The sequence below is a fragment of the Paenibacillus sp. FSL R10-2199 genome, assembly GCF_038000235.1.
Classification (GTDB): Bacteria; Bacillota; Bacilli; order Paenibacillales; family Paenibacillaceae; genus Paenibacillus_AQ; species Paenibacillus_AQ phytohabitans.
This window is the reverse complement of record NZ_JBBOBO010000001.1, coordinates 5,359,018-5,416,688: the sequence shown is the minus strand read 5'-3', so window position 1 is coordinate 5,416,688 and position 57,671 is coordinate 5,359,018. Positions and strand designations below refer to the sequence as shown.

The following is a 57,671-nucleotide window of genomic DNA, read 5'->3' as shown; positions in this document are numbered from 1 at the left end:
TTTTAAAGAAGATGCTACAATGGCCAAGGCGCTGCTGGAAGAAGGGCTGCGTGAAGAAGGTTTGACTACCCTTCCAGAATTTAAAATTATTATGAATGATGAAGGCGACCATGCTTCCATTGCAGAGTCTGTCATTTCAGATTGGAAGGAGAAGCTTGGTATTCAGGCAAGCATTGAGGTACAGAGCTGGCCGGAACTGATGGATAACCGGGTGAATCAGAATTTCTCGGTGGCTAGAGCTGGTTGGGGCGCTGATTTCAATGATCCGGCATCTATGCTGGAGCTGTTCACCTCCTGGAGTCCGGATAATGATTCAGGCTGGAGCGATGAATGGTATGACGCTTATATAAAGGAAGCCCGGCAAACGGCAGATCCTGTTATACGCATGCAAATCTATACGAAAGCTGAAAAAATGCTTATCGACCAAATGGTGATTCTCCCGCTGTTTTATTGTGTTTCCGGTGTACTGCATAATCCTTCAATCCAAAATGTATACGTCGACTATGACGGCTCTATAGCATTTACAAGAGGGTTTTGGATGTAAATTTATACAGGAGAATCTATACAGGAGCTCGGTATCTTACCGCAGCTCCTTTTTTGCACCTGAACGCATCGGCAAGACAAGGTATGAATAGAAGTGGTAAAATTTACTCAACTGATTTCACAGGAGGCAAATGATGATGCGGATTGAACCCAGAGAGCTCAGCTACAAAGCATTCCCTGCATCGGAAGCGACAGCGGCGGGGATGAAAGTACTGTCTATGAATCCTGACGCGGTCTATTGCACGGTGCTGCACAATCATACCTATTGCGAGAGGGACGGTCGGCCCCTGCATATGCATCTGATATTACCCTCCCAGCATGAACGTCCGGATGCTACCTGGCCGCTGCTGGTGTTCGTGCAAGGTTCGGCATGGAGACAGCAGCATCTGGATGCGAATCTCGCACCGCTGTCCTGGATATCCAGACAAGGCTATGCTGTTGCAATCGTGGAATACCGCCCGTCAGACCTGGCGCCGTTCCCCGCGCAGATCCAGGATGCCAAGACAGCTATACGGTATCTGCGGAAGAATGCCGGGCAGTTTAGAATTGATCCGGAGCAAATCGTAATTTGGGGAGACTCCTCCGGCGGTCATACGGCAGTGATGACGGGGATAACTCCGCATGACAAGACGCTCGATACGGATGTGTACGACGGATTATCCTGCGAAGTGAAGGGAATCATCGACTACTACGGTCCTGCAGATATTACCCGGATGAATGAGGCGCACTCAACGATGGACCATGCCGGAGCAGATTCTCCCGAAGGCCTGCTGATCGGAGGTCTGAATGTCCTGGAGAATCCGGTGCAGGCGGAACCAACCATTATTATGAATCATATTTCGCAGGAAGTGGACATTCCACCTATACTGATTATCCATGGCAATAAGGATCGCCTGGTTCCTTTTGAGCAAAGTGTGCTGCTGTACAACGACCTGAAACAAAAGGGCAAGGATGTTGAGTTCTTCAAAATAGAGGGAGCCGATCATGGCGGCCCGGACTTCTGGTCTGATGATGTGCTCGGTATTGTTCATGCTTTTATTACAAGACTATACGGGGCGGTCTAGATATGAAACTACTATCCTATATTCAAGAAGGCGTTACCCGCGTTGGAGTACACACGGAAGCCGGCATACTGGATGTTGAACATGCTTTGACAGCATCAGGTTACCTGAAAGGAACAAGCTCCGTAACACTGCAGAACGTGATTGCCGGAGGGCTGGAAATGCTATCTCATCTTAACGGACTTGCCGGGCAGGCAGTAAGCGGAACTGTGCCAGAATCAGATGCCGTAGTTCTGCTCGACGAATCCACGCTGCAGCTTGCCCCCTGTGTTCCCAGGCCCGGTAAAATTATCTGTGTCGGACTCAATTACCGCAAGCACGCAGAAGAAACGAATGCTCCTATACCGCAGACGCCAATTCTCTTCAGCAAATTCAATAATGCGCTGGCAGCTCATCTGGAGCCGGTACCGCTGCCTGCTGCCTCGCAGACAGTGGACTATGAGGCCGAGCTTGTAATCGTGATGGGCCGGACGGCCCGGAATGTCTCCAGGGAGGAAGCCTATAAGTATGTTTATGGATATTGCTGCGGCAATGACCTCTCCGCCCGCGATCTGCAGATGCGGACCCAGCAGTGGCTCCTGGGCAAAACCTGTGATAAATTCGCTCCGGTCGGCCCTTATCTCGTAACTGCGGATGAAGTGGGGGACCCGAACCAGCTTGCGATTTCGTGTACTGTTAACGGCGAGCTTCGCCAGTCATCCAATACAGCCGATATGATCTTTAAGTGTGATGAGATTATCAGCTATATTTCACAGAATTTCACACTGGAGCCGGGAGATATGATTATGACAGGTACTCCGGAAGGCGTTATGCTGGGGTATCCGCCGGAGCAGCAGGTATATCTGCAAGCCGGGGATACAATAACCGTAGAGATCGAGAAGCTGGGACGGTTGACGAATACGATGACAATTTAGTATGGATTAATCCCGGTTAAGTACTATACGGGCATGATGAGGTCATAAGCGGATAACGCTTTGTGGCCTTTTTAACATGCCGGACGGGAAAGCATAAAAAAGTAGCAGGTCTTCACTAATCGTTCAAGATCACGCTATATCCGGCCAGACAATGGGGCATATCTATGTTATTATATGAAATGAATGAATATAAATATATTCATTCATAAAGATTCGAAATGAAAGTATGATCTCATCACTACTCTGGAGGGACAGTCATGAAGAAAGTCACCGCAATCATTGGTAATCAGCAAAAGCATGCCACGTACAAGGCAGTCTGCGAATTTGAAGCTCGGCTAAGGACATACGGGGAGATTGAGTTTGAGTACATTTTCCTGAAGGATTACAGACTTGAATTCTGCCGGGGCTGCAAGGTATGCTTCAGTAAAGGCGAAGAATTTTGTCCGCTCAAAGATGACCGGGATGTGCTGATCGGGAAAATGGAGAACTCCGACGGCGTTATTATGGCCACTCCGAATTATGCATTCCATGTATCGGCATCGATGAAGAACCTGCTGGACCGGCTGGCTTATGTATTCCATCGGCCGCAATTCTTCGGCAAGACTTATACAGCGGTCGTCAACCAGGGCATTCACGGCGGTAAGGGTATCGTCAAATATCTTAGCAGTATGGGGGAGAATCTGGGCTTCCAGGTAACCCGTGGATGTGTGCTTCATACGATGGAGCCGATAACACAAGCTGCCCGGGAGAAAAATTCACAGGAAATCCGCAAGGCCGCCGCCAGATTCTACAAAGGGCTTATGCGTTCGTCACCTCCGGCGCCCACGTTGTTCAGACTGATGCTGTTCCGCTTGTCACGGACCAGTATTCATAACATGCTGGATGACAAATCCAAAGATTACCGGCATTACAAGGCTAACGGCTGGTTTGAGTCGGCGTATTATTACACGGCATCTCTAGGGCCATTCAAAAGGCTGGCCGGACGTATATTTGATCTAATCGGAAGAAGAATGGCCAAGAATGCAAAATAATGAATGAATACAGTTATATTCATTCATAAGAGGTGATGTAAGTGAAACCAAAGTGGAAACGCAACCTGCTCATAATGTGCATTTCTGTAATTATAATTGTATTGGTTGGACTTGCTGCAGGCTGGCTGTTCACGGAGAAAGAGCGGCGTGAAGCCCGGAATGTTCAAATCGGTGAAGTGGATTTCAAACAGCTGCATGCAGGCAATTATGTTGGTGAATACGCAGGCGGGATGTATAAATGGAGGGCGAATAAGGTTCAGGTAACTATTGCAGCGCAGAAAGTAACAGCGATTAAGCTACTGGAGCACGCGGAGAATCAGCCTGCGGCTTCTACGGAAAAGCTGTTCGGCAGAGTGATCCAGGCTCAATCGCTGCAGGTAGACAGTATCAGCGGCGCTACGCTTACGAGCAAAGCTTATCTCAAAGCGATAGAAGATGCACTTGATCAAGCACAGCGGTAACAAGCATAAATCAGTGCTCGGGATCGCTGACTTGGCTGAGACTGCTTCAATAACACGATTAAGAAGCTTCCGCCGCCGGTAGGATACGGGTTTGGGCCGGGGCTTTGGCCGGAGCAGCGAAGCGGCTTTTGAACAAATGAATCATGAAGGACAGGATGACAATCGAAAGAACGGAGTAGAGTCCCTTGAACAGCCCGATGGAGTAGAACGACCCGGTGATGATCAGACCGTCAAGCACGAACATAACTTTCCCCGGATTCCAGCCGAACTTTTTATGGAAAATTAGAACCAGGATATTGCTCCCCCCCAGCGATGAGCCGTTCAGGAACAAGTAGGACATCCCGAGACCCATGACAGAGCCGCCGATTGCTGCTCCGAACCAGCCCGGAAGTACGAATTCAGGCAAGCGGGCAGCTGCAGCCGACATCAGGCTTAATGAAGAGACAGCGAACAGCGTGGATACGGTGAATTTCCAGCCCATTTTGAACAGGGACAGCACGTAAAAGGGGATGTTGACCAGAAGATACGTAACGGAGAAAGAAGTACCCAACCAATAGGATAAACTGAGCGACAAACCGACGGTTCCACCGGTGATGATCTCGGAATGCTTGAGGATAAGTACACCAATGCTCACGATAAGTGTGCCCAGCAGCACCTTGAGGATTTGCAGTATTCCTTGTTGTAATCTCTGGCTGGCCCTGATATTTCTTTGCTCAGTGAACTCCAGTTGAATTGTATTCATGTCAGGTTTACTCACTCCATCTCTATATTGAATCAATGTTATGATTATAAAGGGAGTTCGGAAATCCGGCAAAAACATGCGTTGCTGCGCGTCCGCTTGTTCGCGAATCTACTTTAAAAGGATAAAGTACCGCTTGATACGTTTAGTTTTTTAGCTTTTTATATTGGGCTGGCAGTGCAGTCTTGTCGCCAATTCTCGAAACAGAGGCTGTTATTAAACAAGAACATGCATGTTATATTTACTAACTTCTGTTTCTTCTTAGATCAGAGCATCATGAATTTTACTCACAAAAAAGAGCTAAGCCTCCTGCCACAGCAGAGGTCCTAGCTCTTCAAGATTCATGCGAGAAATCAGCTGTTCAGCAGCTCGGATTTCTTCCGGTCGAATTCCTCTTGGGTAATTGCGCCCATATCCAGCAGCTGCTTGAATTTCAGCAGTTCATCCGCGGCACTAAATTTCTCCGGTCTTGCAGCAGCAGTTGTTGCCGGCTCTGGCTTCGAATCAAACCCTAAGTCAAAAAATTCACCTTCAATTACATTAATCTCCGAATCTGCAACCGCACGCTGCACCTTATCCCTGTCCTGCGCCAGTTGAGCTTCCGAATAATGATCGCAAGCATCATACAAAGCTTCCCGCAGGCGGTGCCCCATAGGCTTCATGGAGAAATAGGTCATCCCGCCGGAGAGAAGTCCGCCCAGAACAGGTATGAACTTGGATGCGCCTTGGGCAAAGGTTTTCTTGGTGATTTTAATCCCGATATAAGAGGAGATTTTCTTCAGCAGCGGGTAATACATCGTTTGGGCCAAGTCTTGCCGGGTCTGCTCATTCAGCAGCTGCTGGGAATTAGGTGCGTTCAGAATTCGCAGCATCGGAGCAGAGCCGGCCACTCCGAACATCACTCCCAGATATAATGTAAGCTCACGGCTAACCTGCTCCGAGTCCGGGGTGTTGCCTTGCCACAGATCCGCGCCCCCATACAGGTAGGCTAATTCCTGGGACAAGCGCATGGCTACGCCAAAAAACTGCAGGGTGTCTGCCGGAATGGTCGCCGCCATGGCTAATCCTCCCGGAAGGCCGGCTGCTGTGGAAGCTGCTGTACTTAAGATAGTACGCTTTTCAATTAGCGTCTTGGCTAGTTTGTCAATGACCGATAGGCTGATTCCGGCCTCAAGTGGTCCTCGCTCCAGAATAGTACTCATATTTCCATAAGTATCATATTTGGCAAACTGCTGTGCAAGGAATTCACTCCGGTCTACTTGTACCCCGGGAAGCTTCACTGCACCAGCCAAAATCATCTCCATCGTCCCTTGTCCGGATTGCTGTTCGTTTGTCATATCAGATCTCCTTAGAATCGGTATGTTGAAATTTGCTACTCTACAATATTCGGCACCGCCTGCGGATCACCTCCTAAATACTGCCATCCCTCCCCTCATCTTAATGCAATCTTAATGCCACAGCCAATTCCATAATGTCATGCTGATTGTGCACATGATATACTGACGCTATCATTAAGAGTACGAACGCACGGCATGATGCCATATAGGAAGGACCAATCGAATGGCAGGATACACAACGGATGAGAAGCAGCGGGGCAGGCTGAAAATATTCTTCGGATACGCACCCGGGGCAGGTAAGACCTGTGCTATGCTCTATGCCGCCCATGAAGAACAAAAGGAAGGTATTCAGGTGGCCGCAGGCTTTATCGAGTCTCATAACAGAGCAGATACGGCGGAGCTGCTGTCAGGGCTTGAGCGTCTTCCACCGCTGGAAATATCTATTCACGGGGAAATAGTCCGGGAGTTTGACATTGACCTCGCGATCCGCAGAAGGCCGGAGCTGATCCTGGTTGATGATCTCGCCCACACCAATGCTCCGGGAGGCCGACACAAAAGAAGATATCAGGATGTGGAGGAGCTGCTGCGGGCTGGAATTAACGTATACACCACGGTAAATGTTGAACATATAGAGAGTCTGACCGATGTCGTGACCTCCATTACGGGTATTCCTGTGCTGGAGCGTATTCCGGACAGCGTATTTGACCGTGCGGATCTGGTGGAGTTTGTTGATGTCGGACCCGGCGATCTGATCGACCGTTTAAATAAAGGCCGGATATATCCGGATGAACAGCTGCAGCAGAGGCATGCCGGTTTCTTTATTCCCGAAAAGCTGATTGCCCTGCGGGAAATTGCACTGCGTTATACAGCGGACCAGCTGAACAGAATTGCCGTACAGCTCGGGGAGAAGGCGGCCAGTGCTACCTTTTATACGAAGGATCATATACTGGTCTGCCTGTCCTCGGCAATCTCCAGCAAGAAGGTGATCCGCACTGCGGCCAGAATGGCCGACGCCCTGCATGGAACGTTCACGGCACTGTATGTGGAAACGTCGAGGACAAAAGAATTAACCGCCAAGAACAAGGCAGAGCTGCGTGAGAATCTGAGGCTGGCAGAGCAGCTCGGGGCACAGGTTGCGACCGTATATGGGGAGGATGTTCCCGGACAAATTGCCGAATACGCCAAAACAAGCCGGGTCTCCAAGATCGTTCTGGGACGTTCGCAGCACAAAACCCGCTGGCCGGCCAAATCTAACATTGTCGACAAGCTGACGGCGTCCGCTCCGAATATTGATATTTACATTATTCCGGATAATGGGCCTTCCTTGTACAAAAAGTTCCCGCAATATGCCAAATCTCCGCATCTGACGCTGGCTGATACAGGCAAAACTATAGGCATCCTGGCGGTTTGTACTTTAATCGGGTTGTGGTTCAAGCATCTCGGCTTCAGTGAAGCTAATATTATTACCGTATATATTCTTGGTGTTCTGCTGGATGCGATGGTTACAAAAGGGCGGTTGTACAGCGGGGTAACTTCGATTTTGAGTGTGCTTGTCTTTAATTATTTTTTCACTGCGCCTTTTTTCTCTCTGCAGGCCTATGATTCCGGTTACCCGGTGACTTTTCTGGTGATGTTCTCAGCCTCGTTCATTACGAGCACCTTGACTTTGCGGGTGAAGGAGCAAGCCCGGGAATCCGCGCAGAAGGCTTACCGTACCGAAGTTCTGCTCGAGACAAGCCGGAAGCTGCAGCAGGCCAAGGATACTCCGGCAATCATCAACGAAACGGCACTGCAGATGGTCAAGCTGCTGGACCGGAGCATTATAGTCTATGAGGTAGTGGAGGGGGAGCTTGCCGAACCGCTGATTTTTGCCAAGGAGGAAGCTGCAGTTGATCCCCAGAGCTATATCTTCGATGATGAACGCAAGGTTGCGGAATGGGTGCTGCAGAATAATAAACGGGCAGGAGCTTCTACAGATACGTTCTCGGCAGCTCATTGTCTGTATCATGCGGTACGCGGAGGGGATACGGTCTTTGCGGTGGCGGGCATTGTAATGGAGCAGGAAGAACCGCTGGAGGTTTTTGAGAAAAGCCTGATGATTGCCATGCTGGGTGAATGTGCCCTTGCCCTGGAGAAAGATAAGCTGAATGAAAAGCAGAAGGAAATCTCTCTGCAAATCCAGCAGGAACAGCTGCGTACCAATCTGCTGCGGGGCATTTCACATGATCTGCGCACACCGCTTACGAGTATTTCCGGCAATGCGGGCATACTGATCGGCAACTCGATGGTCCTGAATGAAGAGCAGAAGAAGGAACTGTATAACGATATCTACGATGATTCCATGTGGCTGATCAATCTGGTGGAGAATCTGCTGTCTATTACCCGTATCGATAACGGCGCCCTTCACCTGAATTTTCAGGCGGAGCTGCTGGAGGAAGTGATAGCCGAAGCGCTGCTGCATGTAAACCGCAATAAGGATGAGCATCACATTGAGATCCGGCTGGAGGATGAGCTGCTCATGGCCAGAATGGATTCACGGCTGATTATTCAGGTCATCATCAATCTGGTGGATAACGCGATCAAATATACTCAATCCGGGTCACATATAACGGTATCCGCCAGACGCGAGGCGGGCTGGGTAGTGGTGGAGGTTGCTGATGATGGCCCCGGCATTTCAGCTGAAGCCAAAGCCAAGGTGTTCGAGATGTTCTACACGGCAGACAACGTGCGCGGCGACGGCAGGCGCGGATTAGGCCTAGGGCTGGCACTCTGCAAGTCGATTATCCACGCCCATGGCGGCAATATTGAATTACGAGATCACGCACCGCAGGGGACGGTATTCAGCTTCACCCTGCAGGCAGAAGAGGTGAATGTCCATGAATAAACCCTTGATACTTGTGGTAGAGGATGACAAACCTATCCGCAAGCTGATTACGACAACACTGGAGACCCAAGGCTATAAATATCATACGGCGGAGACAGGGGAAGCTTCGATTCTGGAGGCCGTGTCCAGTCAGCCGGATATCATGATTCTGGATTTGGGACTGCCCGATATGGACGGTGTCGATATTATCCGGAAGGTCCGGGCCTGGTCCAATATTCCGATTATTGTGGTCAGTGCGCGCAGTGAAGACCGGGACAAGATTGAAGCGCTCGATGCGGGGGCAGATGATTATCTGACCAAGCCGTTTAGCGTGGAGGAGCTGCTGGCCAGGCTACGGGTCAGTCTGCGCCGGATCCGGGGGGACAGCGAGAAGCTGATGAAGGATTCGTCTGTTTTTACCAACGGGAATTTACGGATCGATTACTCGGCAGGCTGTGTCTGGCTGGAGGATGACGAAATCCATCTGACACCGATTGAATATAAGCTGCTGTGCCTGCTGGCCAAGAATGTGGGTAAGGTATTGACCCATAATTACATCCTGCATGAAATCTGGGGCAGCCATACGTATGATATTCCGGCACTGCGTGTATTTATGGCTACGCTCCGGAAGAAGATCGAGAGTACACCCTCCCAGCCGAAGATTATCCAGACACATATTGGTGTCGGTTACCGGATGCTTCAGGCGGGAGACGACAGCAAGGTGATCTGAACTGGCTGGCGGAATCCGCATAGCTCCGGTTCCAAATAACCATGTCCTTAACGGACATGGTTATTTGTCGTTCCAGCTATGGAGGCGGCTAACTGGAGCGGCTGCGCTACCGGCATTTTAACGAAATCTTAATTCGCTGAAGCAAACCCTAATCCTGAACTAATGGCGGGAGTGGTAAGCTGAACCGGAAGTGAAACACAGAAGAAAGAAGGCAATATTCATGGATCTGATGTTTAGAAATATCGGTCTGCTCACGGTCATAACAACATTACTGGTGCTGATCAAAAAGAGATACGACTGGATCGGCCTGCAGCAGGAAGGCTGCTATGAGAACTGTGATGTATATAAAGCAGCGGACCGGTTCGCTAATGGAGCGTCTCCAGAGGAGGTTCGGGCGATTCTCACAGACAGCTTCGAGTTCGATCCGAAGGGGACGGAACAGATTCTTGCCCGGGCGCTGCCCCGCAGAATGGAACCGGACGGGGGCCATCAGGCTTTTATCCAGGCGGTCAATCAGGTGCTGGGAGAGGATATTTACCGCTCTTAATGTCATCTTAATACGCCTGCTGAAACCCTAACCCTGAACTAACGGGAGAAATGTTACGCTAGACCGGAAGTTACAAGAGAGAGATTCTTATAAATTCGGATGAGGAGTGGCAAAGACAATGATGGATGTGTATATGACGGTGGCCTTGGCAGCGGTATTCGCTTTGTTCTACGCATTTGTGCAATGGTGCGGTCATGTGGTGGATGAACAAGGGGGGAATGAGTGATGGCGGTAGTCCTTGCGGCAACGTTACTCCTGTTTCTGTATCTGGTTTATGCTTTGATTCATCCGGAGAAATTTTAAAAAGGGGGCTGTAAAAGCTGAAAGAGAATCTAAACTTATGGATTAGCCATGACTGCGGTGAACATTTGGACTTCCGGCCGCTGTTGTCATCAGATTTCTTGATTTATACCGCTGATCGCGGTGGAAATCCGCTGACAAAGGCGGTCGCTAACGCTCCTACAGTTCCAAATTTCCCCTCCGTCACTTTACCCATATAGGTAAATTCAAAATTCAGCTTGTACAGGAAAGAGGAAGCAGAAGAGACAAAGGCAATATGCTATTTTTTATATTGAGGAGGGTCATCCGTGGGTATTGTGCAAATTGTAGCAGTCATTCTAATTCTGGTGCTGCTGGTGAAACCGGCAGGAACTTATCTATATCATGTATTCTCGGGAGAACCGAACCGGACAGACCGGATCTTCGGCGGGACGGAGAGAGGCATTTACCGTCTGATCGGGCTGAAACAACGGGGTGGGATGTCCTGGAAGAAATATGCAGTCAGCTTTATTGTAACGAATATTGCCCTGGTAACATTCAGTTACATCCTTCTGCGGCTGCAGAAGGGGCTTCCGCTCAACCCGGGCGGGATTGGCAATATGGAAGAGACGCTCACCTTCAATACGGTGATTAGCTTCATCACCAATACGAATCTTCAGCATTACAGCGGGGAGACAGGCGTGTCCTACTTCTCGCAGATGGCTGTAATGACGATGCTGATGTTCACTTCGGCGGCCAGCGGATTCTCGGTAGCTGTCGCTTTTGTCAGAGGGATTACAGGCCGCAGCTCGGTGGGGAACTTCTTCGAAGACTTCGTCAAAGCGCATATCCGGGTCTTCATTCCGCTCGCGCTGCTTGTAACACTGGCGCTCGTTGCGCTTCATGTGCCGCAGACACTGAAACCTGCACTTGAGGTTACGACGCTCGAGGGGCAGAGCCAGCAGATTGCGATCGGGCCGATTGCCTCACTGGAATCCATTAAGCATATCGGAACGAACGGCGGGGGCTTTTTCGGAGCGAACTCGGCGCATCCTTTTGAGAATCCCAGCCCGCTGAGCAATGTGCTGGAGATTCTCTCCATGTGGCTGCTTCCCGCTTCCCTGCCGTACATGTACGGGAAGTTTGCCAGGAACAAACGCCAGGGCTGGATGATTTTTGGTGCGATGATGACGTTGTTCGTCGTGCTGCTGGGACTGAATTATGCTGCTGAAAGTGCGGGTAATCCGGCGGTTAACGCGATGGGCATTGATGCCTCGCAAGGCAGTATGGAAGGGAAAGAGGTGCGGTTCGGGATTGCGCAGTCCGCTCTGTTCACAACAGTTACTACAGCCGCCACAACCGGCAGTGTGAATAATATGCATGATACGCTGACGCCGCTCGGCAGCATTACGCCTCTAACGCTGATGATGCTGAATAACGTGTTTGGCGGTAAAGGTGTCGGGCTGGTCAATATGCTGATGTATGCAATACTCGGAGTCTTCCTATGCGGGCTGATGGTCGGCCGGACGCCGGAATTCCTCGGACGGAAGATTGAAGCGAGGGAAATGAAGCTGATTGCCATAGCCATTCTGATTCATCCGCTGATTATTCTGGTGCCGACCGCCGCTGCTTTTCTGACCGACCTTGGTCAAGGCAGCATCAGCAACCCCGGATTCCACGGAATGACCCAGGTCCTGTATGAATATGTCTCCTCTGCCGCCAATAACGGCTCGGGCTTTGAAGGATTGGCGGATAATACTTCCTTCTGGAATATAACGACCGGTATCGTCATGCTGCTGGGACGCTATGTTTCGATTATCGCCATGCTGGCAGTCGCCGGCTCCCTGCTGCGCAAGAAGCCGGTGCCGGAGACGATTGGCACCTTCCGTACGGATAACGGACTGTTCACCGGAATACTGATTGGTACGGTGCTGATTATCGGCGCGCTGACCTTCTTGCCGGTCATTGTCCTCGGTCCAATTGCAGAATATTTGACTTTACGGTAGGGAGAGGGAGAGAAGAGAATGAGTACTGTACAAAGAAAAAAACTGCTGACAGGTCCTATCCTACTAAGTGCGGCGAAGGACAGTGTAGTGAAGCTTAATCCGGTTACCTTAATGAAGAATCCGGTCATGTTCGTAGTTGAGGTTGGCACGGTAATCGTACTTCTTATGGTGCTGGCACCAGGCTACTTCAATGCGGAGCATTCGGTAGGTTTCAATATTTCGGTATTCTTCATCCTGCTGTTCACGGTGATGTTCGCTAACTTCGCCGAAGCACTGGCTGAGGGGCGCGGCAAAGCGCAAGCCGATTCGCTCAAAAAAACGAAGCAGGACATTACAGCCAATAAGCTGGCTGGATCAGCGATCAAGCAGGTTCCGGCTTCCGAGCTGCGCAAAGGCGACGTTGTTCTTGTCAGTCAGGGGGAAATGATTCCCGGTGACGGTGAGGTGATTGAAGGCTTGGCCTCTGTCGATGAATCAGCTATTACCGGAGAATCGGCGCCTGTCATTAAGGAAGCCGGCGGGGACTTCGGCTCAGTTACAGGCGGCACCCGTGTAGTCAGCGATCAGATCAAGGTGCGGATTACGAGTGATCCGGGCGAATCCTTCCTGGACCGGATGATCTCGCTGGTTGAAGGGGCGAAACGACAGAAAACACCGAATGAAATTGCCCTGAACACGCTGCTGATCAGCTTGACGATTATATTCCTGATCGTTGTAGTTACGCTGCGTCCAATCGCTGATTACATCGGCGTTCAGCTGGAGATTCCCGTGATGATTGCTCTCCTGGTCTGTCTGATCCCGACTACAATCGGCGGACTGCTGTCAGCTATCGGGATTGCCGGGATGGACCGTGTTACCCAGTTCAATGTGCTGGCAATGTCAGGTAAAGCGGTGGAAGCCGCCGGGGATATCAACACAATGATCCTTGATAAAACCGGGACGATCACCTTCGGCAACCGGATGGCGAGCGAATTCGTCACGGCAGGCGGTGAGTCAGGCACTGAGCTGGCCGCCTGGGCGGCGGTCAGCTCGCTGAAGGATGAGACGCCGGAAGGGCGCTCCGTACTGGAGCTGGCCAAGAAGCTGGAGCTCAGCTATGACGGCAGTCTTGCCGAAGGAGGAGTATTCGTCGAGTTCAAGGCTGAGACCCGGATGAGCGGTATCGATCTGCGCGACGGACGCCTGGTGCGTAAGGGAGCCGTGGATTCCGTGAAGAAATGGGTGCTGTCCCAGGGCGGTGCAGTACCGGCCGATCTGGACAGCAACTCGGATGCGATTGCCCGGTTAGGCGGCACACCGCTTGCGGTTGCAGTAGATAACCGGATCTACGGGCTGATCTATCTGAAGGACACGGTTAAACCCGGCATGAAGGAACGCTTCGATGAACTGCGCAGCATGGGGATCAAGACCATCATGTGCACAGGCGATAATCCGCTGACGGCGGCTACCATTGCCCGTGAAGCCGGAGTCGATGACTTCATTGCCGAGAGTACACCGGAGGACAAGATTGCGGTTATCCGCCGCGAGCAGAATGAAGGCAAGCTGGTAGCCATGACCGGTGACGGAACCAACGATGCGCCTGCACTGGCACAAGCCGATGTGGGGCTTGCGATGAACAGCGGCACGACCGCTGCCAAGGAAGCCGCGAACATGGTCGATCTGGATTCTGATCCCTCCAAGATCATTGAGGTTGTAGCAATCGGGAAGCAGCTGCTGATGACCCGCGGGGCGTTGACTACCTTCAGTATCGCTAACGACATTGCCAAGTATTTCGCGATTATCCCGGCGATGTTCACATTGGCGATTCCGGAGATGGAAGCCCTCAATGTGATGGGACTCGGCTCTCCAAGCTCTGCCATTATCTCGGCGCTGATCTTCAACGCCATCATTATCCCGCTGCTGATTCCGCTAGCTATGCGCGGTGTCTCCTATAAGCCGATGAGCTCTACGAAGCTGCTGGCGCGGAATATTGTCATCTACGGTCTTGGCGGCGTCGTTGTTCCGTTCGCAGGGATCAAGCTGATTGATATGATCGTAAGGATATGGATTTAGTGAACTAGCACACGATTGAATTATTAAGGAGGCAATACCATCATGGCCAATTTCAATAAAGAGACTGCCGAAGAGCAGCTGTCTCCTTCAAAAGCTGCCTATATCTTCACAATTATACGGCTAAGCGCAGTATTCATTGTACTCTGCGGAATCATATATCCGCTGGCGTCTACCGCACTCGCCCAAGTGTTAATGCCTTCGCAGGCCAACGGGAGCCTGCTGAAGAATTCAGCGGGGCAGGTGGTCGGTTCCACACTGATCGGGCAAAATTTCACGGATCAGGCGTTGTTCCAGGGCCGTGTATCCAGCATTGAGTATAAGGCTGAAGCCTCGGGTTCGAACAACTATGGACCATCAAATCCTGATATGCTGCAGCGCACAAGCGATTCAATTACCCAGTGGAAGCTGGATAATCCCGGTGTACCCGTTAGTGAGCTGCCAATTGATCTGGTCACGAACTCCGGTTCAGGTCTCGATCCTCATATTTCACCGGTTGCAGCGATTGTGCAGATTCCCAGAATCAGCAATCTGAGCGGAATTCCTCCAGAGACACTTACAGCCTTGGTGTCTGAGTATACCGAAGACCGGGATCTGGGACTGTTCGGTGAAAAGCGTGTCAATGTACTGAAGCTGAATCTGGCATTAACGGAACTCAAAGCGAAGTAATACCGGTCTGAACCCTGCCCGTAAGCTATACGGACAGGGTCATTTCCGGTTAGTGCCGCAAGAAAGGAGGTTAACTTATGGCACCATATAAACGCAAGTCACCGGAGGAAATCCTCTATTCCATCTATCAGCTGCAGCGAGGGCGGCTGAAGATTATTATCGGCTCGGTCAGCGGATCGGGCAAAACCTACCATATGCTGGAGGAAGGCAAGCTCCTGAAGCATCAGGGCATTGATGTGGTGATCAGTGCGGTATCAACCATGGGCCGGGCGGAAACCGTTCAGCAGCTTGGCGATTTGGAACGGGTTCCCAGCATCCACTGGTGGAAGGACGGGAAGGAAGAGAAGGATCTTCCGCTGGAAGCATTGCTGGAGCGTAATCCCGAGGTGCTGCTGGTCGATGGCCTGGCGCACCGCAACCGTGAAGGCGCCCGGTTCCCGACACGGCTGGAGGACATCCGTTATCTGATGGATCAGGGGATCAGCGTGATTACTACCATTAATGTCTATGAGCTTGCAGGAATGGGTGAGAGAATCTATGAGATGACCGGTATCCGTGCGGAAGATACCGTACCGCTGAACACACTGGAATTCGCGGATGAGGTACGGCTGATCGATGTCTCTCCGGAAACGATTCTGAAGCGGATGGAGGAAGGGGTGCTTGGAGAAGGGGCACATCCCGCCCTCTCCCGCCGGGGGAATCTTGGCGTGCTCCGCGAGCTGTCTCTGCGGTTGATGGCAGAAGGGGTCAATGATTCTCTGGAGAAACACCGGGAAGCCGAGGGGCTGATCGGACCTTCCGGTGCAACGGAGCGGATTCTTGTCTCTGCGCAGTATCACTGGAATGGGTCACTCTATATCCGGAGGGGGCAGCAAATTGCCAAACGGCTGAACGGTGACCTGATTATTGTTACATTTCTCGTGCGCGGCCGCCCGCTGACCAAGGATCAGCAGGTCTTCAAGCGTTCCATTCTCAAGCTGACGGAACGGATCAATGCCAGGTTTGAAGAGTTAGAGTTGCTCCGCTTAAGGCTGCTTCCTTCGCTGCTCGTGCGTTATGCGATTCAGAATAATGTCACACGGATAGTCATGGGCCATTCGCAGAAAAGCCGTTGGCAGGAGAAGTGGCATGGCTCCATCGCCAGCCGTGTCCTGCGGCGGACGAGGAACATCGATGTGTTCCTGATGGCAGACCGCGCTGAACGGGACGGGGAGCGGATTCTGCCGGTCCGCTCGGCCCCTAAGGGAACAGAGGAGCCCTTCCACCGCTTAACCAGCCAAGAGCTGGAGCAGCGGATTGAGAAGATCCGCCGTGGTACCTTCAAGGTCTATATCGGCGCAGCCCCAGGCGTGGGCAAAACCTACAAAATGCTGCAGGAAGGCAATCTGCTGCTGAACAGAGGGATTGATGTTGTAGTCGGTCTGCTGGAAACTCATGGCAGGCTGGAAACGAAGGGGCAGGTGGGCGGATTAACGACGATCCCCAGAGCACAGATCCACTACCAGTCTGCTGAACTTACGGAGATGGATACGGAGGCGATCCTTGCCCGGCATCCCGAGGTGGTGCTGGTGGATGAGCTTGCCCATACCAATGTTCCCGGAAGCCAGACCAAGAAACGTTACGAGGATGTAATCAGACTGCTGGAGAATGGGATCTCCGTCATTACCACAGTCAATGTGCAGCATCTGGAGAGCTTGAATGATGCCGTGGAACAGTTAACGGGAGTGCGTGTCCGCGAGACTGTGCCGGATGCGATCCTGCGTATGGCGAGTGAGGTGGAGCTCATCGACGTTACCCCGCAGATGCTGCAGCAGCGGATGCGGGAAGGGAAGATATACGCTGCCGAGAAGGTCAATCAGGCGCTGGAGTCTTTCTTCAAGATCGGCAATCTGATCGCGCTGCGTGAGCTGGCTCTGCGCGAAATTGCCGATGATGTGGATGAACGCCTGGAAGCGTGGGACCGCGAGCCCTCCCTCCGGGGTCCCTGGAGCAGACGGGAAGTGATCTTCGTCTGTGTGGACACCGGCCCGCAGGCCGAACGGTTAATCCGCCGCGGTTTCCGCATAGCGCACCGCCTCAAGGCCGAGTGGCATGTGCATTATGTTCATTGTACCCGCATACGGACAATAGAAGAGCAGAAGCGGCTTGATACGCTGAAACATCTGACGGAGCGGCTGGGCGGCGTCATGGATATTACCGAGGCCGTCAGCCGCAAGCATCTGCATAAGCATCTGCTGCAGCGGATGAATGAAATGCAGACTACACAGCTGATCATCGGCCAGTCACGCAGACCTCTATGGCGTGCTTTGTTCAAAGAAAGCTTCGTCCATTACCTGCTCCGGCATGCCCGGCATATGGATATGCTGATCGTAGCGGTTCACACCCCGATTGTGGAATGAAGAAGAACCGCCGGGCCTGGGCTCAAGCTTATTAATAGACAATCACCTGCCCTATGTTCATAAATGTACAGACATGCCTGCATTGGCAATTGCGCAACATCCCCTCTGCTGATAATCTAATGAACAGATGTTCATAAAAGAACAAATGTTTGAAGATGAGAGGGGATTAATATGCGGATATTAGTTATTGGAGCAGGTGTACTCGGCAGTTATTTAGCACATGTGCTGGTGCGGGGCGGCAATGACGTAACGGTGCTCGCCCGGGCGAAGAGAGCGGCCCAGCTGCAGCAGGACGGGCTGGTGATCCGGCATTATTTTCAGCGTAAAACGACTGTAGATCAGGTGAAGGTCATTTCTGAACTGCGGACGGATGATATCTATGATCTGATCTTCGTAGTGATGAAGTACAATGATTTCCCGGCGGTGCTGCCGATTCTGGCGGACAACCTGAGCACCAATATTGTTCTGGTCGGCAATAACGGAGATACTCATGGCATGCTGCGTTTCTTCAAGGAGAACAGCCGGACTCCACAGAATATAGTGTTCGGGTTTCAGCTTAGCGGAGGGATCAGGGAGAAGAATGGCCGTGTGATCAGCATCCGTATGGGCGTTCAAATGGTGCTGGGCAGCCTGGAAGGGGAGGTTCCCTTCAAGCCCGAGCTTGCGCAGGCCTTCCGGCAGACGAAATACAAGCTTGATTATCCGGAGGATATCAACGCATGGCTGCTGAGCCATATTGTTCCAATTGTAGCTATCACTTCAGTCAGTTATCTTCATAACGGCGACTTGGCAAAAGCAACAAAGGATAACGCCCGCTGGAAACAAGCCGTTGCGTTGATCGATGAAGGGTTCAGCGTACTTGACAAGCTTGGCATTAAGACAAATCCGGCAGCACTTGTCAAAGGGGTTAAGCGGCATCCAACGATGCTCTACCAAGGAATGAAGTATGTTCATAAATTGCCTTTCATGAAGCTGGTCGATGGCTCCTTCAGCGAGATTTCTGCACTCTATCAAGCGTTTGAGCCGCTTAAACAGCAAGCGGGTCTATCCACTCCGGCCTGGGATGATTTCAAGCAGCAAACGTTCACGAAATATGCCCTGGAGCAGAAATGACGAACCAATTTGTAACGGATACCGTTTAATTGCACTATCCAGAAACAACTCATGAAGAGACCGCTGCTGCGGAACTTTTTGAGTTGTTTTTGTTGATTAGGCAATTATGATATTCGTCAGTTATAGACAAAATGCTTCCGCAAAGGTAACCGGACCAAATGTATATGGAAAATCGAATACAATGAGCTGCTTTGAGGATAACCAGGCCAAATGTATGCGAAAAATCGAATACAATGAGCTGCTGTGAAGGTAACCAGGCCAAATGTATGCGAAAAATCGAACACAATGAGCTGCTGTGAAGGTAATCAGGCCAAATGTATATGAAAAATCGAATACATTGATTGGCCCATGAGTAGTCTGGATGGAGCAATGAGAGAGGTACCTATAAAATCTGCATAAGCTGCAAAGGCGCATAAGCTCAAGCTTGATTCACCTGTTAGGGTGATTTTCTGCTTATGCAGCTTGACAATTCCCTGAATAAGGGTATACATTTGTATACAAGTAATAATCGTATACATATGTATACAACGGAAGGAGGAGAGTATCATGCGCGAAGGAAAACATGAACATAAAGGGCACAAAGAGCACAGAGAGAACTGTGGCCATCCCCATGATGACAGCAAGAGGAATTTCCAGAGCGCCCAAACCTTTCGCCGCGGCCGGGCGATTGCTTTTCTGGACCGGCTCCATGTCAAACGCTCAACCTTAATGCAGCAGCTGGACCAGCCGGAATTCGAAGCTATCAGACAGGTGATCAGCGGTGAGCTGAAAGCAACGGATGGAATCATCCAGGAATTCATCCAGGCCTTCGAGCTGCGTGAAGTACTGGCAGAACAAGAGAATACAACTGAAGGAGTGGACATAAACCATGACAATCATTGATACCATCCAGACCCGCAGAACAATTAAGGCTTTCAAACCTGACGCTATCAGCGAGAAGGATCTGAACACATGGCTGGAGGCGGCAAGCTATGCTCCGAACCACCGGATGAACGAGCCTTGGGAGCTGCTGTTTATTGGACCCGAGACAAGAGCCGCGCTGAACCATAAGACAGATTTCGGCGGTGCTCCATTGTTAATTGGCGTTCTCTCCAAGCCAGCCGCCAGCCCGATGGAACGCGATGAGAACGTTATGGCCGTCTCCTGCTATATTCAGAATTTCATGCTGGCTGCCCATGAAGCAGGCGCAGGCGTGTTCTGGTCGTCCCTGGGCGCTTCGGTCCGGGGCCGTGAGATTCTAGGCGTGCCGCAGGAGCATGATGTGATTGCTGTACTCGCTGTAGGCTATCCGGCGGAAATCCCTGCTGCCAAGCAGAGAACGCCAATTGCTGATAAAATCACTTACTTGCCGTAAACGGACGACTGATGAGATGAAGGTGACCTGAATGTGGAAACTCAGGGGGTTCATGAAGCCGTACGTACTCTGGTGCGTGCTCGCCCCGCTGTTAATGGTAGTTGAGGTTGTTATGGACCTGCTGCAGCCGGCACTGATGGCCAGCATCGTGGACAAGGGCCTGATGATGAATGATCTGCCGCATATTATTTCAACAGGCGGGATCATGCTTGGGGTTGCAATTATAGGTATGATCGGCGGTGTAGGCTGTACTGTTTTTTCAAGTATCGCTTCACAGAATTTCGGAAATGATCTGCGGATCAGGCTGTTTGAGCATATCCAGACCTTCTCTAACCGGAATCTGGACCGGCTGAAGACCGGATCGCTGATCACCCGTTTAACGAATGATGTGGTGCAGCTGCAGACTTTCATGCAGATGATATTACGGATGTTTGTACGGTCTCCACTGCTGCTGATCGGCAGTCTGGTGATGGCGATCCGGATCAGCCCGTCGCTGGCGCTAATCCTGCTGGCTGCGGTGCCGCTGCTGTTCATTCTGCTATACGTGCTGATCCGTCTATCTTTTCCTTTGTTTGCAAGAATGCAGGAGAAGCTGGATGGGGTAAGCAATGTGCTGCAGGAGAACCTGTCCGGCATCCGCGTAATCAAAGCTTTTGTCCGCGCGGGACATGAGCAGAAGCGGTTCGATGCCGCTAACACAGACTATACCAATACCGGAATTAGAGCCATTCGCCTAATGGCGCTCAACATGCCGCTGATGATGCTTATCCTGAACGCAAGTATTATTGCCGTTCTCTGGTTCGGCGGTCTGCAGAACTGGAGCGGCAAGCTGCCGGTGGGTGAGCTGATCGCATTCATTAACTATGTAACCCAGCTGCTGATGTCCATGATGATGCTGAGCAATATGCTCGCGTTCGTATCACGGGCTAAGGTGTCAGGAGACCGGGTGAATGAAGTGTTCGCAACCACAAGCGAGATTTCAGATGCTTCTTCGGCGATTAGTGATGTAATTACACATGGCCGGATCGAATTCAACCATGTCTCGTTCGCCTATAACCGGGCAGATGAGAATCTTGTGCTGGAGGATATCAGCTTTGTTGCGAACCCCGGCGAGACAGTTGCTATTCTTGGGGCCACCGGTGCCGGCAAATCGACTCTGGTCAGCCTGATTCCACGGTTCTACGAGGTGTTGTCCGGAGCTATTGCCATTGACGGAACAGACATCCGGCAGATTGGCATTGATCATCTGCGCAGCCGGATCGGCTTCGTAATGCAGCAGTCGCTGCTGTTCAGCGGCAGCATCAGGGACAATATCCGCTACGGCCGTCCGGAAGCAACAGATGCAGAGGTAGAGCAGGCAGCTATAGCCGCCGAAGCACATGGATTTATCAATACGCTGCCGCAAGGCTATGATACCTTGCTCGGGCAGCGCGGCGTTAATCTGTCCGGCGGACAGAAGCAGCGGCTGTCCATCGCGCGTGCGCTGCTGATTCAGCCCGCCGTTCTGATTATGGATGACAGCACCAGCGCGCTGGATGCGGTAACGGATGCGCGGATTCGTCTGCTTCTGAAGACTCAGCTGCGGAACTGCACCATAGTGATGATTGCCCAGCGTGTATCGTCAATCATTGATGCGGACCGGATCCTGATCCTGGAGAATGGCCGGATTGCTGCCCAGGGCACCCATAAAGAACTGATGGCAGACAGCGAGATTTACCGGGATATCCGGGAGTCGCAGCTGAAGGGAGAGGAGGAGCCTTATGTCCAGTCATCCTAATCAGGCACAGGCCCCCGTTCGACCAGGCGGGTTCGGCGGGGGTCCACCCGGCGGCCGCGGAGCTGTGGTGCCGAAGGTTCGCGCGAAGAACCGTATGGCTACGATCAAGCGTATCTGGTCCTATCTGAACCGTCAGCGTACGGGACTCATTATGGTCTATATATTTACAATTCTTAATGCCTTAGTAGCACTAATCGGGCCTTACCTGCTCGGAAAAGCAATAGACTCGGCAATTATTCCCCATGATTATGGGCTGCTCGTCCGGTTCTGCATCATGCTGGGCGGTGTTTACCTGCTCGGCAGCGCCGTCTCCTGGGTACAGGCCTATGTAATGACTTCCGTGTCACAGAGAACGGTGTTCGAGCTGCGGCGTGATCTGTTCGCTAAATATCAGGAGCTGCCTATAGGCTTCTTCGATACGCGTGCCAATGGCGAGCTGATGAGCCGGGCAACCAATGACATCGACAACGTATCGAACTCATTGAATCAAAGTGTTACCCAGCTGCTGAACAGTCTCATCACATTAAGCGGCTCGCTGGTCATTATGCTGATGCTGAACGTTCCGCTGACGGTTATCGCATTGGTGACGATCCCGCTGGTCCTGCTGGCCAGCCGTAAGATTACAGGCTTGAGCCGGATCTATTTCAAGAACCAGCAACAGCATCTGGGGGAACTCAACGGCTTCATTGAAGAAGCGATCAGCGGCCAGAAGGTGATTAAGCAGTACCGCAGAGAAGAAGCGGAAACGGCAAGATTCCGCGGAATGAGCAGTGAACTCAATAAGGTCAGCATTAAGGCGCAGATTGTATCCGGGCTGGTCGGTCCGGTCATGAACCTGATTAACAATCTGGATTTCGCGCTGATTGCCAGTGTGGGCGGATGGATGGCATTTAAAGGCCTGGCTACGGTTGGTGTTATTGTCAGTATGCTGAACTACGCCAAGCAGTTCAGCCGGCCGATATCCGAGCTTGCGAACCAGTACAATCTGATCCAGTCGGCAATTGCCGGAGCGGAGCGTGTATTCGAAGTGATGGATATGCCTTCGGAGTACACCGGCGAGCAGCCGCAAGAGCTGCCCCGGGTGCACGGGGAAGTGATTTTCCGTGATGTGGTCTTCGGCTATCAGGCGGATGCTCCGATCTTAAGCGGTGTAAGCTTCGAAGCGAAGCCTGGCGAGAAGATCGCACTCGTCGGCCCGACCGGGGCAGGGAAGACCACTATTGTTAACCTGCTGACCCGCTTCTACGAAATTAACAGCGGGGAGCTGCTGATCGACGGACGAGATATCCGCGAGCTGAACAAAAATGAGCTGCGCAGCCAGTTAGGTATGGTACTGCAGGACGCGCATGTATTCTCAGGAACAATTCGTGAGAATATCCGGTTCGGCCGTCTGGACGCTACCGACCGCGAGGTTGAAGAAGCTGCGAGCCTGGCTAATGTCAACGGATTCATCGCAAGATTGCCGCAGGGATATGATACGATGCTGGGTACAGAAGGAACGACACTCAGCCACGGCCAGCGTCAGCTGCTGACGATTGCCCGTGCCATCCTTGCGGATCCGGCTATCCTTATTCTCGATGAGGCGACCAGCAGCGTCGATACCCGGACTGAAATGCATATCCAGCAAGCGATGCGGACCCTGATGAAGGGCCGGACCAGCTTCGTGATTGCCCACAGGCTCAGTACGATCCAGGATGCCGACCGGATTCTCGTCATCCAGGGCGGTCAGATCGCCGAGCAGGGCAGTCACGAGCAGCTGCTTGCCCTTAAAGGTGTATACCATGAACTGTATAACAGCCAGTTCAAACATGCGGTTCAGGCAGGGTAAGGCAGCAACAGTACATTTGATAGTTACTTTTCAGGAGGGCAGCGCAATGCGCTGCTTCTTTTTTTGGGAAAATTTGAACCAGGGCACATAAAGGACATAACACTCGACTATGCTGAGTGGTATAAACGGGCGGAAAGCGGGGACTACATTGAAGAAAAAATTGCTGCTCGTCGAGGATGAGCTGCGTATCCGTGAACTGGTATGTGATTATTTCATCCAGAACGGCTGGGAAGTGCGCGAAGCCGATAACGGACAGGATGCGCTCCTCTGGTTCGATTCACTTCTGCCGGATCTGCTGATTCTGGATATCATGATGCCCAAGATGAATGGATTTGAGGTCTGCCGGGAAATCCGCAGGCAATCAGCGATCCCCATTATTCTGCTGACCGCCAAGTCTGCAGATGACGACAAAATATACGGCTTTGAATTAGGTGCAGATGATTATGTAACCAAGCCCTTCAGTCCCAAAGTGCTGGTGGCCCGGGCAAACGCGCTGATGAAACGGGCCCAAGGCACACATCTGCCGGATTCGGGCATTGTGAAGTTTGGTTCGGCCATCTTCAACACGCTGGCACACCGTCTGGAGGTAGAGGGTGCAGAAGTCGAGCTTACCCCGAAGGAATATGATCTCTTATGGCTGCTGATCCGCAATAAGGGGATTGTGATTTCCCGGGATACGATCCTCAGCCGGGTCTGGGGAATTGAATTTGAAGGAGACTCCCGTGTCGTGGATAGCCATATCAAGAAACTGCGCAGCAAGCTGGGTTATGAATCCCGCTATATCCGTACGGTCATCGGTACAGGGTACAGGTTTGAGGTTGAGGAATGAGAAGACGCGGAATTACCTTTAAGCTGTTTGTGATGACCGTGATCTTTTTTGTATGTTTTTACGGGATGGTGATCTTGAGCCAGCTGCTGTTCTTCGACAGCTTCTACCAGAGCCAGAAGGAGAACAGGGTGGAAAAGCATCTTAAGAGCTTCGGGACGGGCTATACGAAAGAATCCTGGGGGCGGAGCCGTACTTCCCGCGAACTGGTCCGCTTCATGCTGCGCAATAAGACTCAAATGGTCATTCTGAAGCTGGATGGCCGAATGAAGTCTGAGGATCCGTTCCGGATGAAGGTGATGGATGGAGACGGCAAGATTCAGGTGATTCCGATGTCCCTGTTCATGAACGAGTACGGGGATCCGCTTAGGGCAGCCAATCTCAAGGAAAATGATCAAGTCACCGTCCTGGGAGAACGTCTCGAGGAAGACAATGACCCCGGGAATCTGATCTATCCGCTCACGATTACGAAGCAAGGCGGTCCGCAGATCGGCGAGGAGCCCGATGATGGGATGAGCACTATTTCCGGGACAATCACTGAACTTGTATTACCGGATCTGAAAGTCTGGAACCCGCGGCAGGGCATCCTCTTCGAAGCCTTGGAGGACTGGTTTCCTCTGACACTTGATCAGAATGAAGAACTCCGTAATCTGAACATAGTGAAAGAGGAGTGGACCGCTCCTTGGAGCGGTATCCGGAATTCTATCATCATCCTTCCGGTCAAGCAGGCGAACGGGGAAGTGGAGCTCTTATTCACGGTCACCTCCCTGCAGGATGTTAAGGATTCGAATGTGGCGCTGCGCTGGTTCTTTTTATATCTGGGGATCGGCGGGTTTGTTCTGATATTGGTCCTGTCGCTGTTCTATTCCAAGATGGTTACCCGGCCGCTGATTAAGCTCAATAATATCGCCAAACGGATGGTGTCGCTCGATTTCACAGGTCATTCTTCGATCCGTCAAAAGGATGAGCTGGGCAGCTTGTCCAAAAGCATGTTCACTTTGTCGCAAAGTCTGGATGCTGCACTGGGTGAGCTTCGTGAGGCGAATCAGCAGCTGGTTGAGGATATGGAGCAGAAGAAGAAAATGGAGCAGATGCAGCAGGACTTTTTTGCGAGCGCCTCTCACGAATTGAAGACTCCTCTCAGTATTATCAAGGGTTTCGCCGAAGGTCTGGAGGATGGGGTAAGCGCCGGCAAACAGGATCATTATATCAAGGTCATTATCGAGGAAGCTGACAAGATGGAGTTTCTCGTCAAAGATATGCTGGATTTAGCCAAGCTGGAGTCCGGAACCATCAAACTCCGCAAAAGCTCCTTTATGCTGAGTGAAATGACCGAGAAGGTGACGGACAAGCTAATACATTCACTCGGTGACAAGCAGCTGAATGTGGTAATTATTCCGGCGAACGAGCGGCCGCTTTATGCCGATGCGTCCTGGATTGAGCAGGTAATCAGCAACCTGTTGACCAATGCGATCAGACATGCGGAGCATGGCAGTACAATAACCGTTGCCGTGGAGGGTCAAGAGAAATCACTTTCATTCAACATACACAATAAGGGTGAGAATATCCCCGAAGATCAGCTGGAGCAGATCTGGGAGCGCTTCTACCGGGCGGAGGCTTCACGCAGCCGTCTGACAGGGGGAACCGGACTCGGGCTGTCGATTACGAAGCAGATACTCGATATGCACGGCTGCCGGTATGCAGTGATAAACACAACGGACGGCGTCTGTTTTAGTGTGACCTTTGAAGGCTGAACGGACTTATTACAACCTGTCAAGAATTCTTATATTTGAGAAAGGAGTGAAACAGCATGAAATGGAACTGGCTGCCTTCAATGTGCACACTGGGAAACCTGGGACTTGGATCAGTTTCCTTGCTTTTCACCATTCAAGAACGTTACAATCTCGCCTTACTAATGATACTGCTTGCGGCAATATGTGATGTGATGGACGGATTACTGGCAAGAATGCTCAATTGTACCAGCGATTTCGGCAAACAACTGGACTCTCTGGCAGATATTATTTCCTTTGGGCTTGCTCCAACCTTCCTCATATTGTTGTACAGGCTGGAGAATATGCAGTGGCTTGGACCTGTTGCAGCGATTGCATTCCTGATCTGCGGGGCGCTGCGCCTGGCCAGATTTAATCTGTCTGCGCCTTCGAAGGGGTTCACGGGGATGCCGATTACGGCTGCAGGCGTTATTTTATCAATGATTGCATTGGTGGATGAACGGATGAAGCCGGAGCTGGTCATCGCCGTAATGGGGCTGCTGTCACTGCTCATGGTAAGCCGGATTCCATTCCCGTCGTTCAAAAAATTCGTCAACAGGAAGTGAAGCCTTATGCCCTGGATCATGGAGATGATCTCGCAATACGGATATATAGCTATATTTGCACTGCTCGCGCTGGGACTTCTTGGACTCCCCGTTCCCGATGAGCTGCTGATGCTGTTCGTGGGCTATCTATCTTCTACCATGGTGCTGAATTTCTCAGTTTCGGTGCTGGTGTGCTTCATCGGCTCAATAACAGGTATGCTGATCAGCTATACGATCGGTCTGAGACTCGGGCAGCCGGTGGTAGACAAATACGGGAAATGGATAGGGCTTACGCCGAAGCGGTTCGCGAGTGTGAAACGATGGTTCTTCCGGTTCGGAAACTGGACGGTCTTCATCGCTTATTTCGTCCCGGGCCTTAGACATGTTACCAGCTATATCTCCGGAATCAGTGCAATGTCTTTCAGGAAATATCTGGTTGTCACCGTTGCCGGTGCATTTATCTGGTCGCTCCTGTTTGTCTCTATCGGGTATCTGGTGGGTGCAAGGTTATCCTTTGCATAGCTATTTCATTGTTTTGCAATGACCGGAGCGGGCAGGGTATGATGATAGCTATAGGTAATAATCTTTTATAATCAAAGAAGATATTACTATGGTTAAACCTTCTATTATATACTGTAAAAAACATCCACTTAACTGCCGTGTGTGTACATTGCATTAGGTGCGAACCTATAGTGATGTGAGGAGGGAATACCGTAATGCCGGAAACACAGGAAATAGTTATTGAAGAATACGTGCCTGCCAAACATGCCGCGTCCATTGCCGAGATGTGGAATCGGAGCTTTGAGAGCTGGGGCGGGGACAATACTTACCGGACAGAGGAAAGTGTACTCCGTGAACACGAGAACAGCACGCTGCTCAAGGTATTTCTGGCCGTTGCGGGCGGAGAGGTTATCGGATATTGCAGCTTCTCCCACTACAAAGAGGATACAGGCGCGCTTTATATTCCACTGCTCAATGTCAGACCGGATTTCCATGGACGTAAGGTTGGCAAGAGACTGGTAAGACAAGCTGTCGAGGAGACCATCCGGCTTGGCTGGCCCCGGCTCGATTTGTACACCTGGGCAGGGAACGTCAAGGCGGTTCCTACCTATAAGAAAAGCGGTTTTTTCTGGGAGAAACGGGACGACACCACCCACCTGATGAACTTTATCCCTTCAGTGCTGCAGACCGGAGCGGTGAAGTCTTATTTCGGGAAGATCGACTGGTATAACGATAGCATCCGCGAGATCAACGTTCAGCCTGACGGCCAGGGGGATAACGGATTTGACTATTTTACATATGAATGGCTGAAAGACGGCCTGCAGCTGAAAATGCAGTATGAGCGGAGCGGCCGCGGCCTGCGCCTGATTGAGACGGAGGATTACCGGATACAGGCAACGATTCCTGACCGGCATGAGCTGCCTTTTGGAGCCCGATACCCCATTGTCTATGAAGCTGTGAATAAAAGCGGAAAGCCTTTGGCTCTGGAGATTAAGGGTATAAGCAATCCGCAAATCAGCTTTGAGCTGAACGGAACGCAGGAGATTGAATCCGAGGCACGGATCGAAGGCAGCTTCTTCATCCATCCGGCAGAAGAGGAACAGAGTATCTATCAGACCCATCCGGTTGTTGAGGCCGAACTGCTCATTAATGGCCTGCCCGCCGTATTCAAAATCGGGGTTGAACCCAAATTCCCGGTCAAAGTACAGCTGCAGCTGCCGGACAAAATAGCTTATATAGGCGAAGAGCTTGAAATTGATGTGATTGTCGAAAATGAATACAACGCAGATACGGTGTTCGTCTTCGACCTGCCTGATGATGCTATACTCGCTTTCGGGCAGTCTGCACTTAAAGTCGAAGTTCCGGCAAAGGGCCGGAGAACGGTTACTGTACAAGCGCGGCTGCAAGCCTACGGCATTTGGCATCATAATGTGAAGATCCTTAATGGGGGCAGCAGTCCGGAGGAGGCCGCTTCATTAATTCTCCAGCAGGAGATGAGCCTGGTCTTCCCTGGGGCAGATGCTGCCTTTGGCGGCAAAACGGAGAAGGAATGGATCATCAGCAGCGGAAGATATTCGGCAGTCCTGGAGAAATCCGGCAATACGCTGAAGCTATATGATGGCCGTAAGAATGTCGTTAGCCTGCCTTATCCGAAGTTCGGTCTGCCGTATACCAATGAGTTCAAGAAGGTATCGCCTGTTGAAGTGCAGTATGATACAGATGATGGAGCCATTGTGCTTGAAGCCGTCTATGAACTGACTGCAAGAAAGGGCATGCTGCTGACCATGGTGGTGAAACTGAACAGCAATGGGCTCATCTCCCGGCATTTCAGGATTCATAATCCGCTGGACACGGATCAGGAGGAAGAATTGGTCCTTAAGGACAGCTTCGAGTTCAGCCTTAGGGGAGGCGTTATTCCTTATAACGGCAAGTATCTGGATTTGAAATTAGGCGCAGAAGCTTCCAGCCCGGACTACTGGGATGTGCAGAAGTTTACAGAGAACTGGATGTTCGCTTCCCATGGGGCAATCTCGCGGGGAATCAGCTGGCCGGCAGAATTAGAGCTTATCCAGGAGTCGTGGCTGCATGCAGTTGAGCATTCGCTGGGCCGGATTCCGGCTGGAGGCAAGCTGGAGACAGGTCCGCTGCGGATTGCGCTGGGGACCTGGAATACCTGGCAGGATTTCCGTTCGTTCGCACTGCAGTGCAGCAACACGCGCGATCTCAATTCTGCGCAACAACTGGAAGTGAAGCTTAATCAGGGTAACCCGTTCATCAGCGGTCAGCTTACACTCTCCATTCTGGAGCAGAAGAAGAGTTATTTGGACGGCGAGATCACTGTTTCTTCTCGTGCAGGCAGCATTGAGGAGACATCGATTACGGTACAAGGTGAACACAAGCTCTCGGAAATCAGCCTTCCGCTGACCCGTTCATCAGGCTCTGAGCCCGATCTCCTTACGCTGCAGCTGAATATGGATATTTATGAGAGCTCCAGAGCTTTCCTTGTCCTTCCTGTGTCGGATCAGGTTCTCCGCCGTCAGACTCTGGAGATTGAGCAGTCCCAGGTGCTTGCCGTAGACAACGGAATTCTGCGGATACAGGCCAGCAGCCATTTTGCCCCGGGATTATTCTCGCTGGAGTATCAGGGCCAGGAGTGGCTGGATTCCTCTTTTCCACAGCCCATAGCTAAATCCTGGTGGAATCCCTGGGTGGGTGGGATTTTAACTTCGGTCACTGACATGTCATTACGCAGCTTCATGGAAGAGCCGCGGACCGCTGAGTTCGCTGAGCTCACGGACAACAAGGGTAACCGCTGGTCGGGCATACGCATGAGCGTTACCATTCAGCAGAATGATAAATACAGAGGGCTTATCCTGCATCAGTATTTCATGATGCTTCCGGGTGTGCCTGTGCTTGCTTCTACTGTACACATTGAACAGAATACAGGCACGCCGTTATATCCGCTCGAGCTTGAAACCTCGTCCCATTACCGTGCGGCCGCCGATCTTAAGGACAGCAGAGGGTATCTGAAGAACAGCAGCGGTGAAGAGCTTGTGTATAAGGCAGGAAGAGTCCAGCTGGGGGTTAGAAGTACTAACGGAATCCTTCAAGTGGGCTCCACAGAACGTAAACAGCGTCTGACTCTAGTTACTGCACCGGATCTTACTTCTACAGCCTTGATGGCCAACACTCATGCGGCACTGTCTTATGCCATAGACCCGCTGTATCTTCAAGACGGGGAAGAGCGGTTCAGCAAGCCACAATTCTATCTTATCTCGGATCTGAAGATTCCTGAGCAGGCCTACGCCGATCTGCTGACAATCCGGTTCAACAAATGAGCTGAAGAAAGGAAGCACCCATGAAAATCATTGACGCACATGTACATTATTCGAATATTGATACCTTTCACGAGACAGCCCGGACTTTAGCGCATATCGATTATACCGGCAAAGGACTCCTGGAGGAGTTCCGCCGTTCCGGTGTTGTCGCCGGAGTCGGTATGGGCGTAACGGAGACGGCCGCCGGTGCTTTTCCGGATTCCGAAGCGCTTAATCCCATGCTGCTTGATCTTAGCGGGACACTTCCGGACAATTTGTTTACCTGTGCCGGAATTAATCCGCTGACCCTCCATCTGGACGGGCAGCTGGAGGCGCTGGAACAATCGCTGCAACAGAAGGATGTCGTTGGAATCAAGCTCTATGCTGGGTATTATCACTTCAATGTGGGGGATGAGATCTACGATCCGGTCTACAAGCTGGCCTCTGCTTACGGACTGCCGGTCGTTATTCATGGAGGGCTAACTTACTCTGACCGGGGACTGTTGAAATATTCGCATCCGCTGTCTATGGAAGAGACGTTCCTGAAGCACCGGGATATTACCTTTATGCTCTGCCATCTGGGCGATCCCTGGGTTATGGACACAGCGGCGCTTTTGGAGAAGAATCCGAATCTCTATACCGACCTGTCCGGCTGGATCGTCGGTGACAAGGCTAAGGTGGACCGTCTGCTGACCGAGCAGACCTACACCGATCATTTCCGCCGGGCGATTGTGTTCGCCGAGAAATATGACCGGCTCGTCTTCGGTACCGACTGGCCGCTGGTTCCGCTGGATGCCTACATTACATTCGTGAAGCATCTGATCCCGGAAGCGCACTGGGAGGATGTCTTCTATAATAATGCGCTCCGCGTGTTCCCTAAGCTGGAGGAGCGGATTAGAGAACTGGACAACATTTAACCGCAGAAGCACTTTTATCCATGTGAGACGTAGAACAGTGATCCCCCTCTAACCGGGGAATTACTGTTCTTTTTGTTTTTGCGTGAAATGGGTTGGGGCCAGGGTTTACTCCCGCCTGATGCTTGATGAGGCAACCTGTGCTAAGCTGTTAAGGGTCAGAGTTAACGAAATATAATTATTCCTGCAGATGGAGGGTTAGTTTCATGCCTCATGTGAAAGTTAAAGATCTGGAATTGTTTTATGAAAAAATGGGTACAGGAGAGCCAGTTATTTTTCTGCATAGTAGTTATTCGCGCGGATTATTGGCCTTTTCTAGTCAAATTCTGGATTTCCAAAATAAGTACACCTGTTATTTCCCTGATTTCCGGGGCCATGGCAGAACCAGGTGTGAAAGTCTCGAATGGTCTACGCCTCAGCTGGCGGATGATATCGCAGCCTTCATGGATAGCATGGGTATTGAAAAAGCGCATCTGACCGGCTACAGCATGGGTGCAAATGTCGGACTGTACCTCGCAGTAAATGATCCGGCAAAAGTTGCTACGCTAACTACAATTGGAACCGGCGGATTCTGTGATCCGGCTGGTGCTGAAGACTTTGAGCCGGAGCGTCTGCTGGAGCTTGAGCAACAGGGCATCATCAGTCAGATGAAAGAGAGGCATGAAGAAGCGCATCAAGGGAACTGGCAGGAATTCATGCGGCAATCTGCTAATGACTGGCGTAGATACCCGGACCTGAGCGAAGCACAGTTAAGCAGTATCGGCTGTCCGGTTCTAATCATTGCAGGAGAGCACGATACATACGCTGCAGCGGATAAGATCATTCAGCTAGTCTCGCTGATCAAAGGATCACAATGCCTGATCGTCCCTGGTGCCGGCCACCGGCCGCATATGGGTAGAGAACAGCCGGTGCTGGTGAACGATACGATCCTTGAATTTCTTGCGAAGAATTCTAACCTCAAGTGAAAGGGCTGTACATATCTTATGAAGAAAGTCATCGTAATTGGAGCAGGGATTCTCGGGGCGTCTACAGCCTACCAGCTGACAAAAATGGGGGCAGAGGTGCTGATTGTCGACCGTAAAGATCAAGGACAAGCCACGGATGCTGCCGCAGGCATCATCTGTCCCTGGCTGTCCCAGCGGCGCAATCAGACCTGGTACCGGCTGGCAAAGGCTGGTGCACGATATTATCCTCAGCTGATCGCGGAATTAGAGCATGGAGGCGAAACCCATACGGGCTATGCCCGGGTAGGTGCGCTTAGTATTCATACGGATGATGGCAAGCTGGACAAAATAGAAGAGCGGGCGCGTCTGCGGCTGGCGGATGCACCGGAAATCGGAGAAATTACGCGGCTTACGGCTGAAGAAACCCGTGAACGGTTCCCGCTGCTTGCTGAAGGTTATGCCTCTGTTCATATCAGCGGGGCTGCACGGGTAGATGGACGCGCCCTGCGGGATGCGTTACTTCACGCTGCGCAGCAGCAGGGTACCACCAGAATTACCGGAGATGCGGCGCTTCAATATGAGCCAGGCCGGGTGACCGGGATTACTGTAGGTGCAGAGTGTTACGCGGCGGATGAAGTTATTGTGTGCGCAGGCGCATGGGCGAACCCGCTGCTCCAGCCGCTTGGCATTGATTTCAAAGTCAGCTACCAAAAAGGGCAAATCATGCACTTGCAGGTTTCCGGTCATCAGGAGACGGAAGCATGGCCGGTAGTCATCCCGCCGAGTGATCAATATCTGCTCGCTTTTGACCAGCAGCATATTGTAATCGGGGCAACTCATGAGAATGATGTAAAAGGATATAATACCAGAGTGACCGCAGGCGGCATGCAGGAGATTCTGAATAAGGGGCTGGAAGTGGCACCTGAACTGGCAAACAGCACTTTGGGTGAAGTGAGGGTAGGGTTCCGCCCGTTTACACCAGGCTTCCTCCCGGTCTTAGGTGCTGTCCCTGAATGGAAGGGGCTTCTCGCAGCCAATGGACTGGGAGCTTCAGGACTCACAATGGGCCCGTTTATCGGCAGCCAGCTGGCGAAGCTGGCACTAGGCAGAGAGACCGATATGGATATTAGCGCTTATGACCTCCAGGCAGCGATGGAGAGCAGATGATTACGAATTCATTTCCTGCAATGGAAGGATTAGATTCAATTCTGCCGCTCAATTGAACTTTTGTTTGACAGAAGAAGATGTGTAATCCATAATACAATCCATACTAAACATATATGATTTATATAGGAAGGGTGGATCACACGTGACCAAGTTAAATGCAAAATTTAGAAAAACGATTGGAATGGGGACACTGACAGTAATGTTTGTAATGCTGCTGGCAGGCTGCTCCGGTTCCAACAACAATGCGGACACCAGTAATGGCGCTCAGGCAAGTGCGAGTCCAGCCGCAACGGAAAGCACAAGCACAGCAGAACCTGCTGCAGGAGGTACTTTTACCTATGGCCGGCCGGCTTCAGTAACCTCGTTTGATCTGCATAACCAGATCACGTCGAATAATGCGTTTGCGATTGATAAAGTGTTTGAATCACTGGTCGCTTTTGACAGCAAGGGTGAAATTAAGGACTTTCTTGCCCAGTCTCACACGATCAGCGAAGATGGCTTAACGTATACCTTCGTGTTGCGTGACGGTCTGAAATTCTCGAACGGAACGCCAGTCACAGCAGAGGATGCCGTGTTCTCCCTGAACCGTCATTTGACGGTTGAAGGTCCGCTGGCCATCTCCGCGACGGTCGAATCCTTCAAGGCACAGGATGACAAGACACTGGTAATTAAGCTAAAAGAACCCTACACACCCTTCATCTCTGAGCTGTCGAACTTCTCCAACGGGATCATCCCGAATAACTTCGGCGGCGTCAGTGAAGAAGAGTTCTTCAAGAAACCGGTAGGCACGGGCCCTTTCGTAGTTGAAACCTGGGACCCTGCTGGTGATGTTACCTTCACCAAGAACACAAACTACTGGCAGGAAGGCAAGCCTTATATCGATAAGCTTGTCTATAAACTCATTGAAGACGACAGTCAGGCGATCAACCAGCTGAAGGCAGGAGAAGTGGATGCAGTAGAAGCGCTGTCCCTTCAGAATGCAGGTGAGATTAAGGACGGCACAGACACTACTGTCGTAACGAACGGCAGCTGGGTGACGGAGCAATTGTTCTTCAACACGCTGGATGAGCATTTCTCCGATGTGCATGTCCGCCGTGCACTGGCGCTGGCGCTGGACCGTGACGGTCTGACCAAAGCATTAACCTTCGGCTATGCACAGACCGCCAATTCTTTGCTGCCGACAACGATTCCATACAACGCCAATGATACCCTTAAGTCATTGAACTTCGATGCCGCCGCAGCCAAGGAAGAGCTTGCCAAATCTGCATTCCCTAACGGATTCTCAACCAAGCTGCTTATCGCTTCCGGCAACAGCACAAGAGCCCAGGAAGCACAGATTATTCAGGCAGCAGGCCAGGCCATCGGAATCAAGATTGAGATCGAATCCGTTGAACTTGCCACCTTCCGTGAACGCTTCTTCGCCTATGATTTCGCGGCGATGCTGAACAGCGGTCAAGCCGACTCTCCGGAAGCGAACTCGATCCTGGCGTTCCAGACCGATCCGGAAGGCTTCAGCAAGTCGTACTGGACGCATTACACGAACGATAATGTAACCAAGCTGCTGTATGAGGGCCAAAAAACAGCAGACGGCGATGCCCGCGCAGCCATCTATACCGAGCTGCTGCAGACGCTTGCAGATGAAGTGCCTTACATTCCGCTCTACTACCCGGATATCCTGATTGGTGCCCGTTCTTCGGTGGATGGACTGGTTGTTCTGCCTAACGGCAGTATCCGTCTGGAAGATGTGCGCTTAAGCAAATGATGAATTCCAGGCAAACCTTAACCGGTGCGCAAGGAAACAATGGTTCTTACAAGTGGCTGGGGATAGCACTTGTAAGAGCCTTAATTGTTATCCTCTGCGTGATGACGGCAGTCTTTTTCCTCATACGTATTGTACCCGGCGACCCTGCCAAAATGATTCTCGGAGAATATAGTACGCCCGAAGCGCTTAAGAATATGCATCACACCCTGGGGCTGGATCTCCCGCTATGGGAACAATTCATCCGGTTTATGAAGACCTTGTTCACGCAAGGGGATACCGGCAATTCCATTATTATGGGCACCTCGGCACGAGAGCTGATTATGCAGCGGGCTCCTGTAACTTTGCTGCTTATCCTGATTGCCTGTGTGCTTGCAATTATTACTGCACTTCTGCTTGCTACTGCTGCAGCCACACATAAGGATAAACTGCTGGATCACCTGATCCGCATCTTTCCTGCGATCACTCTCGGTATGCCAATCTTCTGGGTTGGCATCCTTTTGATTCTGCTCTTTAGTGTCCGGCTGGGCTGGTTCCCTGTCGGAGGAGTAGGTGAAGGCTTCACAGGGACGCTGCGAAGCCTGGCGCTGCCGGCGATAACGGTTGCTTTTTCACAGATTCCTACACTGGTCCGCTCGCTCAGGGCGCAAATGCTGGAGGTACTCGAATCCGACTTTGTCGTCACGCTGAGAGCAGCGGGTATACCCTCCAGAGTTATTCTGTTTAAGCATGTCCTGCGCAACTCTGCGCTGCCGACACTGATGCTGCTGGGAGTTAACATCTCTTATCTCATCGGGGGTACACTCGTCGTCGAGCAGGTATTCGGCATCAAAGGGATCGGCAGCCTGCTGTTCACTTCAATTTCGAATCGGGATTTCCCTGTCATCCAAGGAATAGCCCTTTATTGCGCGCTATCTGTAGTGATCATCAGTCTGCTGATTGAAATCATCTCCTGGTGGCTGGATCCCAGAACGAAGGGGAAACAATGACAACTACAACGCCAGATATACAATTGCCAGAGGGCAAGAAGAAAGTAAACGGGCTGAGACGGATATGGAATACCCCGTCCCTGCTGATCGGAATCATAATGTTTGCAGTGCTTATTCTGCTGGCTCTGTTCATCCCTTATTTAAGTCCGTATCATCCGACGGAGCAGAACTTGAGCGCCTTCCTGCAGCCGCCGTCTTCCACCCACTGGCTGGGTACCGATCAGCTGGGGCGTGATTTGTTTACCAGACTGATCTATGCAGCACGGACGGATCTGACTATCATGGTTCTGGCCGAGATCATTCCTTTCTGTACCGGTGTATTATTGGGAATGCTGTCAGGGTATTACGGCAAATGGACCGATAGAATTATTGCACTGATTACAGATACATTTATCGCTTTCCCGTTCTATCTGATCGTAATTATCGTGGCCTTCGCCAGCGGTGCCGGGGAGCGGGGGATTTATATCACTTTCATTCTCGTGGGCTGGATTGTATTCGCCCGTGTGGTCAGAGGTCTTAGCGCATCCTTCCGGGAACAGGAATGGGTGGCTTCTGCCCAGACCCTGGGACTGCCCGGCAGCCGCATTATTCTGCGCCATCTCCTGCCTAATGTATTGCCGCAAGCCGTTGTCGTGCTGATGACAGATATGGTCGGGCTGCTTGTAGCCATTGTTACACTGGGTTATCTGGGTATCGGTATCGCACCGCCTACACCGGACTGGGGGACAATGATCTCAGACGGACAACCCTTCATTACCACCGCCTGGTGGCTGTCAGCAGTTCCGGGATTCGCCGTGGTATATACGGGGATAGCGTTGTCTCTGTTAGGGGATGGCCTGGCCGATATTTGGAGGAAAAAATAATGTCAACTGAACCTGTGCTCGAAATAGAATCATTGACACTTGCAGCCAAGTCGAAAGAAATTCTCGTCAATAATATCAGCTTCTCGCTTGCACGCGGGGAGAGTCTCGGGCTGGTAGGGGAATCTGGCTCGGGCAAGTCGCTTACGCTGCGGGCAATACTCGGCCTCCTTCCACGAGGGGTGGAGCAGACTGGAGGGAGCGTCCGGAGTAAGGTAAGCAGTGCGATGGTATTCCAGGACCCGAGAGGTGCGCTGGACCCGCTCTGTCCGGTTGTGAAGCAGCTGGCAGAAGTTGTGTATTACAGACAACAAGTCAGCCGGAGAGCTGCACGGACGATTGCGCTGGAGCTGCTTGAAAGACTGGGTCTTCCGGATTCTTTGAGAAAAAAGGACCGCTATCCCAGCCAGCTGTCAGGCGGCCAGTGTCAGCGTGTTGTTATCGCATTGGCTCTTGCCTGTAAGCCCGGCATTCTGCTCTGCGATGAGCCGACAACCGCCCTGGACGTCACCGTTCAGCGGCAGATCATCGACACGATCACCAGTCTGCAGCGAGAGCTGGGCTTCGCCATGGTCTTCGTTACACACAATCTGGCAATTGCCGCTAACCTCTGCTCCAGATTGTATGTCATGAAGCAGGGGCAGATTGTCGAGCACGGTGAGACGCTTAGTCTATTGCAGCATCCGGCTGATCCCTATACGCAGATGCTGATCGATTCGGTGCTTCCGTTGCCGGAGCTTGAGCTTGAAGGGAGCGGACAATAATGGATTTAGCTTTGCAGGTGCGGGATTTAACGGTCCGTTACGGCGGATTTACCGCGCTCGACCACATTCAGCTGGATTTGGAGCAGCATACGACGCTTGGACTTGTCGGAGAGTCCGGTTCAGGAAAGTCTACGCTGGCGCGGGTCATTGCCGGGCTGATCGCTCCGGATGGAGGGCAGATTCTGCTGGGTTCCCAGGAATTGCACAAGAAGAGAAGCAGGGAGCAGCATAAGAAGATTCAGATGATCTTTCAGAATCCGGATGCCTCGCTGAATCCCAAGCATTCTATCCGGCAGATTCTGTCTGAAGCCCTGCTGTTTCACCGGATTGTCCACCGTTCCCAAGTGGAGACAAGAAGCAAAGAGCTCCTTAGCCGGGTGCAGCTGGAAGCCAGGTCGCTGGACAAATATCCGCATGAATTCTCCGGCGGCCAGCGCCAGCGGATTGCCATTGCACGCGCTCTAAGTGTGGAGCCGAGCCTGCTGATCGCCGATGAGCCCACAAGTGCACTCGATGTATCCGTGCAGCGGAGCGTATTGGAGCTGTTCCACACGCTCAAGGCTGAGCTTAATCTTACCGTGTTATTCATTTCTCACGATCTCGCGGTTATTCATGCGGTCAGCGATACCGTTGCCGTCATGCGGCAGGGGAAGCTGGTAGAGATCAATACCAAGGATCAGTTCTTCATCCGTCCGGAGCATGAATATAGCCGCGAGCTATTATCGGCGGTTCCGAAGATGCCACAATGAAATCAATTACATCAGGAGGTCTATATGAACCGAGAACCACAAGGATTTGTCCCGCTGTCCCTGTCTGAGTTCAATACATTGACAGGACAGGTCTCTGATCTCTTATCCACCCAGTACCCTCCGGTGATCATTCCGGGGGAAGCCATATTGGGCATTGAAGCGGTAGCTGCAGGAATTGCTGCACCCGGCCGGACCATTCTAAATGTAGTGACTGGACCTTACGGCAGTTTGTTTGGACAATGGCTGGAGCGCGGTGGAGCGACGGTGATTGAAGTGAAAGTTTCATTTGATGAAGTCATTACTGTGGAAGAGGTGGCGTCTGCGGTTGAGCGGTTCCATCCGGTTGCTATTTCTTTCGTACAGGCAGAAGTAGTTACAGGCGGCTCTAATCCTGCGAAGGAAATCTTCGGGCTTGCACGCAAGCATAATCTTATTACGGTAACGGATTCCGTATCAGCAGTAGGCGGAGAGGCTCTGTTAGTCGATGAGTGGTCCGTGGACTTTGCCGTAATGGGTGCGCAAAAAGCACTCGCCGGACCTAACGGCGTCAGCGCAGTCAGCATTTCACCACGTGGCTGGGCATTCCTGGAGTCGAATGAAAGAGCGCCCCGCAATTCCATTCTATCCTTGCTCGATCTGAAGCCGGCACCGGACGGCACGCCGCCGCTTCGCGTCCCGCCAAATATTCCAACACTGGAGGCCAGAGCTCTGATCGTAGCCTTGACGACTGTTGCCGATGAGGGACTGGTTCAAGTGATTAAGCGCCATAAAATTGCAGCAGCTTCTGCCATAGCGGGGATCACAGCTCTGGGTCTTGAACCCTGGCAGAAGAATAGCCGGCATTATTCCACATTGACGACCACGGTTCGAGTGAACGGGGAGCAGAAGCTGCTGATCAAGCAGCCTATCGGCATCGTGGCTCCCGGAGACGGCGAATTATCCGGCCAGCTGCTGCGGATTAACCATTTCGGGGCAAATGCCAACCGGGAAGGTGTTGAAGGCGCAGTGCGGACGCTTGCCGGATTACTGAAGCAGGATGCAGAGCAGGCAGTACAAGCTGCCCGTCAGGTTTGGGGTGAAGCCCTATGATTCTCAAGCATCCGCAATTCCAGGCGTACAGCAGTATCCATATCGCAGGTATCGAAGGCAAACCGTTCGATATTGAAATTCAGAATGGCCGGTTCACTTCTGTTAAGGAAGCAGAACCGCGCCATGTACAGGCGGAACAACCTCAGCAGAAGCTATGGATCAGTCCGGGTATCATTGATCTGCATACACATCTGGCCTGGACAGATTTCGATCATGCCGACCAGCTGAACCGGGACAGCCGGGAGGTTGAAGTGATGCAGGCAGAGGCCTTCGCAGCCACCTTACGGACTGGCGTAACTACTGCGCGTGATGCCGGCGGCATTCTGCCAAGCACCATCCGTCATCTCGTGAAGTATTATCAGCAGCCGCTCCGGGTGCAGACCAGCAGTGAAATGCTGGGCGCAGCGGATGCCAAGGGGGTTAAGCATCTGGAGGGCCGTCTGGCAGAAATCTACGCCACCGGAGCAGGCTGGATCAAAATCATGGCAACAGGCGGTCTAGGCGCGCCTACCGAGAAGGTAACGGAGCCGAACTTCTCGGAGGAAGAGTTCGCCTTCATCGTCCGTCATGCACACGCGAACCGGAAGAAGGTTCTGGTACATACCTGGGGCGGCGTGACAATTGACTGGTCCATCCAGGCCGGAGTGGAATCCATAGAGCATGGGATGTTCCTGACCTGGGATCAGGCAGGCAGACTGGCCGAGTCCGGCGTAGCCTTCGTGCCGACAACTTCGATCTACCGGATCGCAGCTGACCCCAAAGGTGTACTGGCGCTAAGTCCGGTCATCTGTGAACGGGCCGCCCGTGCAGCCGATGCTCATGCCACGGCCATTGGATATGCCAAGCGGGCGGGAATACGTCTTGGATTCGGTACGGATTATGCAACTCCTTCACTGCATGGCTACAACCTGCAGGAATTCGATACGCTGTTGGATTACGGCCTGAACCGGGCAGAAGCATGGAAGTCCGCTACGCAAGATGCAGCAGAGATTCTTGGGAGCGGTCATGAGCTGGGGCGGATTGCCGAGGGCTACATTGCCGATGCGGTCATCTATGCTGCCGATCCCTATCAGGCACAGAATGCAGATCAGCTGCGGAAGAGCATCATCTCGGTGGTTACCGGGGCGGATGAAGCGGGATTAATATAATTATTGAACAAGTAATAGTCGCTCCTTACTGAAATGGCAAGTGGTATTCCATTTCAATAAGGGCGATTTTTTTGTGCTTTCATATCAGATTTGATTAATACATTTTTGTGAATATAAATCATTTATGGATACAAAAAAGTCGGGAAGCGGATATTATTCAAGGCGACTTGGCGGCGGTGTACCTGCAATTATCAGCTTCGTCCCAGGCCGTACGAATTGGCAAGTTGAAGGAGGAACAAGTTCGAATGTTACGCAAATTCATCTCGATATTGCTGCTGGTATCCTTGGTCAGTCCCCACCTGGTGGCGCCTGTCCAGGCAGCACCAACGAATCCTGTTGATCCCGTACTGGCCAAACAGGCAATGAATGTTTATGTGACCATTCTAAAGAGAAAGCAGCAGAAGATTTTTAACCGGGAAGTTGTAAAGAGTGCCAAAGTGCTTAAGGTAATGGAGATACCCAAAGATCAACTTAAAGCGGTGAAGGAAGCCAGCTACCTGAACAATAAAAAATACAGATTTGTATATGCCGCTATCGAATATGACATGGAGCGGGAAAGCAAGTACATGCTGAACGGCATCAACTTCATGCTGGCGGTCATTCAACCGCTCGGTAGAGAATGGGAGGTCGTCGGAGATGAGTACGAGATTGCCCCGGTTCCCTATTTTCTTGAGAACGGCATAGGCTTCGGGAAGAGTATTAACAATGAGGAGGACCGGAGGATAGCCGCAGCCGAAATCCAAATGGCATCAATCCTGAAGAAGCACCAGGATGGCATCTACGTGGATTATGAGGGTAAGACTGTGCCGGATTACAGCATGCATAATATAGCCACCCCCAGTCAACTAAAAGAAGAGATGTCCGGCAGCGCAGCAGCCTTTGGCGCATTATCCGAAGAGTCCCCAGGGGAGATTAATGCCAGTTACAAACGTCCCCGCTATATTCGGGTTATCATGAAGGATGAGCGGAATTTGAAGTATTACGGCTGCGCCGGGGATGACCAATGCGTCAAGGTTCTTGATTTCCTGGATTACTGCAAGCATGTGCTTCCCAACGAATGGGATGAGCATGCACCTGATGAATCGTTAAAGACAGGGGCTATGGCAGTGAAAATGTATGCATGGTACAAGGTGGCTGTCACTCCTTCAGCCCAGGTTGGAGAAGCCGATGTATATGACAGTACGAGGGATCAAAAATTCTTGGCTGATTTGTCGACGATTGGAAAGAAGCCGGAGGATATTCCCATATGCAAAGCATGTTTCATGTGGATGACATAGCCGGTGCCGGATTCAAGGATAATATGGGGAATCTGATTCTTGCGGAGTATCGTGCAGAGAGCTCTGGTAAGGCAAGTGGATTAGTGTCACAGAAGTACTCTACCAATTTGGCCAAGCAGGGAATGCATTTCGATGAGATTCTGCGTTATTACTTCGACAAATCACCCAAGACTATGGACAAGGGAACCATCAATTTTTTCCATTACACCCGATAATGAATGGTGAAGGAGTATAGACTATTATGAAACGAATCAGTTTGTGTATGATGATAGTGTTCTTGATGGTGTGTTCAATACCGGCCGGTATACCTGGCGCCTATCTCACTCAAGGAGCGGCAGCCGTGGGAATGGAAGAACCGGCTGACCCGAATATTCTGACTGAGGATATGATGAAGAATCTTATAGCTAAGCATATCCAGAGCTTCGAGCAAGAAGCATGGGAAAGCGGCGGAGAGCGGACGATGCTCTCCTTCAATGTCAAGGCGGTGAAGCCGATTGATGTTGAAATGGCGCGGAATTTCCTCACGGTGGCGCCCTATGAATTGTCCGGAATGCCTTTCTTAGTGGCATATGCAGCTGTGGAATATAACCTGAAGCAAGAGAGCGAGCAAGGCCTGAACGGCTTGAACTTCCGGATAATCATATTCACGAAGCCGAATGGCGGCTGGAAGATCGCTTCCTATTCCATAGCCCCTGTAACCCAAATTGTGGGCACCCCCTATGCGTTTCAAATTCCCGAAGAAACCCGAATGGTGGAGATTGAAAAGAAGCGGCGGGAGGGAATCCTTGAGAATTATGCAGGTAAGGTAATCGGTTATGTGAACCGTGCTTCAGAGGATCAACTCAAACAAGAGATGACAGGCGGCAATCCGTCGCTGCGGTTGAAGAAATCCGCTTGGCAGAACCGGCTTCCAGACGCGGTTAACCCGTATTACCCACGGCCCGCCAAGATTGCTGTCCACATGAAACTCAAAGAGAACAAGGACTTCTATCCGGGATGTGCGGATGCGCAGGTCTGCATACAGGAGATTGACTTCCTGGAGTACCTGGAAAAGTCATTCCCCCATGTCTGGAAAGGCGATATGAATACTGAAGCCATTAAGGCCGGAGCCCTCGCCTGGAAAATGCGGGCCTGGTACGCCGTGTCCGTCAATCCTCTGACTAAGCAGCCGTCAGCAAGAGTGGATGATACGGATGAACAGGGCAACATCATCTTTTACGCGGATTATAAGCCGAAGAATGACGAGGAGAAGCAGCGGATCGCGAGGCTTGAAGAAGTCTTCCATTCGCCGGGTGTAGCAGGGGTAGGCTTCAAGGACGGCATCTCGGAAGGATTGTTCCTGCCCGGATTTGCCCAGAGCTCCGGTTATGCAGCAGGAGACACAGCTAAGACAGCTGCATCCGGTATATTTTATATGGCGGATACGAAGGAACTGGTCAAGAAGAAGAATGCGGCTCAGCTGATCCAGCATTATTTCAAAGGATCTCCGCAAATGACCAATACTGCATCGGTTACTTTTTTCCGCTATACCGCAGAATAGAACCGGTAGAAGTAGCAAGGGGCATTAACAAAGGGTATTAGCAAAGGCAGGCTGTTGGAGGCGAACTCCTTCAGCCCGCCTTTTTTAGGCTTTTTAGCCGGAGTTAACAACCCTGTCTCCCGGGTAGCTTTAATAAGGAGGCTGGTGGCACCGTTTTCCAAGTGTCTTCCTAGCGGCTAACCGGAGCATCAAGGAATGTTAGTGTATAAATCCCCCAAAAAGTTCTTGACATGTAATGCGTTTCACAAATTATATTGCAGAGGCAGGATACAAAAGGGGAGGCACAACAGTATGAGTCAGAACAGCAGAAAAATAGTCTTCATCGACATTGACGGAACACTTCTCACAGAGAATGGAATCATACCGGAATCGGCGCAGCAGGCGTGCAGACAGGCGAGGGAGAACGGGCATTTGCTCTACCTGTGTACCGGCCGCTCGAAGGCTGAGATCTATGATTCCATCTGGAATATTGGCTTCGACGGCTTGATTGGAGCCGCAGGCGGGTATGTAGAGAGCGGCAATGAAATGCTTTATCATAAAAAAGTAACCCCGGAAGATGCCAAACATCTGATCGATTATTTCCACGCCAATGAGGTGGATTTCATTCTGGAGTCCAACACTGCCCTATACGGAAGCCGGAATTTACAGCCGCATCTGGAACGCAGAATTTATGGTGATCTGCTGAATGATCCTGCAGCGCAGGAGAGAAAACGGCTGTCTCCGCATCCTTATATCGCAACACTGACCTATGGGAACGAAGAATTATATTTGGATGATGTCAACAAAATTTGTTTTCTGGAGAGCAGTCTGCCCTTTCATCAGATCCAGGAGGCATTAGAAGGAAGGTTCACAGCACTCCAGAGTTCTATCCCCCTGTTTGGAGAGAACAGCGGGGAGCTGATGATTCCGGGTGTCCACAAGGCTTCGGCTATTGCCGATGTACTGAAACATCTGGATATCCCCCGTGAAGACAGTATGGCGCTCGGCGATGGGCTTAATGATCTGGAGATGCTGGAATATGTCCAGGTGGGGGTTGCTATGGGTAATGCCAGAGAGCAGCTCAAAGAGATTGCCGATGATATCACCGACCACATTGAGGAAGACGGACTGTATAACTGTTTCCTGAAATACGGCCTGATCTCAGCTTAAATACACACTGTATGCATACGGACCGGGTTGATATCCAATAAAGCACATGGTAAAATGCACTTAATTAAACGATTGGAGTTGAATAGTATAGTGTAGGATTCTCTTGCGGTATTAAACAATAAAACAGCTTTATAGTACATGATCTTAAGAATGGCTACATTTTCATTCATAAGTTCATCTTATAAGGGCGTTATTTCGTGCGCGCGTTTTATTCTTTATATGCAAGAAGGGTCTGCATCTTTTCACTCAATCAATATATCCTTATTCAAGTCCGTCAGGGCTGAATTTGCTGTATTTATTTGAGCTGTAAGAAGATAACCTTCTTGCAGCTTTTATTATTTTATACAGGAGGATATTGTATGTCATTAATCAATGTGAGCAATCTGACGTTTGCCTATGAGGGCACTTACGATAATATTTTTGAGCAGGTGAATTTCCAGCTGGATACCGATTGGAAACTGGGCTTTACCGGGCGCAACGGCCGGGGCAAAACCACCTTTCTGAACCTGCTGCTCGGCAAATATGAATACAGCGGGACGATATCCGCACAAGTAAGCTTTGAATACTTCCCGTTTCCGGTTGCGGACCCCACAAGTCAGACCCTGGATGTAATCAGTGAAATTGACCCGGAATATGTTCACTGGAAATTGATGCGGGAGCTGAACCTGCTGAAGGTGGCGGAGGATGTGCTGTACCGGCCCTTCAATTCATTGTCGAACGGGGAGCAGACGAAGGTGCTGCTGGCAGCCCTTTTCATCAAGGAGAATAGCTTCCTGCTCATTGATGAACCCACCAACCATCTGGATATGAAGGCTCGTAAACTGGTCAGTGACTATCTCAGCACGAAGAGCGGCTATATTCTGGTCTCCCATGACAGAGCCTTCTTAGACAACTGTGTAGACCATATCCTGTCGATCAACAAAACCAACATTGAGATCCAGAAGGGGAACTTCAGCAGCTGGTGGGAGAATAAGACGAGGCAGGATAACTTCGAGCTGGCGGAAGACGAGAAGCTGCGCCGGGACATTAAGCGGTTATCAGCTTCCGCCAAACGGACGGGCGGCTGGGCCCATGAGGTCGAGAAGTCCAAGAACGGCACCCGGAACTCCGGCTCCAAATTAGATAAGGGCTATGTCGGCCACAAGGCTGCAAAAATGATGAAACGCTCGAAATCGATCCAGCAGCGGCAGGAATCTGCGATCACCGATAAATCCAAGCTGCTGCGGAACATTGAAAGCTCGGACAGTCTGGAAATATCACAGCTTCCGTATCATAAGCAACAGCTGGCCGAGCTGGATGAGGTTTCAGTCTTTTACGGGGACAAAAGTGTTTGTTCAGAGGTGAGCTTCACGATTGAGCAGGGCGACCGGATTGCACTCACCGGCAGCAACGGCTCCGGGAAATCGAGTATTCTCAAGTTGATCTGCGGGGAGGAGATTCATCATACTGGTGTCATACGGAAGGACAGCCAGCTTGCCATCTCTTATGTATCCCAGGACACCTCGCATCTGCAGGGCAGTCTGAGTGAATATGCCAGAGAGCACGGGATCGATGAAAGTCTGTTCAAATCGATTCTGCGCAAGCTTGATTTCTCGCGGATCCAATTCGAGAAGGATCTGTCCACTTACAGCGGCGGCCAAAAGAAGAAAGTACTGATTGCCCGCAGCCTCAGTGAGAAGGTGCATCTGCATATCTGGGATGAACCGCTTAACTTCATTGACGTGATCTCCCGGATGCAGATTGAAGAGCTGCTGATGGAACATACGCCGACAATCCTGTTTGTGGAGCACGACCGGGAATTCTGCACGAATATTGCTACCAAGATCGTAGCTATGGATTAAGATGACAAGCCTCTGCGAGCGGCAGGGGCTTTTTTTCTGCGTGTAAATGGAGTGTGAATGCATTCCGGAAGGTAGGACTGTAATATTTGGCGTAATATGCTAAGCTTATTCAGGAAGAATAGCAAGCAACCAGTACCCTACCGCAGAAGTAAAGAGATTACCATGATTAGGAGTGAGGATTTTGCAGACAAAGATCAGCCTCGAAGGCGAATGGAAGTTGCAGTTAGATGAGAGTAAGCAAGGACTCGTATTACCTTACACAGATGTAATCACACTGCCGGGAACAACCTCCCATGCCCGCAAAGGACCGAAGAATGAGGAGTTTCTGGTAAGCGCTCTAACGGATGAATATCTGTTCGAAGGATCCGTCTGGTACTCCAGGGAGATTGACATTCCAGAGGAGCTGGCCGGCAAGAGCAGTTATCTATATTTGGAACGTACACGGCTTACAACGCTGTGGGTGGACGGGCAGGAGATTGGCAGCCGTGACAGTCTGAACACCGCCCATGTATACGAGCTCCCGCAGCTGTTGCCGGGAACGCATACAATCACGATCCGCGTAGATAACACGGGTTACCCGACCAAAGGCGGACATCTGACTTCGCCGGATACCCAGACGAACTGGAACGGAATTACCGGCCGTATGGAGCTGCAATTCTACGGAGAGTCACAGCTTAGCGGCATCCGCCTGGATTCGGAGCTGGCTGCACGTTCCGTCCGCATCACAGCAAATCTGGAGAGTAAGAGCGAGACTACTCTTGTGGTATCTGCCAAGAGCTTCAATAGTGAGGATTCACACACGGTAGAAGAGCAGGAGTACATAGTATCACCAGGTAAGTTCTCAGTAGACTATGCACTCGGTCAAAAGGCGCTGCTCTGGAGTGAATCCGCTCCCAATCTATATAATATCCTCCTGGTTCTGAAGGATAGCGAAGGCAATGCCATCGACCGGCAGGAGGTTATCTTCGGACTGAAGGAATTCCGGGCAGAAGGCGACAAGTTCACGATTAACGGGGAGAAGACTTTCCTCCGCGGCAAACATGACGGACTGATCTTCCCGCTGACCGGCTATGCTCCTACAGATGTTGAAGAATGGGTCAGAATTCTTGGCATCGCCAAGTCTTACGGGATCAATCATTACCGTTTCCATACCTGCTGTCCGCCGGAGGCTGCTTTTACCGCTGCAGATATGCTTGGGATCTACATGCAGCCGGAGCTTCCGTTCTGGGGTACGATTACGGTAGAAACGGACGAAGGGCATGATCAGGCAGAGCAGGATTACCTGATCAGCGAAGGCTATGCCATTCTGCGGGACTTTGGCAATCATCCATCCTTCGTAATGATGTCTCTCGGCAACGAGCTGTGGGGCAGCAAAGAGAAGATTGATTCCTTCCTGAAGGACTACAAAGCGTTCGATGACCGGCCTTTATACACCCAAGGCTCCAATAACCACCAATGGGTACCGGAGGTTCTGGAGCATGACGACTTCTTCAGCGGGGTGCGTTTTACCCGCGACCGCCTGTTCAGAGGCTCTTATGCAATGTGCGATGCTCCGCTGGGCCATGTCCAGACGGCTGTGCCAGGCACGATGAAGGATTATGACGACCAGATCGTTCCTCCGGACTTCCTGAATGGAGGAGGACAGGCTGCTGCTGCCGGCGGCGAGATCCAGATCCAGTATGGCACCGAAGCCAAAACGGTGCAGGCTGGCGGAGAATCCGGCGAATGGATTCCGCAGGTTCCGGTAGTCTCGCATGAGATCGGACAATACGCTACATTCCCTAATTTCGAAGAAATTACGAAATACACGGGTTCGATCAAAGCTGAGAACTTTGTGATTTTCCGTGAACGGCTGGAGAGTAAGGGACTGGGTCATCTGGCATCGAAATACTTTGAAGCCTCCGGCCAGCTTGCGGTAGCCTGTTATAAGGAAGAACTTGAGGCTGCCTTCCGCTCGCGGCGGCTGGCCGGCTTCCAGCTGCTGGACCTGCAGGATTTCAGCGGTCAGGGAACTGCGCTGGTTGGCGTGCTTGATGCCTTCATGGATTCCAAGGGACTGGTCAGTGCCGAGGAATGGCGTACGTTCTGCAATGATGCGGTGCTGATGGCACGATTCCCTAAGTATAATTATACTGCGGGTGAATTGTTCGCTGCCCATGTGGAGCTTAGCTGCTTCCGCAGCGGTATGCCGGATTCCGCTCAGCTGCTATGGCAGCTTGCAGCAGACGGTAATGTAATTGCTGAAGGATCAACCTTAGCGGCCATTCCGGCCGGAAGCCATTATATCGACATCTGCGATCTGGCGGTAACTCTTCCTGTCGTAGAGCGGATGAGTAAGATCGTATTATCCCTTTCCATCCAGGGAACGGATATCCGCAAGAGCTACGACCTGTGGGTATACCCTGAGCAGAGCAGCAACCCGCTTGAGGACATACATGTATTCACGAAGCTGTCCGAAGAGGCGCTTGCACAGCTGGAGAAGGGAGGAAATGTGCTGCTGATGCCAGAGCCGGAATCCCTGAAGAATGCAATTGAAGGGTATTACTGCACTGATTTCTGGTGTTATCCGATGTTCCGCTCCATCTCGGAGAGCATGAACCGGCCTGTACCTGTCGGTACAATGGGTCTGCTGATTGATAACAGTCACCCGGTACTTCGTGAGTTCCCGGGTGAGGAGCATTCGACCTATCCATGGTGGAGCATTGTGGAGAATTCGAAATCGCTGATCATGGATGATGCGGACCGCAGCTGGAATCCCGTTGTGCAGACCATTGATAATTTCGAACGTAATCATAAGCTTAGCTTCCTTACGGAGTGCCGTGTAGGCAACGGTAATCTGCTGGTATGTGCACTGGATGCAGGCAAGGTGAGCGAGACCCCTGAAGGCAGACAGTTCTTGACCAGCGTGGCTAATTATATGAAGTCTGCTGAATTCAAACCGCAATACCAGGCAACTGTTGCCGAGCTTCAGGCGCTGATTCAATAGCAGTAACGAACGAATAACACAAAGGAGCGATTCTCCATCGGGAGAGCCGCTCCTTTGTGTTATTTTCAGGATTGTAGGACTTCATCTATTCAGACTTCAGTCCTACCTGCTGAATATAATCCAGAAACCGTCTGGAGGCAGGAGACAGGTAACGGTCATGACGCCATTTCAAGCCGACCTCCCATTCCCAGCCCTCTTCCTCAATCGGAATCCAGACCAGGCCGTCCAGCAGCAAGCCCAGTGTCTGCGGCAGTACAGAGACTCCAAGCCCGGCTTTGATGAAGCCGGCTACCGTAATCAGGTCCTCTGCTTCATAGGTCGAGGCCAGCTCGAAATGGGTGTTTTTGAATAGCGAGCTAATCGTAGCTTTGAGTCCGCAGTTCGTTTTCAAGCCGACAAAGGGTTCACCGGACAGCTCAAACAAACTCAGACTGGAGCGTGAAGCAAACCGGTGCTGAGTGGATACCACAATAAAGATCGGCATGCGCCGGATAATCATCCATTCGTCATCGTTCATTGTGGTTTCTCTGGAAGTGATCAGCATATCAGAAGTGCCGGTCTCCAGAGCTTCATCGATATCCCCGTGATTTCCCTGATACAAATCAAACCGGACCTTGGGGTTGCCCGCCTGATAATCCCTGATCAGTGAAGGCACCAGATCAACACCGAGAATATTCAGATATGAGATGTGTACCACGCCTGTCTCCGCATTCGAACATTCATCAATTTCACGAATACCGTTACCGATGTTCTTCATGGCTTCTTCCACCCATTTGCTGAACGTTACCCCATACCGGTTCAACTGAACGCCCCGTCCATTCCGCTCAAATAAAGGAACGCCCAGCTCATTCTCCAGTTTGGAGATGGCATGACTCAGCGCGGGCTGGGTAATTCTAAGCGCCTTGGATGCCGAAGTCATATGCTCAAGCCGGGCCACAGTCAGGAAATACTCCAATTGCGTTAGCTCCATTTCAGGACCCCTCTTATATTAATATTTGTAATGGATTTAATGAAAATAATAAATTAGACGCATGAGTAAATCAAGCATAAGATTAAAGAATCAAATGATGAAAAGGGGAACCAAACCATGACAATTACTTATGCAAATCCAATGACTGAATATGAAGGCCAAAAAATACTCGTAACAGGCGGAACTAAAGGTATGGGGGAGGCCATCGTAAACCGGTTTAAGGCTGCCGGTGCTACAGTGATGACTACTGCCCGCACACTCCCGTCCGGATTGACAGATGCTGACTTGTTCGTACAAGCAGATCTGTCTGCCAAAGAAGGCGTGGAGAAAGTGATTGCTGCGGTTAAGGAACGCTTAGGCAGCATCGATATCGTAGTGAATAACATTGGCGGCAGTACTACACCTCCCGGCGGGTTCCTGGCGGCAAACGATGAGCACTGGATGGATGCGCTGAACTTGAATCTGCTTGCAGCCGTCCGGCTCGACCGGGGCCTGATCCCCTTGATGCTGGAACAGGGTAAGGGTGTAATTATCCACATTTCTTCTATTCAAAGAGTACTGCCGCTGATCGAATCCACCATTCCCTATGCTGCCGCCAAGGCTGCGTTAAGCAATTACAGTAAAAGCCTCTCCAAAGAATTCTCCCCGCAAGGCATCCGTGTAAACCGCGTAGCTCCGGGATTCATTCAAACGACAGCGGCAGATGCCATGATGGAGAATATCGCCAAGGTTACGGGCAGTGCGGAAAGCGCGCTGCAGTCTGTAATGGATGCGCTGGGCGGGATTCCGCTGGGCCGTCCCGGCTTCCCCGAGGAAGTAGGCGAGCTGGTGGCATTCCTGGCCTCCGACCGTGCAGCTTCCATTACGGGGGCCGAATATGTGATTGACGGAGGAACCGTGCCTACGGTCTAAGCTGCAGCCTTACTTTCACTTTCACTGGCAATACAGGATCGATTCTGCGCTAAAATATAAAGAACAGACCGGCAAGCCACTTAATGGCTGCTCCAGGCTGTTCTTTTTGTCTGTTTCAGGATATCATTCTTAAGATTAGCAGCTTTAATCTTTAGCTTTTCTTTAGATTTGGTTTAGACTGGATTAAGATTGGCAGGCTATAGTTACAGTTAGCGCAGCTTGCATGACTAGATAGAGGGGGATTTCACCATGTATACCATTCTCATAGCGGATGATGAATCGGAGATTGTAGAGCTTCTGCAGCTGTATCTGGAGAAGGAATACAATATTCTGCAAGCACAGAACGGGATTGAGGCGTTGAAGCAGATGCAGAATAACAAGATAGATCTGGCCATTCTGGATATTATGATGCCGGGGATGGACGGGCTGCAGCTGCTGAAGCGGATTCGTGAGCATGAGCATTTCCCGGTGCTGTTCCTGTCAGCCAAGAGCCAGCATCATGATAAAATCCTCGGTCTTGAGCTGGGAGCAGACGATTATATCTCCAAGCCCTTCAATCCGCTGGAGATCGTTGCCCGTGTCGGGGCCCTGCTGCGGCGGGTGCACCAGTTCGATGCCAAGGCTGTAGAAGAAGAGCAGACGAAGGAACAGATTGTGCTCGGACGGTTAACGCTTGACCGGAGCAGCTGTCAGGTTGAGGTGGCCGGCGAACCGGTAGCTCTGACTTCTACGGAGTACAAAATCCTCGAACTGCTGATGGAGCAGCCGGGCCGGGTATTTACGCGCAAGAAGATTTATGAGGCCGTCTGGGAAGATTTCTATGTCTATGAGGATAACAGCATCATGGTGCATATCAGCAATATCCGCGATAAGATCGAGCGCGATTCCAAGAAACCGGAATACCTGAAGACGATCAGGGGATTGGGGTACAAAATTGAAGCACCCGTGGAAAAGTAGAGATAACCGCCCGCTGCAAACGTCGCTGACGATCGACTTTCTGCTGTTCAACTGTATGCTGGTGATGCTTGTACTGGTGGTCTATCTGTTCATCCAGAATGATATCACTCACGTCATCATGGAGAAGCTGATCCCCGATCCGGATCTGTCGGTCGAAGCCGGAGATTACCGTAACGAGCTGGGCCAGGGACCGGAGAGCGACCGGCTGCTGCAAAGCGGAGGGTGGCTGGAGCTGCTCGATTCGGGCAAGCAGGTCATCCGCGTTATTGGAGATAAGCAGGATCAGACCCTGGGCTATGATGAGAACAGTCTGTTCCAGGGGCTAGAGAACCGCAGCGATCAGCCCTATTACTACTCCATTTCTCAAGTGGATAGTGACAGCGGAGTGGCCTGGCTGCTGCTCAAGATTCCCCGCGATGTGGTCAGCGTATCCATTAACAACGAAATGCTGTTGGCCTATCTAAACCATTCGGTGTTCTTTTATGTGTTTGTGGTCAGCGGGCTGATTCTGATGCTGATCTTTGTATATAGCTACTGGGTCTCCAGACGGATCAAGAAGCCCCTGCGGGTTCTAAATCTGGGGATGAACCGTATGATGGAAGGGCACTACAATACACGGATTGCCCTCTATGCGGAGACGGAGTTTCTGCGGATTGGCAATAGCTTCAACTATATGGCGGATGTCATTGAGCGGACTACGGAGGAGAAGCGGCAGGCCGAGAAGAGCAAGCAGCGGCTGATGGTCGATCTGTCACATGATCTGAAGACACCGATTACCAGTATTCAGGGTTATGCACAGGCGCTGGTCGAAGGACGGGTTACGGACCCTGAACGGCAGACCAAATACCTGAATTACATTTATACCAAATCCGTACAGGTGACGAAGCTGATTCAGCATATGCTGGACCTGCTCAAGCTGGATTCACCGGATTTCATTCTTCGCGTGGAGCGGCTGGAGCTGGGAGATCAGCTGCGGGAGATTATTGCCGACACTTACGGGGAAATTGAGCAAAAAGAGTTCCAGCTGCAGCTGCAGCTGCCTGAAGAGCAGGTGTATGCCCATTATGATCCGGAGCTGTTCGCAAGCGTGATCAACAATCTGATCTCCAATGCGCTGGCCTATAATCCTGAAGGGACACGCATCCGTGTGACGGTCATTCCGGAGGACACGACTGTCCGGATTGAGATTGCCGATAATGGAGTGGGCATTCCCAAGGAGCTCTGGTCCACGATCTTCGATCCGTTTGTGCGGGGGGATGAAGCCCGGACGACAGCAAGCGGTGGGACAGGTCTCGGATTATCCATTGCCAAGAAGAACGTAGAGAAGATGGGCGGTTCCCTGATGCTGGAGAGCCGGGAAGGGGAGCCGACGGTGTTCATGATCCGGATTCCCAGATAAATAACTTTCAGGAGGAATAATAATGAAGCAGGATACGTTCAAGGGGCTTGTGGAGATTTCTGACCGGGTAATTTCAAGTATAATCCGCTATGCAGTTACCGAAACACCGGGCATTGCCGGAATGTCCGGCAACCCGGTCAGCGGAACTCTGGCCCGGCGACTAAGCGGTAAGATTGGCACCAATGGATTATCAGTGGATGTTACGGATGAAGCCGTGGCGATTCAGCTGGATATCATTATTAACTACGGATACAAGATTCCTGAGGTATGCCAGATTCTTAAGGATAACGTCCATCAGGCCGTTGAGCATATGCTGGGTCTGTCTCCGCCTATCGTGAATATCAAGGTCGATAAGCTCGCTTTTCCCAACCTATAGATCTGTCTTCACGTCATTGGTATAGAAATCCTTCACGACCTGCCGGGCAGCCAGCTTGTTCTTCGAGTAGTTGATTCTATAGATGCAGGAATAGATGACATTTAGGACATATTCAAAGGCTATCTGCGATGAAAAGGTGCCAATCTTGGCATGCTTCACTTCATCCTCAGGCACTTGGATACACAGTGTGCTGAGCTTGGCCAATTCCGTACCGTGAGCTGCGGTGATGGTGATAAAGGGAATGCTGTTGCGCGTGAAGTACTTTGCCGCCTGCAAATTATTCGCTGATAACCCGTGATAGGTTAAGAAAATGGCACAGTCCTGCTGCGTAAGATTAACCGTATGATATTCCCACTCAGACAGCTCCGTCGCAATCACGGCGTATTTATTGATTTTGATTAATTTATTCTGGAAGCTCTTCGCCCGGATCTCGGAATCGCCCAGCGCATAGATGAATATCTTGCCGGCCCGGTCCAGGATTTCAGCAGCCTCGGCTAACTGGGCATTCTCCAGAAAAGCAAAATTCTTCTCGATGGTTGCCTTCATTACTTCCGCAATTTCTTTGGCTACCTGAATGGGCGTTTCACCATGCTCAAACGGATAATTGACATCCACATTAGAAATGCTATGGACATCCAGCTGGAACTCCCGGGCCAGCTTTAGAATGAATTCCTTATAGCCTGCAAGTCCGAGTTTATGGGTTAGGCGGTTAATCGCAGAATGCGAGGTATAGGTAGCTTTGGCCAGCTCCTGTATGGACATCGGCAGCATACTTTCCTTATGGGTCAGGATATAGGCAGCAATGCTTCGTTCGTTGGGGGTAAAATGGTTCATTTCCTTTAATTGCAGCAGCAGCTTCATGACTAAGGTTCACCTCAAGAATTGAATTTCTAAGCTATAACAGACCCGGCTCTGAACATAATGTTCAAGGATTTACACCGGTAATTACATATGAACGGATAATTGTACCGTTATGCCTGCTAAGTCTTCACGGCGGGTCTTTTTTTTCTATAATTAATGAAAGAGAAGAGAATAGGAGGAATTATGATGTTAACACTCGGCTATATCGGCAACGGCAAAAGCACCAACCGCTACCACCTTCCATTTTCCATGAACCGCGATCACTTGAAGGTCAAGACGATCTATGCCCGCGCGCTTACGAAAGCGGAATGGCCCAGAGTACCCGGGATTGAATACACGGACGATCTTGAATCAATGATGAATGACCCGGAGATTCAGCTGATTGTAGTATGCACCAACACCGATTCCCACTATCATTATGCCAAAATGGCGCTGGATCACGGCAAGCATGTTCTGGTGGAGAAGCCTTTCATGCTGACGGAAGAAGAAGCGGTCTCTATCTTTCAGTACGCCAAAGAGCGGAATCTTGTCATTCAGTGCTACCAGAACAGACGTTATGACTCGGATTTCCTCACCGCACAGCAGGTCATAGAATCCGGTAAGCTTGGAGATCTGCTGGAAGTGGAAATGCACTTTGATTACTACCGTCCTGAGGTTCCGGCTTCAACTCCATTCTCTAAGTACTACAGTTACTTGTATGGACATGGATGTCATACCATTGATCAGGTGTTGTCATACTTCGGCAAACCGGATACCATTCATTACGACGTCCGCCAATTGCTGGGACCGCAGCAGATGAATGATTACTTCGATCTGGATTTCTTCTACCCTTCGCTAAAAGTATCGGTTAAATCCAGCTACTTCCGGCTCAAAGAGCGGCCAAGCTTCGTACTCTACGGTAAAAAAGGTGTGTTCGTCAAGCAGACGAAGGACCGTCAGGAGGAGCATTTGAAGTTATTTTACCTGCCTGAGGGTCACAGTGACTTCGGTATTGACCTGCCGGAGCATTATGGTATTCTAACGTATCTCGATGATGAGGGCAAGTACCATGAAGAGAAGGTCACCTCAGCCAAAGGCGATTATGCCAGGGTGTATGACGGGATCTATGATGCCATCGTTCTTGGCACAGATAAGGTAATTAAGGATGAAGAGACCATAGGCGTTATGCAGATTCTGGAGCAGGGAATGAAGGGGTGCCGCTAAATGAACTTGGGAATAGCCGGAGCCGGAATGATTGTCAAGGATCTGCTCAGCTTCATCGGAGAGATTCCGGGAATATCACTGACAGCCGTGTTCGCCAGACCCGGCAGGGAAGACGCTCTGCAGGAGCTGCAGAACCAGTACGGGATAGCCAGGCTCTATACAGATTACAGCGCCATGCTTCAGGATGCAGACGTTGATACTATATATGTGGCATTGCCGAATCACCTGCATTATGCCTTCACCAAGGAGGCGCTGCTTAGCGGCAAGCATGTTATCTGCGAGAAGCCGTTCACCTCTAATCTGGCGGAGTTTCTGGAGCTGAAAGAGATCGCTGAGCGAAGGGAGCTTATCCTGGTTGAAGCCATCTCGAATCAATATTTGAACAATGTCGTGGCGGTGAAGGAGCAGCTGGCTGGTCTCGGTTCCATTAAAATGGTGACGTGCAATTATTCGCAGTATTCTTCCCGTTATGATGCTTTCAAACGCGGTGAGATTCTGCCTGCATTCAATCCGGAGATGTCCGGCGGCGCCTTGATGGACATTAATATCTACAACATCCATCTGGTCCTCGGATTCTTCGGAAGTCCACTGTACGTGGAATACCGGGCGAACATGGAACGGGGAATCGATACGTCGGGGATGCTGCTGCTGGACTATGGTGATTTCAAATGCGTCTGCATTGGTGCCAAAGACAGCACAGCTCCTGGTGCAGTGAACATTCAGGGGACGGAAGGGTACATTCAGATCAATGGTTCTGCGAATGGATGCGACTCCTATGATTACGTCCTTAACCGGGAGAAGCCCGTCCGCGTGGATCGCAAGGATCACCCCCACCGGATGTATGACGAATTCCTTCACTTCGAACGATTCATCCGAGAGCAAGACAGAAAGACGGCCGCGGAAATGCTCGCACACAGTGAGCGGGTGATGCGGGTTATTGAACAGGCGAAGGCCAGCGCCGGGCTTGTGTTTGGATCAGATCGCGGATAATAAAGAGCAGGGCTTCTTCCGGTTGGGGGAAGCTCTGTTCTTTTGTTTATCTTTTCAGAGGAATGATATACAATTATTAACAAATGCCTAAAGGATGTGGACATAATGAATCTGGACAGAATTAGTGAAATTGCTCTTAACACAATGAGTCAACGGAAATCTCATCTGCAGAGAGAGACGGGGTTCGTCT

50 protein-coding genes (2 of these 50 only partly in view) are annotated in these 57,671 nt (G+C 51.1%); 46 read left to right on the top strand and 4 right to left on the bottom strand.

From position 1 onward, the window contains the following. The 5 genes from NYE33_RS23685 to NYE33_RS23665 form a co-directional block, all read left to right on the top strand. Nucleotides 1-544, top strand: the final stretch of a protein-coding gene (locus tag NYE33_RS23685; RefSeq protein WP_341067877.1) for a peptide ABC transporter substrate-binding protein. 1,019 nt of this gene lie to the left of the window's left edge; the window shows 544 of its 1,563 coding nt (coding positions 1,020-1,563); its start codon lies beyond the left edge, outside the window; it ends in the stop codon at nucleotides 542-544. 130 nt (nucleotides 545-674) lie between these two features. Then, nucleotides 675-1,607, top strand: coding sequence for an alpha/beta hydrolase (locus NYE33_RS23680; protein ID WP_341067876.1), 933 nt, complete (start codon nucleotides 675-677; stop codon nucleotides 1,605-1,607). Between the two features lie 2 nt (nucleotides 1,608-1,609). Next, on the top strand, nucleotides 1,610-2,518 hold the full coding sequence (locus tag NYE33_RS23675) for a fumarylacetoacetate hydrolase family protein (RefSeq protein ID WP_341067875.1): 909 nt from the start codon (nucleotides 1,610-1,612) through the stop codon (nucleotides 2,516-2,518). Between the two features lie 257 nt (nucleotides 2,519-2,775). Beyond that, on the top strand, nucleotides 2,776-3,549 hold the full coding sequence (locus NYE33_RS23670) for a flavodoxin family protein (RefSeq protein WP_076245947.1): 774 nt from the start codon (nucleotides 2,776-2,778) through the stop codon (nucleotides 3,547-3,549). A 41-nt stretch (nucleotides 3,550-3,590) separates the two neighbouring features. After that, the gene (locus tag NYE33_RS23665; RefSeq protein WP_341067873.1) at nucleotides 3,591-4,010 is read left to right on the top strand and encodes an FMN-binding protein; all 420 of its coding nucleotides are present in this window, start codon (nucleotides 3,591-3,593) and stop codon (nucleotides 4,008-4,010) included. A 58-nt stretch (nucleotides 4,011-4,068) separates the two neighbouring features. On the opposite strand, the gene NYE33_RS23660 is transcribed toward NYE33_RS23665, so the two are convergent. Together NYE33_RS23660 and NYE33_RS23655 are read right to left on the bottom strand one after the other, a co-directional pair. Next, complete coding sequence (locus NYE33_RS23660; protein ID WP_341067871.1) at nucleotides 4,069-4,752, bottom strand: YitT family protein; 684 nt, start codon at nucleotides 4,750-4,752, stop codon at nucleotides 4,069-4,071. Between the two features lie 350 nt (nucleotides 4,753-5,102). Then, a complete protein-coding gene (locus tag NYE33_RS23655; protein WP_341067870.1) occupies nucleotides 5,103-6,086 on the bottom strand; it encodes an SHOCT domain-containing protein in 984 nt (327 codons plus the stop codon). Between the two features lie 223 nt (nucleotides 6,087-6,309). Between NYE33_RS23655 and NYE33_RS23650 the strand changes: the two genes are divergently transcribed. From NYE33_RS23650 to NYE33_RS23490, 34 genes are all read left to right on the top strand, one after another. Then, nucleotides 6,310-8,970: a sensor histidine kinase KdpD gene (locus NYE33_RS23650; protein ID WP_341067867.1), complete on the top strand. Its 2,661-nt coding sequence runs from the start codon at nucleotides 6,310-6,312 to the stop codon at nucleotides 8,968-8,970. Beyond that, nucleotides 8,963-9,679, top strand: a complete 717-nt coding sequence (locus NYE33_RS23645; protein WP_042137193.1) for a response regulator — start codon at nucleotides 8,963-8,965, stop codon at nucleotides 9,677-9,679. The genes NYE33_RS23650 and NYE33_RS23645 overlap by 8 nt, the downstream gene beginning before the upstream one ends. 220 nt (nucleotides 9,680-9,899) lie before the next feature. Next, entirely contained in the window at nucleotides 9,900-10,226 is a 327-nt protein-coding gene (locus NYE33_RS23640) for a hypothetical protein (protein WP_076245951.1), read from the top strand. Between the two features lie 225 nt (nucleotides 10,227-10,451). After that, nucleotides 10,452-10,529, top strand: coding sequence for a K(+)-transporting ATPase subunit F (gene kdpF / locus NYE33_RS36575; protein ID WP_144026137.1), 78 nt, complete (start codon nucleotides 10,452-10,454; stop codon nucleotides 10,527-10,529). Between the two features lie 284 nt (nucleotides 10,530-10,813). Beyond that, nucleotides 10,814-12,490: a potassium-transporting ATPase subunit KdpA gene (gene kdpA, locus NYE33_RS23635; protein ID WP_341067866.1), complete on the top strand. Its 1,677-nt coding sequence runs from the start codon at nucleotides 10,814-10,816 to the stop codon at nucleotides 12,488-12,490. 18 nt (nucleotides 12,491-12,508) lie between these two features. Continuing rightward, complete coding sequence (gene kdpB, locus NYE33_RS23630; protein WP_341067865.1) at nucleotides 12,509-14,542, top strand: potassium-transporting ATPase subunit KdpB; 2,034 nt, start codon at nucleotides 12,509-12,511, stop codon at nucleotides 14,540-14,542. A 42-nt stretch (nucleotides 14,543-14,584) separates the two neighbouring features. After that, nucleotides 14,585-15,208, top strand: coding sequence for a potassium-transporting ATPase subunit KdpC (gene kdpC, locus NYE33_RS23625; RefSeq protein ID WP_042137200.1), 624 nt, complete (start codon nucleotides 14,585-14,587; stop codon nucleotides 15,206-15,208). A gap of 77 nt (nucleotides 15,209-15,285) precedes the next feature. Beyond that, nucleotides 15,286-17,607, top strand: a complete 2,322-nt coding sequence (locus NYE33_RS23620; protein WP_042137202.1) for a universal stress protein — start codon at nucleotides 15,286-15,288, stop codon at nucleotides 17,605-17,607. 171 nt (nucleotides 17,608-17,778) lie between these two features. Further along, a complete protein-coding gene (locus tag NYE33_RS23615; RefSeq protein ID WP_341067864.1) occupies nucleotides 17,779-18,720 on the top strand; it encodes a ketopantoate reductase family protein in 942 nt (313 codons plus the stop codon). Between the two features lie 546 nt (nucleotides 18,721-19,266). After that, the gene (locus NYE33_RS23610; protein WP_341067863.1) at nucleotides 19,267-19,602 is read left to right on the top strand and encodes a hypothetical protein; all 336 of its coding nucleotides are present in this window, start codon (nucleotides 19,267-19,269) and stop codon (nucleotides 19,600-19,602) included. Then, on the top strand, nucleotides 19,589-20,074 hold the full coding sequence (locus NYE33_RS23605; RefSeq protein WP_341067861.1) for a nitroreductase family protein: 486 nt from the start codon (nucleotides 19,589-19,591) through the stop codon (nucleotides 20,072-20,074). The genes NYE33_RS23610 and NYE33_RS23605 overlap by 14 nt, the downstream gene beginning before the upstream one ends. Before the next feature lie 31 nt (nucleotides 20,075-20,105). Then, entirely contained in the window at nucleotides 20,106-21,851 is a 1,746-nt protein-coding gene (locus NYE33_RS23600) for an ABC transporter ATP-binding protein (RefSeq protein WP_341067860.1), read from the top strand. After that, nucleotides 21,835-23,679 carry an ABC transporter ATP-binding protein gene (locus NYE33_RS23595; RefSeq protein ID WP_341067859.1) on the top strand — a complete coding sequence of 615 codons (1,845 nt, stop codon included), beginning with the start codon at nucleotides 21,835-21,837 and terminating at the stop codon, nucleotides 23,677-23,679. The genes NYE33_RS23600 and NYE33_RS23595 overlap by 17 nt, the downstream gene beginning before the upstream one ends. Nucleotides 23,680-23,827: 148 nt before the next feature. Next, nucleotides 23,828-24,508 (top strand): response regulator transcription factor, encoded by a 681-nt coding sequence (locus tag NYE33_RS23590; protein WP_076245971.1) that lies wholly within the window; start codon nucleotides 23,828-23,830, stop codon nucleotides 24,506-24,508. Further along, nucleotides 24,505-26,259, top strand: coding sequence for a sensor histidine kinase (locus NYE33_RS23585; RefSeq protein ID WP_341067858.1), 1,755 nt, complete (start codon nucleotides 24,505-24,507; stop codon nucleotides 26,257-26,259). Before NYE33_RS23590 ends, NYE33_RS23585 begins: the two co-directional genes overlap by 4 nt. A gap of 56 nt (nucleotides 26,260-26,315) precedes the next feature. Continuing rightward, a complete protein-coding gene (gene pssA, locus NYE33_RS23580; protein ID WP_042137216.1) occupies nucleotides 26,316-26,840 on the top strand; it encodes a CDP-diacylglycerol--serine O-phosphatidyltransferase in 525 nt (174 codons plus the stop codon). Nucleotides 26,841-26,846: 6 nt separating this feature from the next. Beyond that, nucleotides 26,847-27,341, top strand: coding sequence for a DedA family protein (locus NYE33_RS23575; protein WP_039291658.1), 495 nt, complete (start codon nucleotides 26,847-26,849; stop codon nucleotides 27,339-27,341). A gap of 194 nt (nucleotides 27,342-27,535) precedes the next feature. Continuing rightward, nucleotides 27,536-30,658: a GNAT family N-acetyltransferase gene (locus NYE33_RS23570; protein WP_341067857.1), complete on the top strand. Its 3,123-nt coding sequence runs from the start codon at nucleotides 27,536-27,538 to the stop codon at nucleotides 30,656-30,658. Nucleotides 30,659-30,678: 20 nt separating this feature from the next. After that, nucleotides 30,679-31,554, top strand: a complete 876-nt coding sequence (locus tag NYE33_RS23565; protein WP_042137220.1) for an amidohydrolase family protein — start codon at nucleotides 30,679-30,681, stop codon at nucleotides 31,552-31,554. A 203-nt stretch (nucleotides 31,555-31,757) separates the two neighbouring features. Next, complete coding sequence (locus tag NYE33_RS23560) at nucleotides 31,758-32,516, top strand: alpha/beta fold hydrolase (RefSeq protein WP_341067854.1); 759 nt, start codon at nucleotides 31,758-31,760, stop codon at nucleotides 32,514-32,516. 18 nt (nucleotides 32,517-32,534) lie between these two features. Beyond that, complete coding sequence (locus NYE33_RS23555; protein ID WP_042137222.1) at nucleotides 32,535-33,662, top strand: NAD(P)/FAD-dependent oxidoreductase; 1,128 nt, start codon at nucleotides 32,535-32,537, stop codon at nucleotides 33,660-33,662. Between the two features lie 142 nt (nucleotides 33,663-33,804). Then, a complete protein-coding gene (locus tag NYE33_RS23550; protein WP_341067853.1) occupies nucleotides 33,805-35,424 on the top strand; it encodes an ABC transporter substrate-binding protein in 1,620 nt (539 codons plus the stop codon). Next, complete coding sequence (locus NYE33_RS23545) at nucleotides 35,421-36,410, top strand: ABC transporter permease (protein ID WP_341067851.1); 990 nt, start codon at nucleotides 35,421-35,423, stop codon at nucleotides 36,408-36,410. The genes NYE33_RS23550 and NYE33_RS23545 overlap by 4 nt, the downstream gene beginning before the upstream one ends. After that, entirely contained in the window at nucleotides 36,407-37,273 is an 867-nt protein-coding gene (locus tag NYE33_RS23540; protein ID WP_340840764.1) for an ABC transporter permease, read from the top strand. Before NYE33_RS23545 ends, NYE33_RS23540 begins: the two co-directional genes overlap by 4 nt. Next, nucleotides 37,273-38,034: an ABC transporter ATP-binding protein gene (locus tag NYE33_RS23535; protein WP_042137225.1), complete on the top strand. Its 762-nt coding sequence runs from the start codon at nucleotides 37,273-37,275 to the stop codon at nucleotides 38,032-38,034. The genes NYE33_RS23540 and NYE33_RS23535 overlap by 1 nt, the downstream gene beginning before the upstream one ends. Further along, complete coding sequence (locus tag NYE33_RS23530; protein WP_341067849.1) at nucleotides 38,034-38,783, top strand: ABC transporter ATP-binding protein; 750 nt, start codon at nucleotides 38,034-38,036, stop codon at nucleotides 38,781-38,783. The genes NYE33_RS23535 and NYE33_RS23530 overlap by 1 nt, the downstream gene beginning before the upstream one ends. A gap of 24 nt (nucleotides 38,784-38,807) precedes the next feature. After that, complete coding sequence (locus tag NYE33_RS23525) at nucleotides 38,808-39,872, top strand: aminotransferase class V-fold PLP-dependent enzyme (protein ID WP_340945770.1); 1,065 nt, start codon at nucleotides 38,808-38,810, stop codon at nucleotides 39,870-39,872. Beyond that, nucleotides 39,869-41,020 (top strand): amidohydrolase family protein, encoded by a 1,152-nt coding sequence (locus tag NYE33_RS23520; RefSeq protein WP_341067847.1) that lies wholly within the window; start codon nucleotides 39,869-39,871, stop codon nucleotides 41,018-41,020. Before NYE33_RS23525 ends, NYE33_RS23520 begins: the two co-directional genes overlap by 4 nt. Before the next feature lie 245 nt (nucleotides 41,021-41,265). Next, nucleotides 41,266-42,297, top strand: coding sequence for a SpoIID/LytB domain-containing protein (locus NYE33_RS23515; protein ID WP_341067845.1), 1,032 nt, complete (start codon nucleotides 41,266-41,268; stop codon nucleotides 42,295-42,297). Further along, complete coding sequence (locus NYE33_RS23510; protein ID WP_341067844.1) at nucleotides 42,267-42,512, top strand: hypothetical protein; 246 nt, start codon at nucleotides 42,267-42,269, stop codon at nucleotides 42,510-42,512. Before NYE33_RS23515 ends, NYE33_RS23510 begins: the two co-directional genes overlap by 31 nt. Before the next feature lie 125 nt (nucleotides 42,513-42,637). Then, nucleotides 42,638-43,837, top strand: coding sequence for a hypothetical protein (locus NYE33_RS23505; RefSeq protein WP_076245994.1), 1,200 nt, complete (start codon nucleotides 42,638-42,640; stop codon nucleotides 43,835-43,837). A 291-nt stretch (nucleotides 43,838-44,128) separates the two neighbouring features. Beyond that, the gene (locus NYE33_RS23500; protein WP_340945766.1) at nucleotides 44,129-44,986 is read left to right on the top strand and encodes a Cof-type HAD-IIB family hydrolase; all 858 of its coding nucleotides are present in this window, start codon (nucleotides 44,129-44,131) and stop codon (nucleotides 44,984-44,986) included. 359 nt (nucleotides 44,987-45,345) lie between these two features. Continuing rightward, a complete protein-coding gene (locus NYE33_RS23495) occupies nucleotides 45,346-46,827 on the top strand; it encodes an Lsa family ABC-F type ribosomal protection protein (protein WP_341067842.1) in 1,482 nt (493 codons plus the stop codon). Nucleotides 46,828-46,999: 172 nt separating this feature from the next. After that, nucleotides 47,000-49,813, top strand: a complete 2,814-nt coding sequence (locus NYE33_RS23490; RefSeq protein ID WP_341067840.1) for a glycoside hydrolase family 2 TIM barrel-domain containing protein — start codon at nucleotides 47,000-47,002, stop codon at nucleotides 49,811-49,813. An 85-nt stretch (nucleotides 49,814-49,898) separates the two neighbouring features. Here the strand turns inward: NYE33_RS23490 and NYE33_RS23485 are convergent, their stop codons facing one another. After that, nucleotides 49,899-50,783 (bottom strand): LysR family transcriptional regulator, encoded by an 885-nt coding sequence (locus tag NYE33_RS23485; RefSeq protein ID WP_341067839.1) that lies wholly within the window; start codon nucleotides 50,781-50,783, stop codon nucleotides 49,899-49,901. Between the two features lie 117 nt (nucleotides 50,784-50,900). On the opposite strand from NYE33_RS23485, the gene NYE33_RS23480 reads away from it, so the two are divergent. The 4 genes from NYE33_RS23480 (at nucleotide 50,901) to NYE33_RS23465 (ending at nucleotide 54,427) form a co-directional block, all read left to right on the top strand. Continuing rightward, on the top strand, nucleotides 50,901-51,695 hold the full coding sequence (locus NYE33_RS23480; RefSeq protein ID WP_042137242.1) for an SDR family oxidoreductase: 795 nt from the start codon (nucleotides 50,901-50,903) through the stop codon (nucleotides 51,693-51,695). Nucleotides 51,696-51,944: 249 nt separating this feature from the next. Continuing rightward, the gene (locus NYE33_RS23475) at nucleotides 51,945-52,652 is read left to right on the top strand and encodes a response regulator transcription factor (protein WP_042137244.1); all 708 of its coding nucleotides are present in this window, start codon (nucleotides 51,945-51,947) and stop codon (nucleotides 52,650-52,652) included. Next, on the top strand, nucleotides 52,630-54,051 hold the full coding sequence (locus tag NYE33_RS23470) for a sensor histidine kinase (protein WP_042137246.1): 1,422 nt from the start codon (nucleotides 52,630-52,632) through the stop codon (nucleotides 54,049-54,051). The genes NYE33_RS23475 and NYE33_RS23470 overlap by 23 nt, the downstream gene beginning before the upstream one ends. A gap of 22 nt (nucleotides 54,052-54,073) precedes the next feature. Beyond that, nucleotides 54,074-54,427, top strand: a complete 354-nt coding sequence (locus tag NYE33_RS23465; protein ID WP_042137248.1) for an Asp23/Gls24 family envelope stress response protein — start codon at nucleotides 54,074-54,076, stop codon at nucleotides 54,425-54,427. Here the strand turns inward: NYE33_RS23465 and NYE33_RS23460 are convergent. Next, nucleotides 54,422-55,288, bottom strand: a complete 867-nt coding sequence (locus NYE33_RS23460; RefSeq protein ID WP_336100121.1) for a MurR/RpiR family transcriptional regulator — start codon at nucleotides 55,286-55,288, stop codon at nucleotides 54,422-54,424. The genes NYE33_RS23465 and NYE33_RS23460 overlap by 6 nt on opposite strands. Nucleotides 55,289-55,474: 186 nt before the next feature. Here NYE33_RS23460 and NYE33_RS23455 point away from each other — a divergent pair, with 186 nt between their 5' ends. From NYE33_RS23455 to NYE33_RS23445, 3 genes are all read left to right on the top strand, one after another. Continuing rightward, complete coding sequence (locus NYE33_RS23455; protein ID WP_336100228.1) at nucleotides 55,475-56,491, top strand: Gfo/Idh/MocA family oxidoreductase; 1,017 nt, start codon at nucleotides 55,475-55,477, stop codon at nucleotides 56,489-56,491. Then, nucleotides 56,492-57,481, top strand: coding sequence for a Gfo/Idh/MocA family protein (locus NYE33_RS23450; protein ID WP_336100119.1), 990 nt, complete (start codon nucleotides 56,492-56,494; stop codon nucleotides 57,479-57,481). 105 nt (nucleotides 57,482-57,586) lie between these two features. Next, nucleotides 57,587-57,671, top strand: the 5' portion of a protein-coding gene (locus NYE33_RS23445) for an HD domain-containing protein (RefSeq protein WP_076246019.1). 530 nt of this gene lie beyond the right edge of the window; only the first 85 of its 615 coding nucleotides appear in the window; it begins with the start codon at nucleotides 57,587-57,589; the stop codon falls past the right edge of the window.

Coding starts and splice junctions, on each gene's coding strand:
- NYE33_RS23595 (WP_341067859.1), top strand. CDS start 21,835: ATGTCCAGTCATCCTAATCAGGCACAGGCCCCCGTTCGACCAGGCGGG.
- NYE33_RS23515 (WP_341067845.1), top strand. CDS start 41,266: ATGTTACGCAAATTCATCTCGATATTGCTGCTGGTATCCTTGGTCAGT.
- NYE33_RS23540 (WP_340840764.1), top strand. CDS start 36,407: ATGACAACTACAACGCCAGATATACAATTGCCAGAGGGCAAGAAGAAA.
- NYE33_RS23465 (WP_042137248.1), top strand. CDS start 54,074: ATGAAGCAGGATACGTTCAAGGGGCTTGTGGAGATTTCTGACCGGGTA.
- kdpB (WP_341067865.1), top strand. CDS start 12,509: ATGAGTACTGTACAAAGAAAAAAACTGCTGACAGGTCCTATCCTACTA.
- NYE33_RS23535 (WP_042137225.1), top strand. CDS start 37,273: ATGTCAACTGAACCTGTGCTCGAAATAGAATCATTGACACTTGCAGCC.
- NYE33_RS23510 (WP_341067844.1), top strand. CDS start 42,267: ATGCAAAGCATGTTTCATGTGGATGACATAGCCGGTGCCGGATTCAAG.
- NYE33_RS23575 (WP_039291658.1), top strand. CDS start 26,847: ATGCCCTGGATCATGGAGATGATCTCGCAATACGGATATATAGCTATA.
- NYE33_RS23485 (WP_341067839.1), bottom strand. CDS start 50,783: ATGGAGCTAACGCAATTGGAGTATTTCCTGACTGTGGCCCGGCTTGAG.
- NYE33_RS23475 (WP_042137244.1), top strand. CDS start 51,945: ATGTATACCATTCTCATAGCGGATGATGAATCGGAGATTGTAGAGCTT.
- NYE33_RS23680 (WP_341067876.1), top strand. CDS start 675: ATGATGATGCGGATTGAACCCAGAGAGCTCAGCTACAAAGCATTCCCT.
- NYE33_RS23645 (WP_042137193.1), top strand. CDS start 8,963: ATGAATAAACCCTTGATACTTGTGGTAGAGGATGACAAACCTATCCGC.
- NYE33_RS23525 (WP_340945770.1), top strand. CDS start 38,808: ATGAACCGAGAACCACAAGGATTTGTCCCGCTGTCCCTGTCTGAGTTC.
- NYE33_RS23600 (WP_341067860.1), top strand. CDS start 20,106: ATGTGGAAACTCAGGGGGTTCATGAAGCCGTACGTACTCTGGTGCGTG.
- NYE33_RS23675 (WP_341067875.1), top strand. CDS start 1,610: ATGAAACTACTATCCTATATTCAAGAAGGCGTTACCCGCGTTGGAGTA.
- NYE33_RS23500 (WP_340945766.1), top strand. CDS start 44,129: ATGAGTCAGAACAGCAGAAAAATAGTCTTCATCGACATTGACGGAACA.
- NYE33_RS23605 (WP_341067861.1), top strand. CDS start 19,589: ATGACAATCATTGATACCATCCAGACCCGCAGAACAATTAAGGCTTTC.
- NYE33_RS23650 (WP_341067867.1), top strand. CDS start 6,310: ATGGCAGGATACACAACGGATGAGAAGCAGCGGGGCAGGCTGAAAATA.
- NYE33_RS23480 (WP_042137242.1), top strand. CDS start 50,901: ATGACAATTACTTATGCAAATCCAATGACTGAATATGAAGGCCAAAAA.
- NYE33_RS23460 (WP_336100121.1), bottom strand. CDS start 55,288: ATGAAGCTGCTGCTGCAATTAAAGGAAATGAACCATTTTACCCCCAAC.
- NYE33_RS23455 (WP_336100228.1), top strand. CDS start 55,475: ATGTTAACACTCGGCTATATCGGCAACGGCAAAAGCACCAACCGCTAC.
- pssA (WP_042137216.1), top strand. CDS start 26,316: ATGAAATGGAACTGGCTGCCTTCAATGTGCACACTGGGAAACCTGGGA.
- NYE33_RS23570 (WP_341067857.1), top strand. CDS start 27,536: ATGCCGGAAACACAGGAAATAGTTATTGAAGAATACGTGCCTGCCAAA.
- NYE33_RS23530 (WP_341067849.1), top strand. CDS start 38,034: ATGGATTTAGCTTTGCAGGTGCGGGATTTAACGGTCCGTTACGGCGGA.
- NYE33_RS23670 (WP_076245947.1), top strand. CDS start 2,776: ATGAAGAAAGTCACCGCAATCATTGGTAATCAGCAAAAGCATGCCACG.
- NYE33_RS23495 (WP_341067842.1), top strand. CDS start 45,346: ATGTCATTAATCAATGTGAGCAATCTGACGTTTGCCTATGAGGGCACT.
- kdpC (WP_042137200.1), top strand. CDS start 14,585: ATGGCCAATTTCAATAAAGAGACTGCCGAAGAGCAGCTGTCTCCTTCA.
- NYE33_RS23615 (WP_341067864.1), top strand. CDS start 17,779: ATGCGGATATTAGTTATTGGAGCAGGTGTACTCGGCAGTTATTTAGCA.
- NYE33_RS23545 (WP_341067851.1), top strand. CDS start 35,421: ATGATGAATTCCAGGCAAACCTTAACCGGTGCGCAAGGAAACAATGGT.
- kdpF (WP_144026137.1), top strand. CDS start 10,452: ATGGCGGTAGTCCTTGCGGCAACGTTACTCCTGTTTCTGTATCTGGTT.
- NYE33_RS23565 (WP_042137220.1), top strand. CDS start 30,679: ATGAAAATCATTGACGCACATGTACATTATTCGAATATTGATACCTTT.
- NYE33_RS23655 (WP_341067870.1), bottom strand. CDS start 6,086: ATGACAAACGAACAGCAATCCGGACAAGGGACGATGGAGATGATTTTG.
- NYE33_RS23640 (WP_076245951.1), top strand. CDS start 9,900: ATGGATCTGATGTTTAGAAATATCGGTCTGCTCACGGTCATAACAACA.
- NYE33_RS23450 (WP_336100119.1), top strand. CDS start 56,492: ATGAACTTGGGAATAGCCGGAGCCGGAATGATTGTCAAGGATCTGCTC.
- NYE33_RS23585 (WP_341067858.1), top strand. CDS start 24,505: ATGAGAAGACGCGGAATTACCTTTAAGCTGTTTGTGATGACCGTGATC.
- NYE33_RS23610 (WP_341067863.1), top strand. CDS start 19,267: ATGCGCGAAGGAAAACATGAACATAAAGGGCACAAAGAGCACAGAGAG.
- NYE33_RS23660 (WP_341067871.1), bottom strand. CDS start 4,752: ATGAATACAATTCAACTGGAGTTCACTGAGCAAAGAAATATCAGGGCC.
- NYE33_RS23560 (WP_341067854.1), top strand. CDS start 31,758: ATGCCTCATGTGAAAGTTAAAGATCTGGAATTGTTTTATGAAAAAATG.
- NYE33_RS23520 (WP_341067847.1), top strand. CDS start 39,869: ATGATTCTCAAGCATCCGCAATTCCAGGCGTACAGCAGTATCCATATC.
- NYE33_RS23555 (WP_042137222.1), top strand. CDS start 32,535: ATGAAGAAAGTCATCGTAATTGGAGCAGGGATTCTCGGGGCGTCTACA.
- NYE33_RS23620 (WP_042137202.1), top strand. CDS start 15,286: ATGGCACCATATAAACGCAAGTCACCGGAGGAAATCCTCTATTCCATC.